This is a genomic window from Mucilaginibacter sp. L3T2-6 (assembly GCF_030519355.1).
Taxonomy (GTDB): domain Bacteria; phylum Bacteroidota; class Bacteroidia; order Sphingobacteriales; family Sphingobacteriaceae; genus Mucilaginibacter.
Map to the genome: position 1 here is coordinate 1 of NZ_JAUMKC010000030.1, position 57,671 is coordinate 57,671.

At 45.1% G+C, this 57,671-nt stretch carries 47 protein-coding genes (1 of these 47 running past the window's edge); 30 read left to right on the forward strand and 17 right to left on the reverse strand.

Annotation, left to right across the window (positions count from 1 at the left end):
• The 5 genes from Q3W13_RS23410 to Q3W13_RS23430 all read left to right on the forward strand — a co-directional run.
• The coding region (locus Q3W13_RS23410) for a relaxase/mobilization nuclease domain-containing protein (RefSeq protein WP_302868169.1) at positions 1-376 on the forward strand (376 nt) is incomplete at its 5' end.
• Positions 373-774, forward strand: a complete 402-nt coding sequence (locus Q3W13_RS23415) for a hypothetical protein (RefSeq protein WP_302868171.1) — start codon at positions 373-375, stop codon at positions 772-774. The genes Q3W13_RS23410 and Q3W13_RS23415, both read left to right, overlap by 4 nt.
• 25 nt (positions 775-799) lie before the next feature.
• On the forward strand, positions 800-1,417 hold the full coding sequence (locus Q3W13_RS23420; protein ID WP_302868173.1) for a hypothetical protein: 618 nt from the start codon (positions 800-802) through the stop codon (positions 1,415-1,417).
• A 1,205-nt stretch (positions 1,418-2,622) separates the two neighbouring features.
• Positions 2,623-8,274, forward strand: a complete 5,652-nt coding sequence (locus Q3W13_RS23425; RefSeq protein ID WP_302868175.1) for a HAMP domain-containing protein — start codon at positions 2,623-2,625, stop codon at positions 8,272-8,274.
• Between the two features lie 7 nt (positions 8,275-8,281).
• Positions 8,282-9,490: a hybrid sensor histidine kinase/response regulator gene (locus Q3W13_RS23430; RefSeq protein WP_302868177.1), complete on the forward strand. Its 1,209-nt coding sequence runs from the start codon at positions 8,282-8,284 to the stop codon at positions 9,488-9,490.
• 14 nt (positions 9,491-9,504) lie between these two features.
• Here the strand turns inward: Q3W13_RS23430 and Q3W13_RS23435 are convergent, their stop codons facing one another.
• The 4 genes from Q3W13_RS23435 to Q3W13_RS23450 form a co-directional block, all read right to left on the reverse strand.
• Positions 9,505-9,894 (reverse strand): VOC family protein, encoded by a 390-nt coding sequence (locus tag Q3W13_RS23435; RefSeq protein WP_302868179.1) that lies wholly within the window; start codon positions 9,892-9,894, stop codon positions 9,505-9,507.
• 9 nt (positions 9,895-9,903) lie between these two features.
• Positions 9,904-10,284, reverse strand: a complete 381-nt coding sequence (locus tag Q3W13_RS23440) for a VOC family protein (RefSeq protein WP_302868182.1) — start codon at positions 10,282-10,284, stop codon at positions 9,904-9,906.
• Positions 10,285-10,378: 94 nt separating this feature from the next.
• Positions 10,379-12,250 carry a M1 family metallopeptidase gene (locus Q3W13_RS23445; RefSeq protein WP_302868183.1) on the reverse strand — a complete coding sequence of 624 codons (1,872 nt, stop codon included), beginning with the start codon at positions 12,248-12,250 and terminating at the stop codon, positions 10,379-10,381.
• Between the two features lie 108 nt (positions 12,251-12,358).
• Complete coding sequence (locus tag Q3W13_RS23450; RefSeq protein WP_302868186.1) at positions 12,359-12,829, reverse strand: carboxymuconolactone decarboxylase family protein; 471 nt, start codon at positions 12,827-12,829, stop codon at positions 12,359-12,361.
• A gap of 284 nt (positions 12,830-13,113) precedes the next feature.
• Here Q3W13_RS23450 and Q3W13_RS23455 point away from each other — a divergent pair, with 284 nt between their 5' ends.
• The 4 genes from Q3W13_RS23455 to Q3W13_RS23470 all read left to right on the forward strand — a co-directional run bounded on the left by Q3W13_RS23455 (position 13,114) and on the right by Q3W13_RS23470 (position 17,228).
• Positions 13,114-13,539: an OsmC family protein gene (locus Q3W13_RS23455; protein WP_302868187.1), complete on the forward strand. Its 426-nt coding sequence runs from the start codon at positions 13,114-13,116 to the stop codon at positions 13,537-13,539.
• A 21-nt stretch (positions 13,540-13,560) separates the two neighbouring features.
• The gene (locus tag Q3W13_RS23460; protein WP_302868189.1) at positions 13,561-14,397 is read left to right on the forward strand and encodes a maleylpyruvate isomerase N-terminal domain-containing protein; all 837 of its coding nucleotides are present in this window, start codon (positions 13,561-13,563) and stop codon (positions 14,395-14,397) included.
• Between the two features lie 58 nt (positions 14,398-14,455).
• Positions 14,456-15,565 carry a toxin-antitoxin system YwqK family antitoxin gene (locus Q3W13_RS23465; RefSeq protein WP_302868191.1) on the forward strand — a complete coding sequence of 370 codons (1,110 nt, stop codon included), beginning with the start codon at positions 14,456-14,458 and terminating at the stop codon, positions 15,563-15,565.
• A gap of 283 nt (positions 15,566-15,848) precedes the next feature.
• Complete coding sequence (locus Q3W13_RS23470; protein ID WP_302868193.1) at positions 15,849-17,228, forward strand: OmpA family protein; 1,380 nt, start codon at positions 15,849-15,851, stop codon at positions 17,226-17,228.
• 136 nt (positions 17,229-17,364) lie between these two features.
• Here the strand turns inward: Q3W13_RS23470 and Q3W13_RS23475 are convergent, their stop codons facing one another.
• The gene (locus tag Q3W13_RS23475; RefSeq protein ID WP_302868195.1) at positions 17,365-17,745 is read right to left on the reverse strand and encodes an SRPBCC domain-containing protein; all 381 of its coding nucleotides are present in this window, start codon (positions 17,743-17,745) and stop codon (positions 17,365-17,367) included.
• A 143-nt stretch (positions 17,746-17,888) separates the two neighbouring features.
• Complete coding sequence (locus Q3W13_RS23480) at positions 17,889-18,464, reverse strand: acetate uptake transporter (RefSeq protein WP_302868198.1); 576 nt, start codon at positions 18,462-18,464, stop codon at positions 17,889-17,891.
• A 108-nt stretch (positions 18,465-18,572) separates the two neighbouring features.
• Here Q3W13_RS23480 and gpmA point away from each other — a divergent pair, with 108 nt between their 5' ends.
• The 7 genes from gpmA to Q3W13_RS23515 all read left to right on the forward strand — a co-directional run bounded on the left by gpmA (position 18,573) and on the right by Q3W13_RS23515 (position 29,570).
• Complete coding sequence (gpmA, locus tag Q3W13_RS23485; protein ID WP_302868199.1) at positions 18,573-19,262, forward strand: 2,3-diphosphoglycerate-dependent phosphoglycerate mutase; 690 nt, start codon at positions 18,573-18,575, stop codon at positions 19,260-19,262.
• 278 nt (positions 19,263-19,540) lie between these two features.
• Positions 19,541-20,830, forward strand: a complete 1,290-nt coding sequence (locus Q3W13_RS23490) for a serine/threonine-protein kinase (RefSeq protein ID WP_302868201.1) — start codon at positions 19,541-19,543, stop codon at positions 20,828-20,830.
• 17 nt (positions 20,831-20,847) lie between these two features.
• Positions 20,848-21,798, forward strand: a complete 951-nt coding sequence (locus Q3W13_RS23495; RefSeq protein ID WP_302868203.1) for a hypothetical protein — start codon at positions 20,848-20,850, stop codon at positions 21,796-21,798.
• Between the two features lie 96 nt (positions 21,799-21,894).
• Positions 21,895-23,316 carry a PP2C family serine/threonine-protein phosphatase gene (locus tag Q3W13_RS23500; RefSeq protein ID WP_302868205.1) on the forward strand — a complete coding sequence of 474 codons (1,422 nt, stop codon included), beginning with the start codon at positions 21,895-21,897 and terminating at the stop codon, positions 23,314-23,316.
• 2 nt (positions 23,317-23,318) lie between these two features.
• Complete coding sequence (locus tag Q3W13_RS23505; protein ID WP_302868207.1) at positions 23,319-27,431, forward strand: FtsW/RodA/SpoVE family cell cycle protein; 4,113 nt, start codon at positions 23,319-23,321, stop codon at positions 27,429-27,431.
• Between the two features lie 23 nt (positions 27,432-27,454).
• Positions 27,455-28,249, forward strand: coding sequence for an FHA domain-containing protein (locus Q3W13_RS23510; RefSeq protein WP_302868208.1), 795 nt, complete (start codon positions 27,455-27,457; stop codon positions 28,247-28,249).
• Complete coding sequence (locus Q3W13_RS23515) at positions 28,242-29,570, forward strand: serine/threonine-protein kinase (protein ID WP_302868210.1); 1,329 nt, start codon at positions 28,242-28,244, stop codon at positions 29,568-29,570. The genes Q3W13_RS23510 and Q3W13_RS23515 overlap by 8 nt, the downstream gene beginning before the upstream one ends.
• Positions 29,571-29,945: 375 nt before the next feature.
• On the opposite strand, the gene katG is transcribed toward Q3W13_RS23515, so the two are convergent.
• From katG to Q3W13_RS23540, 5 genes are all read right to left on the reverse strand, one after another.
• A complete protein-coding gene (katG, locus tag Q3W13_RS23520; protein WP_302868213.1) occupies positions 29,946-32,180 on the reverse strand; it encodes a catalase/peroxidase HPI in 2,235 nt (744 codons plus the stop codon).
• A gap of 166 nt (positions 32,181-32,346) precedes the next feature.
• Entirely contained in the window at positions 32,347-33,141 is a 795-nt protein-coding gene (locus tag Q3W13_RS23525; RefSeq protein ID WP_302868215.1) for a hypothetical protein, read from the reverse strand.
• A 201-nt stretch (positions 33,142-33,342) separates the two neighbouring features.
• Positions 33,343-34,191, reverse strand: a complete 849-nt coding sequence (locus Q3W13_RS23530; RefSeq protein WP_302868217.1) for a hypothetical protein — start codon at positions 34,189-34,191, stop codon at positions 33,343-33,345.
• Between the two features lie 759 nt (positions 34,192-34,950).
• On the reverse strand, positions 34,951-35,403 hold the full coding sequence (locus Q3W13_RS23535; protein ID WP_302868219.1) for a cold-shock protein: 453 nt from the start codon (positions 35,401-35,403) through the stop codon (positions 34,951-34,953).
• A 139-nt stretch (positions 35,404-35,542) separates the two neighbouring features.
• Entirely contained in the window at positions 35,543-35,734 is a 192-nt protein-coding gene (locus tag Q3W13_RS23540; protein WP_302868263.1) for a cold-shock protein, read from the reverse strand.
• A 405-nt stretch (positions 35,735-36,139) separates the two neighbouring features.
• On the opposite strand from Q3W13_RS23540, the gene Q3W13_RS23545 reads away from it, so the two are divergent.
• The 10 genes from Q3W13_RS23545 to Q3W13_RS23590 all read left to right on the forward strand — a co-directional run bounded on the left by Q3W13_RS23545 (position 36,140) and on the right by Q3W13_RS23590 (position 47,581).
• Positions 36,140-36,604, forward strand: coding sequence for a hypothetical protein (locus Q3W13_RS23545; RefSeq protein ID WP_302868221.1), 465 nt, complete (start codon positions 36,140-36,142; stop codon positions 36,602-36,604).
• A 342-nt stretch (positions 36,605-36,946) separates the two neighbouring features.
• A complete protein-coding gene (locus tag Q3W13_RS23550; RefSeq protein WP_302868223.1) occupies positions 36,947-37,183 on the forward strand; it encodes a hypothetical protein in 237 nt (78 codons plus the stop codon).
• Positions 37,173-37,505 (forward strand): hypothetical protein, encoded by a 333-nt coding sequence (locus Q3W13_RS23555; protein ID WP_302868225.1) that lies wholly within the window; start codon positions 37,173-37,175, stop codon positions 37,503-37,505. The genes Q3W13_RS23550 and Q3W13_RS23555 overlap by 11 nt, the downstream gene beginning before the upstream one ends.
• Before the next feature lie 327 nt (positions 37,506-37,832).
• Positions 37,833-38,636: a hypothetical protein gene (locus Q3W13_RS23560; protein ID WP_302868226.1), complete on the forward strand. Its 804-nt coding sequence runs from the start codon at positions 37,833-37,835 to the stop codon at positions 38,634-38,636.
• Between the two features lie 731 nt (positions 38,637-39,367).
• Positions 39,368-42,022 (forward strand): c-type cytochrome, encoded by a 2,655-nt coding sequence (locus Q3W13_RS23565; protein WP_302868228.1) that lies wholly within the window; start codon positions 39,368-39,370, stop codon positions 42,020-42,022.
• 93 nt (positions 42,023-42,115) lie between these two features.
• Positions 42,116-43,951, forward strand: coding sequence for a glycoside hydrolase family 9 protein (locus Q3W13_RS23570; RefSeq protein WP_302868230.1), 1,836 nt, complete (start codon positions 42,116-42,118; stop codon positions 43,949-43,951).
• A gap of 103 nt (positions 43,952-44,054) precedes the next feature.
• Entirely contained in the window at positions 44,055-44,492 is a 438-nt protein-coding gene (locus tag Q3W13_RS23575; protein ID WP_302868232.1) for a universal stress protein, read from the forward strand.
• Positions 44,485-44,730 carry a DUF2061 domain-containing protein gene (locus tag Q3W13_RS23580; RefSeq protein WP_302868234.1) on the forward strand — a complete coding sequence of 82 codons (246 nt, stop codon included), beginning with the start codon at positions 44,485-44,487 and terminating at the stop codon, positions 44,728-44,730. Before Q3W13_RS23575 ends, Q3W13_RS23580 begins: the two co-directional genes overlap by 8 nt.
• Before the next feature lie 584 nt (positions 44,731-45,314).
• Positions 45,315-45,782 carry a hypothetical protein gene (locus Q3W13_RS23585; protein ID WP_302868235.1) on the forward strand — a complete coding sequence of 156 codons (468 nt, stop codon included), beginning with the start codon at positions 45,315-45,317 and terminating at the stop codon, positions 45,780-45,782.
• Positions 45,783-45,799: 17 nt separating this feature from the next.
• Positions 45,800-47,581: a tyrosinase family protein gene (locus tag Q3W13_RS23590; RefSeq protein WP_302868237.1), complete on the forward strand. Its 1,782-nt coding sequence runs from the start codon at positions 45,800-45,802 to the stop codon at positions 47,579-47,581.
• Positions 47,582-47,666: 85 nt separating this feature from the next.
• On the opposite strand, the gene Q3W13_RS23595 is transcribed toward Q3W13_RS23590, so the two are convergent.
• Entirely contained in the window at positions 47,667-48,326 is a 660-nt protein-coding gene (locus tag Q3W13_RS23595; protein ID WP_302868238.1) for a DJ-1/PfpI family protein, read from the reverse strand.
• A gap of 352 nt (positions 48,327-48,678) precedes the next feature.
• Between Q3W13_RS23595 and Q3W13_RS23600 the strand changes: the two genes are divergently transcribed.
• The 3 genes from Q3W13_RS23600 to Q3W13_RS23610 all read left to right on the forward strand — a co-directional run bounded on the left by Q3W13_RS23600 (position 48,679) and on the right by Q3W13_RS23610 (position 52,660).
• A complete protein-coding gene (locus Q3W13_RS23600; protein ID WP_302868241.1) occupies positions 48,679-51,249 on the forward strand; it encodes a phosphatidylglycerol lysyltransferase domain-containing protein in 2,571 nt (856 codons plus the stop codon).
• Between the two features lie 85 nt (positions 51,250-51,334).
• Positions 51,335-51,922 (forward strand): AcvB/VirJ family lysyl-phosphatidylglycerol hydrolase, encoded by a 588-nt coding sequence (locus Q3W13_RS23605; RefSeq protein WP_302868243.1) that lies wholly within the window; start codon positions 51,335-51,337, stop codon positions 51,920-51,922.
• Between the two features lie 90 nt (positions 51,923-52,012).
• Positions 52,013-52,660, forward strand: coding sequence for an AcvB/VirJ family lysyl-phosphatidylglycerol hydrolase (locus tag Q3W13_RS23610; RefSeq protein WP_302868246.1), 648 nt, complete (start codon positions 52,013-52,015; stop codon positions 52,658-52,660).
• Here Q3W13_RS23610 and Q3W13_RS23615 read toward each other — a convergent pair.
• The 3 genes from Q3W13_RS23615 to Q3W13_RS23625 all read right to left on the reverse strand — a co-directional run bounded on the left by Q3W13_RS23615 (position 52,657) and on the right by Q3W13_RS23625 (position 55,206).
• The gene (locus Q3W13_RS23615; RefSeq protein WP_302868247.1) at positions 52,657-53,277 is read right to left on the reverse strand and encodes a hypothetical protein; all 621 of its coding nucleotides are present in this window, start codon (positions 53,275-53,277) and stop codon (positions 52,657-52,659) included. The two genes, Q3W13_RS23610 and Q3W13_RS23615, sit on opposite strands and share 4 nt — an antisense overlap.
• A 24-nt stretch (positions 53,278-53,301) precedes the next feature.
• The gene (locus Q3W13_RS23620) at positions 53,302-54,546 is read right to left on the reverse strand and encodes a BamA/TamA family outer membrane protein (protein ID WP_302868248.1); all 1,245 of its coding nucleotides are present in this window, start codon (positions 54,544-54,546) and stop codon (positions 53,302-53,304) included.
• A 348-nt stretch (positions 54,547-54,894) separates the two neighbouring features.
• Positions 54,895-55,206, reverse strand: coding sequence for a hypothetical protein (locus Q3W13_RS23625; RefSeq protein WP_302868250.1), 312 nt, complete (start codon positions 55,204-55,206; stop codon positions 54,895-54,897).
• 70 nt (positions 55,207-55,276) lie between these two features.
• On the opposite strand from Q3W13_RS23625, the gene Q3W13_RS23630 reads away from it, so the two are divergent.
• Complete coding sequence (locus tag Q3W13_RS23630) at positions 55,277-56,008, forward strand: CGNR zinc finger domain-containing protein (RefSeq protein WP_302868251.1); 732 nt, start codon at positions 55,277-55,279, stop codon at positions 56,006-56,008.
• An 87-nt stretch (positions 56,009-56,095) separates the two neighbouring features.
• Here Q3W13_RS23630 and Q3W13_RS23635 read toward each other — a convergent pair whose 3' ends face one another.
• Complete coding sequence (locus Q3W13_RS23635; RefSeq protein WP_302868254.1) at positions 56,096-56,881, reverse strand: murein L,D-transpeptidase catalytic domain family protein; 786 nt, start codon at positions 56,879-56,881, stop codon at positions 56,096-56,098.
• Positions 56,882-57,108: 227 nt separating this feature from the next.
• On the reverse strand, positions 57,109-57,671 hold the 3' portion of the coding sequence (locus Q3W13_RS23640) for a nitroreductase (protein ID WP_302868255.1). Its footprint extends 16 nt past the window's final position; 563 of the gene's 579 nt are visible here — the last part of the coding sequence; its start codon lies off the right edge, out of view — the gene reads right to left on this strand; the stop codon is at positions 57,109-57,111.

Sequence of the window (57,671 nt, forward strand, 5' to 3'; positions counted from 1 at the left end):
CGGGCATATTGCATTAAGCTGGAGCCCTAACGATAAAGACATATTAACCGATGAAAAAATGGTCAGTATCGCCCAGGTATATTTGTTACGCATGAAGATACAGGACACGCAGGTTTTAATGGTACGCCATAAAGACCGGGAGCATCCGCATGTGCACATTATTTATAACCGGGTCAACCATAACGGTAAAACCATCGCCGATAACTTTCAACGGCAAAAGAGCATCAAGATTTGTAAGTCGCTCACCTTGCAGCATGGCCTGTTTATCGCGCAGGATAAGCAGAACGTTAACCGTCAGCAGCTAAAGGGAATAGATAAGGTAAAGTATGAATTACACGATACCATTAAGGCGGTCAGCCAAAAGGTGTACCTATGAATGAACTAAAGCAGGAGTTAGCGAAGCAAGGCATTGGTATGCTGTATAAATACAAAAGCGGTACGCTTGAAATACAAGGTATCAGCTTTAGTAAGGGTGAGTTCAAATTTAAAGGGTCAGAATTAGACCGCAGTTTAAGCTATGGCAGGTTAAGCAAGCAGATTGAGCAGCAAGCCGAGCAGAAACACGCTAAGGCGTTGGAACCATCGTTGGCAGACCAATTACGGGCAGCAATCAATAAGGATACCGGCAAAGAGCAATCCGGTCAGCAGCACAGCTTTATACCAGTAGGTTTTATACCTGTAATTACACCCGAACCTGAACCGCCCAGGAGAAAGAAAAAGAAAGGTCAGGGTCAGGACAACGATCAGGAACAAAGTCATGGCATGCACTGGTAAAATTTAAATTATAAAACATTATACAATGGAAAATAAAGAAAAGACCGTCGATGATGAAATTATCGACCAATTGGTAAAACGGGTAACAGAGATGGAAAAAAAGGCGGAGAAAATACCCGACTATACGCCCCATTTCGAGGCATTAAAGGAAATTTTTAAAGTGTTTTTAGTCAAGTACAATAAAGAGAGTGCCGAGCAAATAGCCGCCATCGGGCAAATGAACATTGCTTATCCCGCCGAACAAATCCAAAAGCAGCAGACGGAAATGCGCGGCATTTTAGATGCCATTAAACAAGCCTTGCCCATCAAGGTCAAGAACTCCTTAGATTTTAAGTCCAAAGGGGTGCTTATAGCGTTGGCCGCCATATTTATTTATCTCACAATGTCTACGGGTTTAAATATTTACCTATGGAAAGAGAATACTCATTTGGAAGCCATTGAAGTAAAATACCGGATGATAAAGCAGGTCGCTCCCGAAATAGGTTTATGGGCTGATACCACGTATTTAAATAATCCCGGCCTTGCGGAAAAGATGGTGACAAAGTTTGAAAGTGAGGAAGAAGCGCAAAAAACCAAGAACCATCTAAAAAGGAAGGGTGATAAGTCTAACGAAAGAATTGTTGGAAAAAACAAAACTCGGTAAAAAGGAAAAAAGAGGGCGGCCCTCTATTTTTCCTATCATCTTAAACAGCCGAATGAAAGCAAATCACAACGCGCGAAGCGCGTTGTGATTTGCTTTCATTCTTTGAACAACTGATATTTGGAACAACGGCCATCATAGCCGTAAAAATACTCTACTTCGAATAAACGTTAAGGACGTATGAAATGAGCCAAATTATCCACTTTTAAGAGGGAAAATTAGGGTTTGTAGTTGCGGCAAGCGGCTCCATTCTTACACCGCCAGCCTCACAGCAATGCAAACCGCGATTGCCGTTTGCATCTGCCCCTCATTCACCATAACCGCGAAGGTAGCCCACGCGGGGATAAAATGTCAAGGGTATACGGAGCGAGCCGGGTTGTCCGCTTTTCAGCGGCTGGCTCGCCCTTGACATTTTACCCGGCTAAGCGCTTTAGTTGCTTACATGGTGATTAAGGGACTGTCGTTCTTTAGACCAAAAGACGAACAGCAGGGCGAACAAATAGGCTTTTTTATATTAAAAAGATTTGTTATATTTGTATAACAAGTTCATTGACTATCTGTTACGAGTGCTTTAGTGATATAAAGTCAACTAAATGAAGTCTAATAAAATGAGACCCATTCGGTTACCATTTTCACAGCTTAACTTGATAACTATATTATAATCAACGTATTAAGGAGCAAGATAATCATCCTGCCATCCCGACGAAAGCGATACCAATCGAAGTCAAGAACCCGCAAATCACACTGATTTGCGGGTTCTTTGTTTTTGTTTCCCACCAAAAAACACCAATCAATATCAAGGAAGATGAGGGATCGAGCTTGATAATTGTAATACGAGGTTTGATGAGAAAGTGATTTTTTCAGTTTGCGCCTAATTATATTAACAAATTAGGGTTTTGTATTTTAGTGTGAAACCGCGGATCGGCGCGTTTCGTTATCTGTTTAAATCTCGCCAGAATACCAGGTTAACAATTGCTGTTATAACCACACTTTAAGCTTAGTACGTATATTTTTGAAAGAGGAAAAAAACTATTTCTCCTAAAACAATTTCTGGAAAATTCCATTTAACAGGAGGCCGGATAAATATGGCTATTGCCTATGTGATAAAAATTTCATACTATTATAATATTTTAATAATTTCGATACATTCTGTCGCTATTATTTAATTGTCGACATCTGCCTTTATTACATTTTCCAAAACCTTTCTTATGAAAGACGACATTTTAGAAAAAATTTTAGACGAAACCGCCGTTGTAAATGATTACCCCGGTGACACCCTGGATGTTAAAGAACTGCTGAAAGTTCTTTCGCTCGTTAAAAGTGGGAGGCTGAATGTGCGAATGCCGGTAACGCAAGCGGGCATTAACGGCCGCATCTGCGAGGTGTTAAATGACATCATCGATATGAATGAGCGCTTTGTAGCCGAGATATCTGCGGCGGAAGCTACGATCGGCAAGCGCGGAAACCTTTCAAAAAGAATTGAACTTCCCGAGGCAAAAGGGCAGTGGGCCAGCGGCGTTAATTCGCTAAATAACCTGATTGAGGACCTTACCTCGCCAACGCTGGAAATTGCGGGCATGATTAACTCGGTGGCTAACGGCGACTTGTCTAAACACATACCTCTCGAAATAAAAGGACACCCTTTGAAAGGCGAGTTTTTGCGTATCGCCAAAGAATCAAACCAAATGCTTTCCAAATTACAGCTATTCTCTATGGAGGTAACACGGGTGGCCCGACAGGTTGGATCGGAGGGTAAATTGGGAGAGCAGGCCAAAATTAAGGGAGTTGCGGGCGTATGGGCAGAATTGACCGACTCGGTGAACCAGATGGCAGGTAACCTAACCGCGCAAGTGCGTAATGTAGCTGCGGTGACAACAGCGGTAGCAAAGGGCGATTTATCCCGCAAGATTACCGTAGAAGCGAAGGGTGAGATACTGGAGCTGAAGAACACCATTAACACCATGGTTGACCAGTTGAATTCATTTTCTTCGGAGGTTACGCGCGTGGCGCTCGAGGTGGGTACCGAAGGTAAGTTAGGCGGGCAGGCCAAAGTGCCAGGTGTGGCAGGGACGTGGAAGGATCTCACTGACTCCGTAAACCGCATGGCCGGTAACCTGACGTCTCAGGTACGTAACATAGCTGGTGTAACCACTGCGGTGGCTAACGGAGATTTATCCAAGAAGATCACGGTTGACGTAAAAGGTGAAATGCTGGAGCTCAAGAAGACTATCAACACGATGGTGGATCAGCTGAACTCCTTTGCATCCGAAGTAACGCGCGTGGCCCTTGAAGTAGGTACAGAAGGTAAACTTGGCGGCCAGGCCCGCGTGAAGGGAGTTGGCGGTGTATGGAAGGACCTTACCGACTCCGTTAACCAGATGGGAAGTAACCTTACCGACCAGGTACGAAATATTGCGGGGGTAACCACAGCGGTAGCCAAAGGCGATCTTTCCCGGAAGATCACAGTTGATGCAAAAGGCGAATTGCTTGAATTGAAAAACACCATTAACACCATGGTAGACCAGTTGAACTCCTTTTCATCAGAAGTTACACGCGTTGCGCGCGAGGTTGGCTCGGAAGGGCAGCTCGGTGGACAGGCTAACGTGCCTGGGGTAGGTGGTACGTGGAAGGACTTAACAGATTCGGTAAACCAGATGGCGGGTAACCTCACCGGCCAGGTGCGCAATATAGCCGAAGTGACCACTGCGGTAGCAAAAGGTGACCTGTCAAAAAAAATTACGGTTGACGTTCAGGGCGAGATGCTGGAGCTTAAGATCACTATTAACACAATGGTGGATCAGCTTAATTCATTCGGTTCCGAAGTAACTCGTGTGGCGCGTGAGGTGGGTTCCGAAGGCCAATTGGGCGGGCAGGCCAATGTGCCTGGGGTAGGCGGAACTTGGAAGGATTTAACCGATTCGGTTAACAAAATGGCAGATAATCTAACCTCGCAGGTGCGTAACATTGCCGAAGTGACCACCGCAGTAGCGAAAGGCGACTTATCACGTAAAATCACTGTTAATGCTAAGGGCGAGCTGCTGGAGCTGAAGGATACCATCAATACCATGGTTGATCAATTGCGAGGTTTTGCATCGGAGGTAACCCGCGTAGCACGTGAGGTTGGCTCTGAAGGACAGCTTGGCGGTCAGGCCAACGTGCCGGGTGTAGATGGTACCTGGAAGGATTTAACAGATTCGGTAAATAAAATGGCAGGTAACTTAACGGCGCAACTACGAAACATCGCCGATGTATCCATTGCCATCGCGAACGGCGATTTGTCCAAAAAGATTACCGTTGACGTTAGGGGAGAAATTTTGCAGCTTAAAGAAACCATTAACACCATGGTTGATCAGTTGCGTGGCTTTGCATCAGAAGTAACGCGCGTGGCCCGCGAAGTGGGTACGGATGGTAACCTGGGCGGCCAGGCATTTGTGCCGGGTGTTGCCGGTACCTGGAAGGACTTAACGGACTCTGTTAACCAGATGTCGAGTAATTTAACATCGCAGGTGCGAAACATAGCTGAGGTTACAAAAGCGGTGGCGAGCGGCGACTTGTCTAAAACTGTGATCATCGACGTAAAAGGTGAGATCATGGATTTGAAGAACACCATTAATACGATGGTGGACCAACTTAACTCCTTCGCATCAGAAGTAACCCGCGTTGCCCGCGAGGTAGGCACGGAGGGCAAATTAGGCGGACAGGCACACGTACAGGGCGTTGCGGGTACCTGGAAGGATTTAACGGACTCAGTAAACCAGATGGCATCGAACCTAACCGGTCAGATACGCGGTATTGCGAAAGTTGCAACGGGCATTGCGAAAGGAAATCTAAAGCAGCGCTTATCAATAAACGCGTTGGGCGAAGTGGCGCAACTTACAGATACCATTAACGAGATGATTGACACGCTGGCTGTGTTTGCCGACGAGGTTACAACGGTTGCGCGTGAGGTGGGTGTTCAGGGCCGCCTTGGTGGTCAGGCCAGCGTGCCGGGCGCTTCGGGTACCTGGAAAGATTTGACGGAGAACGTGAACCAGCTGGCGCAGAACTTAACCGTGCAGGTTCGGTCAATATCTGAGGTTGCATCGGCGGTGACCAAGGGAGACCTTACCCGTACCATTCGTGTGGAAGCAAAAGGCGAGCTTGAGGCTTTGAAAGACACTATTAACCAAATGATTGCCAACCTGAAGGGCACTACGTTAAGAAACCATGAGCAGGACTGGTTAAAGTCAAACCTGGCTAAGTTTGCCCAAATGCTGCAGGGACAACGGGATAGAAATGCAGTGGCCAATAAGGTGTTGTCTGAATTGGCAGAACTGGTAAATGCCCGCTACGGTGCATTCTATATCTTAAAACAAGGTGACAGTTCGGAAGAGCCGAAGTTGAAACTGTTTGCCGGCTATGCGCAGAAAAGCCGGAAGCTTATTGATCAGGAGTTTTCGCTTAGCGAGGGCCTGGTTGGGCAATGCGCCACAGATAAAGAACGTATCCGGCTCGCCAATGTACCTAATGAATACCTGCAAATCAGCTCAGGTATCGGCAGTGCCGCGCCTATAGATTTGGTAATATTACCGGTGCTTTTTGAAAATAATGTTAAGGCCGTTATCGAGTTAGCGTCGTTTGAGAACTTCAGCGATACACACATTGACTTCCTGGATCAGTTAACCGAAAGTATTGGTATTGTGTTAAATAATATTGAGACAAACACCCGTACGGAAGAACTGCTGAAACAATCGCAATCACTAGCCGGAGAACTTTCTGCACAGCAGGAAGAATTACGACGTGCTAACGATGAACTGCATGATAAAGGACGCTCTTTGGAAGAAAAGGCCGAGCAATTGACACTGACATCTAAGTATAAGTCGGAATTCCTGGCTAATATGTCGCATGAATTGCGGACGCCGTTGAATAGTTTATTAATATTGGCGCAGCAGCTTTTTGAAAATCCGGAGGGCAATCTGACGGAAAAACAGCGCATGTTTGCTAAAACCATACACTCATGCGGTAATGACCTGATCCAACTGATTAACGATATCCTCGACCTGTCAAAAATAGAATCAGGGGTTATTGCGGCCGATGTTATGCCTGTAGGATTTAAGGAGATCACCGCATTTGCAGAATCTACCTTTAAGCCTATTTCGGAGGCCAAGAGCTTAAAATTTGACATTGAAGTGCAAAACGGCCTGCCGGACATGATGGAGACCGATATGCAGCGCTTAAACCAGATCTTGAAAAACCTGCTTTCAAATGCGTTTAAGTTTACAGAAAAAGGCGGTGTAAAGCTGAATATTTTCAAGCCGGGGCCGGGCCAGGAAAATCCGCTGAGCCACACCGAATCGGTAATAGCATTTTCAATCGAAGACTCGGGTATCGGCATTTCGGCAAACACACAGGGAATTATCTTCGAAGCATTCCAGCAGGCGGAAGGTTCAACCAGCCGTAAATACGGCGGTACGGGCCTGGGGCTTTCAATAAGTAAAGGCTTTGCAGAATTGCTGGGCGGCACAATAACGGTACGGAGCGAATTAGGAAAAGGAAGCGTATTTACCCTTTACCTGCCCTTGAAATATAAGCAGGAAAAAGCCACTCCCGCTAAGATTAAAGAGGCTCACCCGATGCCGCATTTACGCACCAGCACAATTGACGCCACAGAACTGGCCATAGATGACGACCGGCACAACATAACCGCCGAAGACAAAGTATTATTAGTTGTTGAAGATGATTTGCGGTTCACTAAAATACTGATCGATAAGGCACATGACTTTAAGCTAAAGGTTGTGGTTGCCATCACTTATCTTGAAATATTTGATAACATTATTAAGCACAATCCGGTTGCAATTACGCTGGATGTGAATATGCCTGAATCAAACGGATGGAAATTATTGAAACTGCTTAAAACTGATCCCAATTTAAGGCATATCCCTGTCCATGTGATATCGGGGGAAGAAAATAAGGTGATGGCCCTTAAGCTTGGTGCACGATCATTTAATTTAAAACCACTTTCAAACTCTACGCTGGATGAATTGATTACCGGCATCGTTAGTTTCAAGGAAGCCGCTAAAAAGAAGGTGTTGATTATCGAAGACAACATTGCAGAATTGCAGCGGCTGACGGAGTTAATTACGAACGACCGGATTGAGGTGTTCAGCGCGACGACCGCCAAAAAAGGCTTAATGGTGCTGAAGAAGGAACTATTTGATTGTGTGATATTAGACTACGCGTTACCTGATGCTAATGGCCTTGAGTTATTAAATGAAATTAATTTGTTAAAGCAGCCGCAAACAACTATTATTTTACACTCAGCACGCGACTTTACTCAAGACGAACTTATACAATTAAAGCGTTTAAATCATAAGATCATCAGTAAGACCCCTTTATCGCATATTATGCTGCTGGATGAAATTTTGGTATTGCTTCATATTGATAAAAAGCATGTAAGCGCCGAAAAACTGAGAATGATCGATGATATACGGCCTAAAAATGATGTGCTGGATAACAAAAAAGTTTTGGTGGTGGATGATGACGTAAGAAACCTTTTTGCTCTAACGGCGGTTTTTGAGCGCTCGAAGATAGACGTAATTACAGCGGAAAGCGGCCGTGAAGCACTTGAAATTTTAAACAAAGACAAAAATATCGATATTGTGCTGATGGATATTATGATGCCGGAGATGGATGGTTATGAAACCATACAGATCATCCGTAAAGAACCTAGGCACAAGAGTTTGCCGATAATAGCGGTAACTGCCAAGGCCATGATGGGCGACAGGCAAAAATGCATAGCATCAGGCGCATCAGATTATATTACTAAACCCGTTAAAACGGAGCAGCTGCTGTCGCTAATGCGCGTATGGCTGATTAAATAGCTAAAAAATGCCCGTAAAAATACTTCTGGTTGACGATAACGAAAATAATCTTCTTTCGATTGAAGCCTCGCTTGACGGGGAGAAATATGATTTTTACCGTGCTACCTCGGGAAAGGAGGCTCTTCGCATACTTTTAAAGGAAGAGGATTTTACCCTGATACTGCTTGATGTGATGATGCCGATTATGGACGGCTACGAGACGGCAGAGCTTATTTATCAGCGCGATAAACTAAAGCATATCCCTATTATCTTTATCACAGCGCATGATTACGAAGAAGCTGCGGTTTTTAAAGGTTACCGGGCTGGTGCAGTTGATTTTATCCGTAAACCATTTAACCCGGAAATCCTCCGCTCCAAAATAGCGGTATTCGCTGAGTTGTACCGTAAAAATCAGCAGCTGCGCCAGCAGGAAGAGAAGCTGCAGCAGATGAACAGTGAATTGATACAGCTTAACCAGGAACTTGAGCAACGTGTGCTGGAGCGCACCATGCAATTGGAGAACCTGAATCATGAACTGCAGGCTCTTAATTTATCTAAGGATAAATTCCTGTCGGTAATTTCGCACGACCTGCGCAATCCTCTGACCTCATTGTTAGCATCTTCCGATACGCTTACACGTGATGCTGAAAGGCTGCAGCCAAATCAAATAAGATTATTTTCCGGCATCATCAGCAAAACATCGCAAAAAATACTAGCTCAACTGAACGAATTGGTTGAGTGGGCTAAAAACCAGCGGGAGAAGACATCGTTCCGCCCTGAAAAAATTCATCTGAGACAAAACGTAAACGAGTCGCTGGAATTGCTGAAGGCAAACGCTGCACAAAAAGATCTGGTGTTGGAAAATGATACCGCGGATGGAATTTATATTAATGCCGACGGACTGATGCTTCGGTCTATTCTGCAAAACCTGGTGACAAATGCCATTAAGTTTACGCCAAGCGGCGGTGGGATAGTAACCGTTTCCGCACGCCCGGTTGATGAAATGATCGAGATTTGCGTAAAGGATACGGGGATAGGCATGTCCGAAGATATAAAGAAAACAATTTTCGGTCCTGTAAACACGGCTTCGCTGATGGGCACTAACCAGGAAAAGGGAACCGGGCTTGGCCTGATGCTGGTAAAAGATTTTGTTTTTCAGCACGGCGGTAAAATTCAGGTTGATAGTGAGCCTGGTAAAGGTACCTGTTTCAGCTTTACAATGCCGGTACTAAATTGAGGGGCAGGTTAAGCTTAATTCGTTTTGCTTTGTCTCAACTGAAAAACGTTGCCTTCAGGATCCTGGCCATCGCATAGCCAGTAGTTATAGTCATCGAAGGTTTTAATGTCGCCTATGGCTACCCGCTGATCAAGTAAATATGATCTTAGCTGATGTATATTTTCAGAGATATCAAACACCAGCTTTACGTTATTATTTGTTTTGGGTGAGTTGGTTGTGGCGGCCAGGTATTCGTCGCCCATCCGGTGCAGGCCGATCGTAAAATCGCCGGCCTTGAGTAATGCCCACATGTCTGGCTGATATTCAAGAGGTTCAAATTGAAAAAGACGCGTGTAAAAATCCTTCAGGCCCTCAACGTCGCGTACGAAAAGTATAACGCTGGTTAATGATATGTTTGTCTCCATCGTAATTAATTATTGCTCAATAAAACCCAGCAGGTAACCATCCGGGTCAGCCAGATAAAATTCGCGTCCATAGGGCATTTGGCGTAACGGCTGCACTACGCTTGTTACATTATGTTGTACTGAATTAAATAGTTCCTCAATGTCTTCAACTGAAAAAACGATATCTAAGTCTTCGTTTTTTCGTCTGTTTTCACGTTCCTTGTTTGAAGGTTCGCCCTGTTTTAAATGAACTGAATAACTGTCTTTGGTTAACGCAGCGTAAAAATCCTCATATTGAAAACTTATTTGAAATCCGATCATTTGATAGTACTGAATGGATTCTTTAAGACTTTTTACCAATAGCTGCGGGCTTAGGTCTTTTATTTTTAGATAAACGCCGGTATTCATCATATAACGTTATTCGTCTGTCTCATAAACTAACAACTTGAATAACAAACGCACGCCGGCATCTTAACCAGCGTGCGTTTAGTGTTATCCCTTATTTTTATTTACCCGAAGCAGCGGGTTCTGCTGGCCAAATGTTGTCTTTATCGTTGGCGTCAACAAATACGCCGCCGTCAAGACTAACCGATTTGATATCGCTTAAAGCTTTTACAGTAACGGTGGCGTTCTTTTGATCTTGTTTCCAAACAGAAGGTTTTTGGTGAACGGTAGAAACTGTACCATTGGAATATGTTACTGTTAAATCGAACGGCGATGCAAAACCGCCGATATTTTTGATAGCTATCTTATAATCTCCACCCGATTTTTCTACTTTTTCTATAGCGAGGTCTACATAGCTTGGAGTAAAGAACCAATTGTTAAAAAACCAGTTCAGATTTTTGCCGCTGCCGGAGTTCATCGAGTTGAAGTAATCCCATGGAATAGGGTGTTTGCCATGCCAGTTATCCATGTAGTTGTGCAGCGCTTTTTTAAATAAGGCATCACCCAGCATATCTTTTAATGCAAGATAGCTCAGAGACGGTTTGCCATAAGCGTTATTACCACCGCCAAAGGTTACTTCGTTTGAGGGAGTTATAATAGGCATTTCCTTAGCGTGCGGTCCGTGAGTCCAGCGGTTGATGCGGAATTGCTTATAGAAATCGTCGGCTGCTTTTTTCCCTTTTTCTACCGTACCTATTAATAATTCGTAAGTGGTTGCCCAACCCTCGTCCATAAAGGCATAACGGCTTTCGTTGATACCCATATAGAACGGAAAGTAGGTGTGTGCTATCTCGTGGTCTTGCACCATTTCGGCGAATCCCAAGTCCTTGGTGTGGCTATCATTAACCATCATTGGATACTCCATATCCGCAAAACCCTGATAAGCGGTCATTTTGGGAAAAGGATAGGGAACTCCCGGCCAGTTATTCGAAAACCAATCCAGGGCAAAACGGCTAAACTGTACCGAATGGTGGAAATCTTCAGAAGCGTCAGGGAAAGCGGCCTGCACGCTGGTACGGCGATGAGTCGCTTTATCTACTATAACACTTGCAGCGTCCCAATCATAATGATCACTTATGCCAACAGCCATATCTGATACATTGTTAGCTGTCCACGTCCAGGTGTTGGTTGGATTTTGGGCGGTTATATTTTTGGCCGCCAAATCGTTCGCCGTCGCTATATGAACAGTTGAGTCGCTGGTCATTGACGCTTCGAGCCTTTTCGCTGCGGCCGGTTGTAAAACTTTATCCGCATTCTGCAACGTACCGGTTGCCCAAACAATAAAGTTCTTAGGTACAGTTACATTAAGCGTATAGTCGTTAAAATCATTATAAAACTCTAATCCGCCGGTGTGTGGTTGCACATCCCAACCTTTGTAATCATCATAAACGGCTACGCGCGGGTAAAAATAAGCCAGATAAAAGCTTGTTGAGTCGATAACCCCTTCGCGTCCGCGGCCTTTTGAAAGTTCGTAATGCCACTTAATATTTAGTTTTACTGAATCATGTGGCGCCAGCGGTTTTACCAGGGCGACCATATAATTTGTAGTCGTAGCTTTTGCATTATCCCAGGCGGCTTTCGCGCCGTTTATTTCAAATTCATCAACTTGTATAGCTGCTGAAGAGGCAGAGGCACTGCGTGCGCTATGGACATTCATAATCAGCTTCATGTTGAGGCTGTCGAGCGTTTTGGGACTGTTGTTTTTATAGCTGATCTGTTCCACGCCTTTTACGGTATTGACGGGAGGGTTAACTGTTACGGAAATATTGTACCGCCCGTGGTTCTGCCAATAATTTTTGCCCGGCTTGCCATTCATAGACCGGGTGCCATTTGCATACGCTTTCGCAATTTCAGGAGGCATGGGCAAGGTTTGTGCAGTAGCACCTAATAGTATAAAGCACAAAAAAGCAGAGAGTGTGATTGATTTTATCATGTTTTTGAGAATGTTGTTTAGATCAACCTTCAAATTTACAGATATTAATTATCACGCCATCTGCTTCAGGTAACGATTATGTTGCAATTTCAGTTGCACATTCCCACTTTAGTGGGCGGTACTGAACTGGCCGACCACGTAAGTGCCAACCGGCGGGCGGAAGGCAATATTGATGCGGTTGTAATTGTTAATAGTATTTGTTGCAACAGTTAAGTCAACGATCTCTGCCTCCGAAAAATGCCGTGTTATTTCATTAAATACCTCATCAGAAATCTGTCCGTTGGTTATTTTGGTAACTGCTTCAGCCCAGGCGAGCGCTGCCCGTTCACGATCAGTGAAAAACGGAGTTTCGCGCCATGCGTCCATCACATAAAGCCGCTGTTCACTTTCGCCATTGGCGCGCAGGTCTTTCGAATGCATATCCAGACAAAAGGCGCAACCATTTATTTGTGACACACGAAAGTAGATCAAATCAAAAAGTGATTGTTCTATGGTTGATTTTGTCAGGTAGGCCCCTAATGCGGACATTGCTTTAATTGCCCGCTGACCATTTTCGAAAAGATTAATTCTTGTTTCCATTTTCAGTTATTATTTGCTTTTATACCTCAATAATGAATGAGATTTTAGAAAATGGACAGCCGTGGGAATTTTTTTTGCACGGTGGTATGCCTAATCCATGCTAGTTATACGAAGATTATGGTTGTCTCTTATAATGCCAATAATATGTCCTGATTTATTAGATTATGCGAATGCAAATCGGATAGGGGTGAGGGAATGGGAGGAAATGATGGAATATTACGCAGGGGTTAAACTTTCGTTGTCGCAAAGTACTATATTAGCCTCGTTATACAATTAAACACAGTATGTCTAAAATTGAACTTACACGCGTTAAAGGTGATTTTGGTTTCGAGGCTAAAGATGAACAGGGCCATGTTGTGCGAATGGACAGCAGCCCGGAAAGCGGTGGTTGGGACTTTGGCGTCAGACCGATGCAAATGTTGCTGATGGGCCTTGCAGGCTGCTCGGCAATCGATGTTATCACCATCCTGAAAAAACAGCGTCAGGAAATTAAAGAATACAAAATGGTGGTAAATGGTGACCGTGAAGCCGGGAAAGAGCCGTCATTGTGGAAAGACGTTTCTATCGAATTTCATCTTTACGGTACCATCGACGAAGATAAGGCGGTGAAGGCTGCAGAATTATCTATCAATAAATACTGCTCAGTTGCGGCCACACTTGAAAAAGCCGGCGCTGATATTAAATGGCGTGTTTTTGTACATAAGGGATAAATCCATTAACTAACCGAAGCGATGGACCGCATAGTGCCAATCCCGACACTTCATCTTTTTCCGGCATTAAATGATTTGCTTATCGACCTGCTCCGGTCGTTGAGCCCTGAAGACTGGTATAAACAAACCGTAGCTCCGAAATGGCTGGTTAAGGATGTTGCTGCCCACTTGCTGGATACCAATATGCGGGATATTGCGGCGGCTAATAATTATAGTGCGACCCCGCCGCAGAATATTAACTCTTATCAGGATCTTGTAGATTACCTGAATGAGCTTAATGCAATTTGGATAAAGGCGATGGACAGGGTTAGTCCCCAGCAGCTGATTGACTTGCTCGAATCAACAGGGCCACAGTATCATCAGTACCTGCAATCCCTTTCACCATTCGAAAAGGCGCGCTACGCGGTATCGTGGGCAGGCGAGGAGGAATCAGAAAACTGGTTTCATATTGCGCGTGAGTATACCGAAAAATGGCACCATCAGCAGCAGATACGCGATGCAGTTGGTAAGCCGGGTATAATGCACCGTAAGTTGTTTTATCCCTGTATTGATACCTTTATGCGTGCATTGCCCCACACATACCGGAATGTTAAGGCCAGGGAAGGCGCATTGGTAAAAGTTAGCGTCGGCACAGAAGCCGGTGGCGATTGGTTCTTGCAACATCTGTCAGGCGTGTGGGTGATGACGGACAATACGGAACGATACACCCCTGATGCTTCGGTAAGCTTAACGCCGGATACTTCCTGGAAAGTTTTTACTAAAGCCATGACCGCGGCGGACGCAATAGCAAAATCGGAACTAAGCGGAGATGACGAATTAACCCGCCCCTTGTTTGGTATGCTGTCTGTTATGGCGTAAAATAAAAGAAAATTTTCGCGAAAAGATATTTTGCTATATTAGCCTTAAACCTGAGCAAATGTCTAAACTTTTTCCTTTTTATTACCTCGTTTTTTTTGCGATTACAGTTAGCGCCCAGCAAACAGTCAACCGTCGTATTAACTTTAACCCGATAGATAAGGATAGTTTGAACCTGCCTTTAAATGAACAGTTTAAGCTAATTGAAGATAGCTGTGCAACTATCATCAGGCGCGTCAGGTTCAATTTTGACACACGCAAATTTCATGGCCCGTTCACCGATGTGCGAAAAGATAACCCGGCAGTTACGCTTACCGAGGGATACTATAATGCAGACGGACTAAAGGAAGGTTTATTTATAATCCGGTATGCCAGCGGAAACATAAAGGCGAAAGGGAATTTTAAGGACGATGCCTTTGACGGAAAATGGGAGATGTATTACGACAATGGCAAGCCTGAATTAGACTTTGAAGTAAAGGATGGCGTTTACAGCGTAACCGCGGCATGGGACGAAAAAGGAAACAAGACGATTGATAAAGGGAATGGCTCCTATATAGCCGATATGTCATACTACTTATGGAAAGGGAAACTGGTGGATGGCAGACCGGATGGCACCTGGAAAATGTATCAGAGCAATGATCCCGATAAAATGACGATAGCGACAGAGCATTTTAAAAAGGGTGAGTTTATTGATGGCCGCAATAAATTCGGCCCGTATATAAATGAGTCAAGAATCAGGCTGGTGAACGAGGGTCAATTCCCGTTTGTCAATGCGGAAAAATTATTGGCAGGGGCTCCCTGCAATATTTCCGGTCCCGGGAAAGGCCTGGTCAACGCCCATTATAAGGGGGGTATGGATGCTTTTAACTACGATCTCCGCAATGCTCTTACCGGCTTTTTTAACCATGTAAACCTTGATGGAAAAGAAGGAAGATTTGATATTGTAGGCGACATATCGACAACGGGGCACATTGAAAACCTTGTGAGAAAAGGGGGAAGCAACATCGATGAAGTGGCCAGCGGGATTATGCGGATAATTCATGATCTGCCAAAATTGATACCTGCTACATTGAACGGGAAACCGGTAACAGAACAATTTAAACTTGAGCTGGACCTTTCAAAAGGCTCCTATACCTATACATTTCAGTTTTTACCAGTTAAATTTCGTTAGATGGCTGACCATAATACTATACATTTTTCAGGCTCATACTTTAGCCAACGGCAAAATGTAAAGTCGGCAGCTTTGAGTTATTTCCCAGAAATTTCCCTTTCGTAATGCACGTTTTTTTAATGCTGTTTATCAATGTGTTAAGCGATTATTAAAAAAATATACCCATAACTTCCTGCTTTTGAGATGTGGATATGTTTATAAGATTTTTGGCGCTATGGCATCGATGTTGTCAGCCGGGGGTATGCTTGACTAATAGAAAAGCATACACTTAAAATCAAACATCATGAAAAAACATTTAACAAAAGCCAGCCTGCTGCTAACCGGCTTGCTGGCAGGCGGCAGTGTATTTGCACAAACGGCCGATACCACTAAAGCAACGACAACAGACTATGTTCAGCCCTTTTCACCCGATAATGCGTTTCGTACCTGGTCGGTAGGCGTAAATGGGGGATTAATGACACCTTTTACTATTTTCGGAAAGAAAAGCAGCCAGGACTTCAGATCTCCACACTCAAAAATTGGCTACGGTGCTTACATAAAAAAACAGATCACCTCAGGGTTTGGCTTACAGGCTAATTTTATGGGCGGACAGCTTGCCGGCGCTAACGGTCAACCAACCGGAACTGGGAATACCATGGACAGTTACGAAACAAAGTTAAATTATGCATTAAGCCTGAATGCCGTTCTATCCGTAGGAAACATTACCTTCCGGCACAACCACAATTTTATACAGCCATACGCCACAGTTGGTATTGGGGGGTTGAATTATAATCCTACAGTTGTCATAAATGGCACTTCACAAAATGTTACCGCTAACGGCGGTTCTCTTAATGAATGGTTTGTGCCGGTTGGAGCCGGCTTTAAAATAAATGTGTCGAGAGGAATTAATATCGATTTGGGTTATCAGGTGAACTTTGCGTATGCTGACAATCTGGATGGTTATAGATATGGGGCGCATAACGACCGATTCTCCTATGCCCACGCCGGCTTGGAATTTGCCCTTGGAAGTAAATCAAAACCTCAATTGGCTGCCCATAACCCGGTATCATCAATCCGGACCGAATATATGATGGAGAACCGCAATACCCGTAACCAGTTGCAAAGTCAAATAGATGCGCAGAAAGCAGCCAATGAACAGCTGAAAGCTGAATTGGCGACTACTAACGCTAACCTTGCTAAATTTACGGCTGACAGCGACAACGACGGCGTGCCGGATTTCTACGACAAATGCCCGAACACTCCGGCAGGTACAAAAGTTGACGGTTCAGGTTGTCCGCTACCTGCGCCGAAACAAATTACAACGGTGATTACTGAAGAAGACAGAAAAGTTGTAAGGGATGCCATCGCCAATCTTGAATTCGATTTCGGTAAAGCTACGATCCGCGCTCATTCATATCCTAGCCTCGACCGCGTTGCTAAGCTGCTTGTCGACAAAAATTTTAGCCTGAAGCTGGCGGGGCACACCGATAATGTTGGTTCTAACGACGCCAATATGAAGTTGTCAAAAGACCGTGCAGAGTCGGTTAAATCTTACCTGGTTAGTAAAGGCGCCAATGCATCGCGCATTGAGGCTACCGGCTACGGCGAAACACAACCAATTGCAAGCAACAAAACTGCAAAAGGACGCCAGCAGAACCGCAGGGTAGAGTTTACCTTATATTAAGGAATATAACTCGAATAAGAAAAGACAGAAAGTCCTGGTTTTATCGGGACTTTCTGCCTTTATAACCATTATAAATCATACCACGAGCAGGAGACGGTACGAGCTTTCCTGTTAGCCCTGGGATAAGATAGTCCTGTTATTCCACCTCAAAGAATTCTGCCAGCGCGCCGAAATAACTGTTATCCCATCCATCAACGAATTCGGCGTATTCGGCATCCGGTATATTGGTGTGCCTTAATTCTACAGAGGCGCCGCCTTTTTCGGGGTGCAGTTTTATGGTTACAATAGACTCAGCAGGTTGCCCGTCAAAATACCATTGCTGTACTATCTTTTTATTTTCCTCAAATTCAAGGTTCTTGCCGATGATGCTGCCTTCCCACAGAGAAAACTCAGAACCAGGTATTGTCGACATCTCGGCTGCTTCGCCAGTCCACAACTCAATAGTAAGCGGATTTGTTAAAGCGGCATATATTTCTTCAGTCGTTGCCGGCAGGTGATAGTATTTTTTAAAGTCCATTTTGTTTTTATGATTCACCGATTTGAAAATGATTTCACCAATGATTTATTTGATTAGTTACCGATGCGAGTTTATTAACCGCAAATCTATTCAATCATTCTAAATCCAGCGTTCAATCGGCCAAAATCGAAACACATTTCGCATTATACCGGCCAAACGGTTCTTCCGTATAATGGATTCAGTACATTGGCAATCCCGGTGTAAATGGCCGACGCACCGCAGATGATACCTTCAAAGCCTGCAATTTTACCAATAGTTTCGTTGCCCGTTCCATGCTCTGCCGCAAGTAAAAAGAATAGTATGGTTAGCGTCGCGAATATAAAACGGAGAGCGCCGTTCAGTTTCAGGGTACCGAAAAACAAGAACAGTGTAAATAATCCCCACATAATTAAATAAGCGCACATACCGGCCTCTGAGGGTTTTGGCGCCCAACCGAATTTCGGTATGACGATCAACCCCACCAGCGATAGCCAGAAAAGACCATAGGATGTAAAGGCAGTCAGGCCGAAAATATTATTCTTTTTAGCCTCTAATACCCCGGCAATCACCTGTGCAATGCCTCCGTAAAAAATGCCCATGGCCAGTATCATGGAATTTAGCTCAAAAAAACCTGCATTATGGAGGTTAAGCAGAACGGTGGTCATGCCGAAAGCGCACAGACCAAGAGGTGCAGGATTAGCAATGCCGTCGCCTGCCGGAACTGGTGTTGTTGGAATCATGATTTTTAGGTTTAATAAATTGGTTTGCAATGCAATTTAACTGTTTAAGCCACATTTACAAAGTTTTTCTGCAAACCGATGGCTAACTTTACCGTTAACCATTTAACTATGCAAAAATTAGTACTGCTGCGTCACGGCGAAAGTGTTTGGAATAAGGAAAACCGTTTTACAGGCTGGACAGATGTTGACCTGTCCGAAGACGGTGTAATCCAGGCAAAAAAAGCGGGGGAAGTGCTGAGATCTCAAGGGTATAATTTTGATACCGGATTCACCTCATTGCTGAAACGTTCGATAAAAACCTTACATATCGTGCTGGAAGTGCTTGACCACTTGTGGATTCCGGTTCAGAAATCCTGGCGGTTAAATGAGCGGTTCTACGGCGCGCTGCAGGGATTAAATAAAGACGAGACGATAGCCAAATACGGTATTGAACAAGTGCAAAAGTGGCGCCGGGACCCACACGAACTACCCCCGGCTATAACAAAGGATGATAACCGCTACCCGGGTAAAGATATTCGTTATAAAGACCTCACTGAGCGGGAATTGCCACTCACCGAAAATTTAAGCCAGACCATGGACCGCGTTCTGCCGTTTTGGAATGAGTTTATCGTTCCGGCCATGCGCGGTGACCAGAAAGTGATAGTTTGCGCCCATGGCAATAGCCTGAGGGCACTCATTCAGTATATCGATCATTTGACCGACGAAGAGGTTACCCAACTGGATTTGCCTACCGGTGTTCCGTTGATCTATGAACTGGATGAGGAGCTGAACCGCATAAGGCACTATTATCTTGAGTGATCTGTTGAAATTGTAGCTGGTTTGTGTCCTGGGTTTCTGTAATTGAATCGGCTATAGGCATACAGTTGTTATTTTTGATATTCCGGCGATAACGGCCTTACCGGGAACATGGAAATGCTTTATAGTGAATCAAATTACACTACTAACGGCGAATTCCATTCTGAAATTTTTCTTCCCTTTTTTCGTTTAAAATTCCTTTAAAAAGGTTTTAAACATAATAGATTTGTTAGCGTTTATTAAGTTCAGACTTGAACTTCAAAAAAGATCAACTACAAAGAATGAGTAAAGTATTTACGATTACCCAGGGACTGGAAAATATGGGTGCGCTGCGCACAGGTGGCCAGGGTTCGGTATATAAAGGCAGGCGCATCGGCCCGATCATCAGTGCGGTAAAGCTGCTGCCGACGCCGATACATAGCGAAAGCAAAGAAGATAAAAATTACCGTAATTTTTTAAACGAGGTTGAAAAGCTTAAAAAGGTAAACGAAATTCCTAATCCCAATGTAGTAAAAATATTAAACTCAGGTATCACCGAAAGCGGTTCTTTCCCTTTTATCGAGATGGAATTTATCGAGGGGCCTGACCTGGAGGAACTGCTGAAACCGCCTCACGAAAAGATATTTACCATAAAGGAAACTATTAAGGTTGCCGATCAGTTGGCCTGCGCATTGTCGCATTGTCACAAGGTAGGGGTGAAACACGGCGATATTAAGAGCAATAATGTAAAGTTCAATAACAATACCGGCAACTACGTTTTACTGGATTTTGGCTTGTCGGTAATGTCTGACGAACAACGCCGCAGCAGTATGCGGCACGCCGGGGCCATTGAATTTATGGCGCCTGAGCAGAATGAAGGGCAAATGCTGTTCCAGACAGATGTGTACAGCTATGGCATTATTTTATATGAGCTGCTTGCCGGACAAGTACCCTTTCCGTTAAAGGATAATGGTGAAACCGCACGAAATCACGTTATGTTATCGCACATGGAAACACCTGTGCCTGATCTGTTAGCCCTGCGAAAGGAAAATTTCCCGAAAGACTGGCCTAAGCGTGAACTTGAAATACCGGGCTGGCTGATGGAGATGATAGCCACTTGCCTGGAAAAGAAACCTGAAGACCGATATGCGAACGGGGAGGCTCTGCATGAGGTTATTTCTGACGCAAGTATTAAAGAAGTGCGCGTGGAGGTAATAAAGGAAGTAAAGGTGCCTGCTCCGGCACTGGCGCCTGCACCTATAGTGGTCAATAAGTCGAATATTTTGAGTCCGCCCGGTACCATGCGCTTGTCGACATCGGTATTCGCAGGTTTAATGATCCTGCTGGCCGGCTTTATGGCCTATTCGGGCTATTCCCTTTTCAGGCCTGTGCAAACGGTAATAAAACCAATTAAGACGGTTTTTATCGATACGGCACATATTGTGGATAGCGTGCGTGAAGTGGATGCCAAACGCTACGAGGCGCGAAGATTAAAACAAAAACAAACGGATTCGGCAAGGAAGGCGGCAATAGAAAAGGCTATGCAGGGAAATCCTGATTCAACAGCAACCGATACCACAACCCACAACTAAGAACCGCAAACAATCACATGGAACAAAAGCCTTCGATATGGCAACGCCTGGGTATACAGGATTGGTTTTTAACCAGTCAGGAACACGCCAAAGCAAAAAAGCAACCGGGTTTAACACCCGACGACGTTTATAATTATGTAGTCGCTAAGTTTAGTGATTCGATACGTGAGCTGTCATTTGCAGACCGCGTTGTTTTTTACCACGAATATATCATCAGCTTTAATGAAGAAGACTATAAACAATTCCTGGATAACAAACAGGGATTGTTCGGACTCATTATTAATGAAAGCGTGAAGAAATTTTATGACCTGCTAAGCCAGTACCGGACTGCCGGTAAAACCGTGGTGCCATCAAGCTCAAAGTGGGTATTCAGGCTGGTATCACATCCTGATTATCAGCGCGGCGATATTGGTTTTATAGGAAAGCTGTTGCCGGGAAGCAACAAAAAAGAGGAGAACCTGCGGGTTACCTTCATTCCAAGACAAACAGGTGTGGCTCAAACATTCGATATCAGCAATGATGTGCTGGGCGCTTTCAATTATTACAGCGAAGGCTACTATGAATTGCCTTATGTTGAGAATTTGGAATTTGATGAAAAAGGCGCACCTAAATCAGGTAAAAAATACCTGGCCCGCTTCGAGACTATTTTGCCTGAAAAACAGTTTGCAGGTAAAAAGGTTGAATACCTGATGACTGATGATGAGATTATAGTATCTGGCGAAGACGAAACCCGTGAGGATGGCAATATCTTCAAGATTCCGACGGAGTGGGTAAATACGCCTCATCTGCGCATCAGGTATAATAAATCTGATGGCAAATTTTACCTGGCGTCGTTTGGGGAGCTGACCATTCTTAACGAACAGGATGTGGAGCGCAGCGATGTAAATGCCCCGTCGTGGGTAGAACTGCCGGTAAACTCTAAAATATTGCTGAACGGAATTGTAGGTATAAATTTATTTAAACAGTAGTCGCTATGTCTCAAATATTGTCTGCCGGGCTGCTGGTAATTTGTACCGCATTACTGATAACCCACTTCGTTGAAATAAAAAAATCACGTAAAACTAATGACTGATCAATATTTCGGCATAACAGATACCGGTAAGGAACGCACCAATAACGAGGATGCGTTTATTGCACGCCAGGGCGCTGACGATAAGTTTATAATAGGCTGCGTGATTGATGGAGTGGGCGGGTACGAGGGTGGCGAAGTAGCAGCAGGCCTGGCAAGGGAAGCAATCTTGCAGCGCCTTGAAAAACCCTCAGGCGAGATCATCTCGATGATTATAGACTGCTTTGATATGGCAAATGACAGGATCATAGCAGAAAAACAGCGTAATAAGAAATACGACATGATGAGCTGCGTAGCTACGCTGGCCATTGCCGACATTGCCAATAACCAATTTTATTATGCGCATGTGGGTGATACGCGCCTGTATTTGCTTCGCGATGGTTCGCTCATAAAAATTTCGCACGACCAATCTTTTGTGGGCTTTCTTGAAGAGTCTGGCCGGCTTTCAGAAAAGGAGGCTATGGCTCATCCTAAACGAAACGAGATCAATAAAGCGCTGGGCTTTGAAGCACACCTGCTTAAAAACACGGATTATATAGAAACTGGCCAGTCCCCTTTTCTTTCAGGCGATATGTTATTGCTCTGCAGCGATGGGCTGACGGATATGGTTGATACCGAAGAAATCACGGGTATCCTTACCAAAAATATCGCACTGAAAGAAAAAGGCCGTCAGCTGATTGATGCCGCAAACCGTAATGGCGGGCGTGACAATATTACCATTGTGTTAGTGCATAATAACAAGACACCGCAAAAGCACTCAGCAACAGCAGTAAAACGGGAACCTGCGGAGCGTGCTGCCGCCGTGAAAACCGAACAGGCCGCTAAGGAAGAAGAGCCTGGGCCGACTGCGCCGAAAGGAAGTAAATGGCTGGTTTTATTATTATCTGTTTTATTGCTGATTTGCCTTGGCGCGAACGTGTATTTTTATCTGAATATGCATGAACAGCAGAAGGCAACGACCGCTGTAAAGCCTTTGAATGATACTTTGAAAGTACCAGGTGCTCTCCAGGTGAAACTCCAAAAGGCAATTGACAGTTTGAAAGGTAAGGTACTTGTTCTATCAGATACGGCGTATAGCACTCCCATTATCCTTAATGAGCCAATCCATGTGACCCGCGACACGCTGCTTATCCGCACGAAAGGGCGTATCGTTTTCCAGGCTGACTCTGCGTATAACGGCCCGGCTCTGCAGATCGGCGCCGGGGCTAAAGTGATCGCGCTTGACAGCACAGCGTTTAGCGGTTTTAATGTTGCAATATCCAATAGCAATGCCATGCTTGACCTGGCCCATGTTCAGTTCAACAATTGTAAAGAAGCTATACGAAACAATTTAAGCTTACCGGCCGGAAAATATTTTACCGGCAAAAGCCCCGCGACGGTATTAATGGCCGACACTGTACCCGTTAACAAAAAATAACCATGCCATCACGAAAGAAAGAACGCGTTTTTTTGTTATTCACCACTGCTATCCTGGCATTACTGTTTGTGCGGTTATATATAGTGTTGCAGCAAAACTTTACCGATGTTGACCGCAGATTAAATGACGGTACCATGGTGAATCTTAACGCACCCAATCAGGCCCGTAACCTGGCCCGGCTGTTACGTACCGGCTATTATTTTGAGGATAAAAAGGACATTGACCTGATAGAGCATACGGTAGCCAAACAGGAAAAGGCGGGTAATGAATTTGATAACATCGGCGAGATCAATAAGTCAAAATTTAATGTAGATGCCGATGAGGCCTTTGCTGCGGGCGGAAAAACGTTCAAGGAAAGGGTGCTGGTTTCGCGTACGCTGTTAGGCTATACCGGAGATGACTCAATTCGTTTTGAGCAGGAACGTAAAAATCCACCCGAACTTCCATCAGTTAACGACCTGGGCATGAACGGATATAGCATTTCGGGCACCGTAAAAAATAAAATAACACCAGTCAGCCGCGTGTTGGTGCGCCTGCAAATGGTGGTACCACAGGATAGCATTTTTAATGACGAAGAAACAGACGAGGTAAAAACCCGCGTTCAAGAAGGAAAGGGCTACCATGTGGAATACGTGGATGACGGAAAAGGAGCCGGGCATTTGCAAAACATTACCGCTTATGCGCGCACGGGCAGTAACGGCGAATTTAATTTTAAGAATTTGCCTGCCGGAAGGGCCTTTAATGTACTGCCACTGCAGCCTGGTTTCCAGTTTGGCCGGTCGGCTGGTACCGAAAATCTGGACGAAGATCAACACTTTACTTTCCAGCAGTCTCCCCATACAATCAGATTGCTTTCTACAAGGGATTTCAGCATCCTGAAAAAAGAAAAAGCGTTAATTATCCGCACACCGGATTATTTCAACAGGTGGTATTGGATAATTGCAGGATGTTTTTTCGCCAGCTTTCTTATTATTCACATCGTTTTAAGCGTGCGCTACCCCGAGGCCGATCAAATTGTGCTCCCACTGGTAATGCTGTTGACGGGGATATCATTTGTTACGCTGCTTAACCTGCAGGACCCCTTGCGCGACCGTTTTTTTGCCAAAGACTCATTGATGTATCTTGGAATGGGAATTGCGGCTATGCTGATATTGCTGCTGATCAGCCTGCGCCGGTTTACCCCGGATTCCAGGCTGTACCGTATGCTGGTATTTAAAAATAGCCCGAAAGCTGCCAATGGCTGGCCATGGATTATTGTAGCGATGGGTTTGCTAATGCTGACCATAAAATTTGGCTCAGGCCCGGAAGGCAGCGGCGTTAAAGTTAACCTGTTTGGCTTTCAGCCAAGTGAAATTGTTAAATACCTTATTATTCTTTTCCTGGCAGGTTTTTTTGCTGTAAACGAGCGGTTTATAAGCGAATATGCCAGCTGGCGAAAGCGCCTGTCGTTTTTCTCTTTTGCATTAATAGCCATTGCTGTTACACTGCTGCTGTTTTTGATGCTGGGCGATATGGGCCCGGCGATAGTGATTTGTTTTACTTTTATTATCCTGTTTTCGTTTTCCCGCGGCGACTTTATGTTTATGGCCTTATCGGTGGTTTTTTATGTACTGATGACATGGATATTTAAGAATGTTTGGATATCGACGGCGGCTACCGCAGTGGTGCTGATATTCAATTTCTTCTACAAGCGGCGCACGTTGAGCGAATCGGCCATTATGGCGCTGGTAATTATATCAGGATTTTTGACTATTGATAAGATACCTTACCTGGATAAACTGGTGCCCGGGCCGGTGCAGCGTTTAGTGGACCGTAAGGCCATCTGGCAGGACGCCTGGAACAACGAGGTTTATGGCGGCGACCAGGTAGCTAACGGCCTTTGGGCAATGAGCGGGGGTGGTATTACGGGCCAGGGAGTAGGGGAGGGCTTTGCCAAAACCATTCCTGAAGCACATACTGATATGATTTTACCCGCCATAGGTGAAAGCTTCGGGTGGACAGGTATTGTAAGTATTTTCCTGCTGTTCCTGCTTTATTTGCATCGTTCCATAATTATAGGGCGGCAAACGGGCACGCCGTTTTTATTTTACCTGTGTTCAGGGATAGGGATATGTACGTTTATACAGTTCCTGCTTATTGCGGGTGGTTCTACAGGGGCATTGCCGCTGTCAGGCGTAGCGCTCCCGTTCGAGAGCTACGGAGGCTCATCGCTGGTGGCCAATTTGCTGGCTGCCGGGTTCCTGCTGTCAGCGTCGAAAGTAAAAGGAACCGAAGTACAGATGAAGTTCATCACACGGCAGCAGGACAAAAATCTTGTACCTGCGCTGCTTGCGGCGGTAATAGGCATTGCGCTGCTTATTGTAAACATTTCGAGTTATTTATTTGATAGCAGCAAATGGATAGTAAAGCCCGCCCTTGTGGCGGACAGAAGCGGCGCGCGCATGTTTAGTTATAACCCGCGCATCGCTATCCTGATGAACAAACTACAGGCAGGTACGCTGTATGACCGTAACGGATTGATATTGGCCACCAGCAATCCGCAGCTTATTAAACAACAAAAGAAATTATTGGACTCGGCCGGTGTTGGAAGTTTTGACCTGGATTCGGCTATGCACAAACGTTTAACACGATATTACCCCTTCCAGGAGCAAATGTTTTTCTGGACAGGCGATAACAACACCGGCATCTTCAATGGCAGCACTAACGGCTACTTTGCCGAGTATGAACATGCGGCTGAGCTTCGCGGTTTTAAAATGCCGACCGCCAGCTTTAATGCCCATGCCAGCCGTTTCCGCGAGGACAGATTCTTACCCAGGGGCGTAAAAGAAATGTCGGTAAGCAAGCGTGATTACAGCGCCTTAGCGCCATTACTGCTTTCGGGATTGAACAGCGCCGCAGTAGATTCATTTAAAAAGCGAAACCGCGATCTGCAGATGACGGTTGACGCGAGTTTGCAGACGCATATACAACAGGCGCTGGCGGCGGACACAGCAATGCAGGATAATCGTGTTTCGGTGGTTGTAATGCTGCCGCAAACCGGCGATGTGCTTGCCTCGGCAGTATATCCGCTGCCGCCGGTAAATAACTACGATCAGCTCACCATGCCCATTGACGAGCAGAACCAGCTTTCGCAATGGATGACCACCAGCGATTTGGGTTTTACTTATGCTACACAGCCGGGTTCCACGGCCAAGGTACTTACCGCTATGGCATCGTTCAATAAACTGGGGCTGGCGGCAAAAGACGTTAAATTTCATGTCAGCATGGAAGAACGTATCAGAACCAAAGGTATTGAACCTGACGAAACAGGAATAATAACCCTTGAGCGCGCAATTGCCAAATCAAATAACGTGTACTTCATTAAACTGGCTAATGAGAAACACCTGCAGGAGGATATGGTTACGCTGTACATGAAAGCCGGAATGTTCCTGCACGGCGTGGGGGGGTATTTTTATAACAAGCGGCCGGAGAACCTGCAGCAGGAAGAAAAATGGAGGGAGCTATGGCGGCGCACGGAGTTTAATACAAAGCCGCGTTACGACCCGAACAATATCCATAAAACGCGGGCAAAAGGTATATCAGGTATGGCGTGGGGACAAGGCGAATTAATTGCCACGCCTGCAGCTATAGCCAGGCTGGTATCGGGTGTTGCCAATAACGGGGACCTTGTGGCCAATCGTTTTGTGTTAAAGGTAGCGGACACCGCACAGCCTGTAAAGCCAAGCATCAAGCTTGCCAACGACCCGCAATATGCAGCATTGCTTACCCAATACATGATTGAGCAAAGCGCACCAAAAGAAGAAATACTGCATCTGCGCGTAGCAGGCAAAACCGGAACTCCCGAGCGTATCTGGAAGGGAAACAGTATCAATGATGGCTGGTACACTTTTTTTGCGCCTATGGCAAAAAGCAAGGGCAATATTGTAGTGTGTATCAGGATTGAATCAACCAGGGGTTCATCGGATGCAGTACACCTGGCCGGGCGAACGATCATTCCGTTGCTGTTGAAGTCGGGGTATATCAAAAACATCACGCCCGACCGGAAGAAAGTGCAGGACAGCGGTGCTGAACAACAAACGGATGATCAAATCCAAACAGAAACAGCAGGACAGTAGTTATATTATTAATAGCTTAAACAATGTTTGATTTTTTTAAAAAGCACGATAGTAAAGGTTTAAACGATGTAAAGATATTGCGCGATGCGTTGCTTCGGCTGGTAAAACAACAACTTCAAAAGTCGGAAGGGGGGGAAGGCAGGCATATCAAGGGCATTCATTTGTTTGTAAAAGCCGAGGCTGCCGAAAAACATCTTTATGAAGCTGCGGTATATATAGATGAGGAAAATCGTTTTAAGGAGGAAATACAACGCATAGCCGATGATTTTGCGCTGGACATACCTGACAACTGGATGCTGGAAGTTAATTTCAATGGCGAGATTCCGCCGGATGCAATTTATGGAGACGGATTAAACGCCGCAATCTTTATACGTACCAAAGATCATAACCTTAAGCGTTCCGGTTCGGCCACTATAAGAATATTGAACGGCGAAGCGGAGAAAGCCAAATACAAAATATCATCAACTGATGGTAAAATAAATATCGGCCGCGAAGCCAGGGCGCAGGTAAAAGACGGCTTCTTCCGGCTCAATCATATCGCTTTCCCCGGCGACAGTGCTAACGAGAGTAATAAATTTATCAGTCGCCAGCATGCCCACATTGAGTGGAATAATGAGGATGGCTGTTTTATTTTGTTTGCCGATGAAGGTGGTATTCCGCCGGGAAACAAGATTAAAATAAAGACACCGGGCAAAGAAAACCTGATAAAGCTGCATTCTACCCAGATTGGACATAAGCTAAGCGACGGCGACCAGGTTATTCTTGGTGAGTCTGCGGTTTTTGAATTTAGTTATAACAACCCGATAAAGGATGAGTAAAGTTTTTACCATAACTGAAGGACTGGAAAACATGGGTGCGCTACGCACCGGCGGGCAGGGCTCTGTTTACAAAGGCCGGCGTATTGGCCCTATTATCAGTGCAGTAAAGCTATTGCCTACGCCTGTTCATTCCGAAAGTATGGATGATGTGAATTACCGCAGCTTTATTAATGAGGTAGAAAAGCTAAAGAAGGTAAACGAGATACCCAACCCTAATGTGGTTAAGATACTGAATTCGGGCATCACTGAGAGCGGCTCATTCCCGTTTATCGAAATGGAGTTTATTGAAGGACCTGACCTTTGCGAATTGCTGAAACCGCCGCACGAAAAGGTGTTTACCATTAAAGAGGTAATTAAAGTAGCCGATCAGCTAGCCTGTGCGCTTTCGCATTGTCATAAGGTAGGTGTTAAACACGGCGATATCAAAAGCAATAATGTAAAATTTAATATACATTCCGGCAATTATGTATTGCTTGATTTTGGTCTGTCGGTGATGTCGGACGAGCAGCGGCGCAGCAGCATGCGGCATGCCGGTGCGATAGAATTTATGGCGCCTGAACAATATGAGGGTGAAATGTTATTCCAGACGGATGTTTATAGTTTTGGCGTTGTCTTATATGAATTGCTGGCAGGGCGGGTGCCTTTTTTACTGGGCGACAACGGTGAATCAGCACGAAACGCGGTAATGCTGGCCCACCGGGAGAACACCGTACCCGATCTTATTGAATTCCGGAAAGAGCATTTTCCCGCTTCCTGGCCGGAGCATGAGTTGCACGTGCCGGCCTGGCTGCTGCAACTGATAGGAAAATGCTTGGAAAAAAATCCCGAAGAGCGATATCCCGACGGCCAGGCCCTGCACGACGCCATAAGCCGGAATATCATAGCAGAAAGTGAGGAAGGCACGGCAGCGGTTGTTGCGAAGTTAACAGCAGAAAACAGTCATTTGCATGACCAGGTTGAACACTTCAAAAGAGAACGGGCAGCAGATGGTTCAGTAGTAAAAATGCCCAAGGCGTTGCTGGCCGGGCTGGTTATCCTGCTACTGGGTGCGTTTGCCTATGCTATCATAAAGCCCGGCGCTGCTAAGACGGCAGAGCCCCCTGTTGCCCATAAAGATTCGACAGCGGTGGTACACCATCATAAAAAACCAGTACTGGACATGGCCGCTATCCGCAAAATAAAACTCGCTGTTATCGACTCCATAAAAAAGGACAGCGTTAAAAGGGATAGCATCAAACGCGCAGCGGCTAAAAAGGCTGCTCTTATCCATAAAAAAGCCGCACCAAAGAAAAAGAAGAAGAAGTTTTTAGGGTTATTTTAAATTCCTTTTTAAGACGCCGTCAGCCTGTCTTTTCGGAAAGTTTACCATTTTAATCTTTTCATGAATGAGATTTTTGCAGGATATCTTTTTTTGAGCAATATCACGCGCAACCCTTTTATTTGAATCATTATAACCAATAGTAATATCGCCGATAGGGCTATAAGTTAATTTAAGCTTTAAATTAAATATTTTCAATAAGCTATTATTAACCAACTTATTAAATAGACTATTTAAATTAAAAGTTTAACAAATGAAAATATCATTTAAATATTCCGCTTTAGTACATTTTTTTAAATTTTTCGATTTTATTATGATCTGCCCAAACTAAAAAGGCGAACCATTACAGTCCGCCTTTTATACCAGGAATTGCTTGATTTAGGCCAGGTCGAACCTGTCCAGGTTCATCACCTTATTCCATGCTGCTGCAAAGTCTTTAACAAACTTCTCTTTAGCATCGCTGCTGGCATAAACTTCTGCTATTGCGCGCAATTCAGAGTTGGAGCCGAAAATCAGGTCGGTGCGGGTGCCTGTCCATTTCAATGCGTTGGTCTTCCGGTCGCGGCCTTCAAAAAGGTCTTTTGCATCCGAGGTAGCACTCCATTTGGTGCCCATATCCAGCAGGTTAACAAAAAAATCGTTGGTCAATGTTCCCGGGTTGTGGGTTAACACGCCGTGGTTGGAATTATCGAAATTAGTATCCAACACACGCATGCCGCCAACCAGCACGGTTAATTCCGGCGCTGTAAGGGTAAGCAGCTGCGCTTTGTCAACCAGCATCGTTTCCGATTTTCCGGCATAATGGGCTTGTGCGTAATTGCGGAAACCATCAGCAGCAGGCTCGAGCGCATCGAACGACTCTATATCGGTTTGTTCCTGCGAGGCATCTCCACGGCCGGGCGTGAACGGCACAGTAATATCAAAACCGGCATTTTTTGCGGCCTGCTCAACCGCTGCATTGCCGCCCAATACGATCAGGTCTGCAAGTGAAACCGTTTTGCCGCCATTTGCGCTATTAAACTCGCTTTGTATGCCTTCCAGCGTTTGCAGTACTTTGGCAAGCTGTGCAGGATTATTGGCTTCCCAATCTTTTTGCGGGGCCAGTCGAATGCGCGCTCCGTTAGCACCGCCGCGCTTGTCGGAACCACGAAATGTTGAGGCCGACGCCCATGCAGTGCTTACCAGCTGCGAAACCGACAGGCCGGAACTCAGCAGCTTGCCTTTTAATGTTACAATGTCCTGCTCATTGATTAGCGGGGAGGCCGGTTTGGGAACAGGGTCTTGCCAGATCAGATCTTCCACAGGAACTTCGCTGCCGAGGTAGCGGGCTTTTGGCCCCATATCGCGGTGAGTAAGCTTAAACCAGGCGCGCGCGAAGGCATCGGCAAACTCATCGGGGTTGTCATGAAAACGTTTTGAAATGGCGTTATAAGCCGGGTCGACCCTCAAGGCGAGGTCGGTGGTGAGCATGGTTGGGGCGTGGCGTTTGTCCGGGTCATGCGCATCGGGCACGGTACCTGCTCCTGCACCACCTGCAGGTTTCCACTGGAAAGCGCCGGCGGGGCTTTTTGTGAGCTCCCATTCAAAGCCGAACAGGTTCTCGAAGAAATTATTACTCCACCTGGCCGGGGTGGTTGTCCATGCGCCTTCCAGGCCGCTGGTAATGGTATCGCCGGCATTTCCGCTGCCGAAGGTGTTCCTCCAGCCGAGCCCCTGCTCCTCGATGCCTGCACCGGCGGGTTCGGTACCTACGTATTTACCGGCCTCAGCTGCTCCGTGCGTTTTGCCAAAAGTATGTCCGCCGGCAATAAGCGCCACGGTCTCCTCGTCATTCATTGCCATGCGGCCGAATGTTTCGCGTATATCACGGGCGGAAGCAAGCGGATCAGGGTTGCCATTAGGCCCTTCGGGGTTTACGTAAATTAAACCCATCTGCACAGCTGCCAGCGGATTTTCAAGCTGGCGGTCGCCTTCATATCGCTTATCGCCTAACCATTCGCGCTCGCTGCCCCAATAAACATCCTCGGCCGACTCCCAAACATCCTTGCGGCCGCCGCCAAATCCGAAAGTTTTAAAACCCATTGATTCCAGCGCGCAATTGCCTGTCAATATCATTAAGTCGGCCCACGAGAGCTTTTTGCCGTACTTCTGCTTTACCGGCCATAGCAGCTGGCGCGCCTTATCCAGGTTGGCGTTATCGGGCCAGCTGTTCAGCGGCGCAAAACGCTGCATGCCCATACCAGCGCCCCCGCGGCCATCGGCGATACGGTATGTGCCTGCGCTGTGCCATGCCATCCTGATCATAAACGGACCATAGTGACCATAATCGGCAGGCCACCAATCCTGCGAGGTGGTAAGCACTTCGATAATATCTTTCTTTACTTCATTCAAATCAAGGGTTTTAAACTCAGCAGCATAATCAAAATCTTTATCCATCGGGTCCGACAGCGAAGAATTTTGCCTGAGGATGGCCAAGTTCAGCTGGTTAGGCCACCAGTCGCGGTTGCGGGTGCCGCCCCCGGCGCTGTCTTTCATCAATCCACCGATGAAAGGGCACTTGCTGGCCGCAGCAGGGTGATGCTCTGATGCATAATGAAGGGTGTTGTTTTCCATGATAATTTGGTTTGTTTAGCGTTTATTACCCAAATATATCGAAGTTTTAATTTAGGATTTAGTGATTAAGGTCATGAAAATGTTTGTTTTACACATGTTTTTCCACAATCGCCGGCATACTCAAAATAAAGCAGCCATAAATCTGCGCAGAACAGGGAATAACCAGTTATTCAGCCAGGTATCGTTCCATCGAGTTCTCAAAAATCTCCTTAACATCTGCATCCAGGTTCTGCGCTTTTACATAACCGTAAAACGTATCGAAAGAAATTTCGCTCATTCTGTGCTTTATTCGCCTTATCTCTCTTAGCGGTAAGGGAATCTTATTCGGGTAGCTCCGCATGACCGAGAAATGCTTTTTACTGGGCGACAAAAACAAAGTATCACCGCACATTATGGCCCCTTCCTTTGATAAGAAGGGCACATGCAAAATACTGCTCCCCTCAAAATGGCCGCCGATAAGCATAATCTTTATGCCATCCCACAAAGTCAATTCTTCTCCCTGCCAAAGCTTTATTTCGGGGCCTTTTTGAACGATATAGGGCGCGTCGTTTTCATGAATGTAAACCGGGCAGTCAAACATATCAGCCCAATCATTCATGTTGCTGTAATAATGCGGATGAGAAAATGCGATCGCCTTTAAGCCTCCTTTTGATTGGATGAAATCAATGGTGGCCTTATCCAGCATCGGGATGCAATCCCATAAAACATTTCCGTTCTGCGAGAGTACCAGTAACGCCCGCTGACCGATTGCAAATTGAGGGGTGATCTCCAGTTCGTAAAGATGCTCTTTAAGTTGATGTATGGTAATTTTGTGCTTATTGTGCAGCTCGCCCGGGTTTGTCCAGCTTTGTCCGCCTTCGGGAATATACTGGCGCTCTTCGTTACAGATGGTGCATAGTCGGGGTGCTGATGCTGCCGGAAAGTAAGTTCCGCAGGTGCTGCATATCATTTGATCTTCCATTTTTATTCGATTTCGAAATCAAAAATATAGCCTTACCGGACGAGAAAGATAGTCCAGTTTTTAATTTGAAGGTGAGCCAGGCTGAAAGGCAAAACAAAATTCGCCGCTTGAATAGGATGATGCTTTTTTTAATGGAGGGTTATTGCGAGAGGACTATGCCATTTAGGAGGGGCGTGAATCACTACCTTGATGACTTCGGATTTATTCCCCATCTTTCGGCGTATTTCCATCTTTTTTAGCGCCCGATCTCCGCTTCCAGAATATTACTCCCCAAATGGCAGCAATGGCCGGAGCTAATATCTTTAAAATAAAGTCGCCGGGGTGCCCGATCAGGTAACTATAAAATATCCGGAATACGTTGTCTTCAACATGGATCTTAATATGGATGAACCGTTTTTCGATGTGATCGGGGTTTTCGCTTGTTATCACCAACGCGAGTGTTGATTGCTCTTTTTCTGCCGAATTTGCATATACAGACCATGACCACGTATTTCCGCGCACAGTATCTATTTCCTGCCGGTTCATGTCGGGTAACTTCCGGATAAGAATGCCTGAATCCAAAGGCAGCAGCTGCATGGTTACATGCCGGTAAAGCGGAATCTGTTCTTTAAATTCTATTTTCCCGGTATCGTTGGGATTCCTGTTCGGGTCTTCGTCGACCAGTATTTTATGAATGGTGTCGCGTATGGCGCTCTTTGAATTATTGGGCGAGAGATAGACATTGATCTCCTGGGTTTCATGTATGGTCATTGCAGGGCTGTAATGATAGCCCAGCGTGCCTGTTTTCGCCGCTATTTTTTTAATTACTTTGGTTTTGGCGGGCCTGGCTGCCGTTGTATCCGCCTTAGCTGCGGTATCAGTTGCTATTGCTGAACCAGTGGTAGCGGTATCATAGCGGTTAGTTTTCTCATCCGTTTCCTGTTGCGCGGCATTCCGGGCGGGAGGCGAACACTTGAGCGAAACAAGCATAGCGCCGCATAGCACGGCCAACCTGATCAGCTTAATAACACGTGGTGTTACGGAGCGTTTTGATTTTTTCCCTGTTTCCATTTTATGGAAATTTGAATTGTTGAAAAGGCGCAGCTTATACAGCTGGGGCGGTTAGTTTCGTCCGGAGATTGAAATTAATAGGGATGTAATGCACCATACGGGCCTGCTAACGGTGTAGCGGACACGTATCTGGCGATAAAGACTAATGGTTGAGTTAAAGATAAGAAGCGGTTTTGATAATAACAAGTCAAATAGTTGTGGAACAGGTGATTGTGCAAATATTGCGCCGGTTTAAGCCTGCCGATAACTGAAACGCTGCTCAGCATCCCGTTGACTTTTTCGAATCATCTTTAACCTATTTTAGACATCAGCACCAGGAAGGGAGATCGGATGAGAAGAACTTGTTGAGTTATGAAGAGGTGAGGCGATTGCCAGGCGTTCCGTTTTTTGCTCGGTACACCCGGTAATATGAAAAAAGCTGATTATCAATTCATTGTTATTATTATGTAATGTTCTGATAATCAATATGTTTCATTTTTTTTACCTGAAAAGCTGCAAAAAGGTGTTGACAGGAGCTGATACTTTTTTTAAATTTTTATATAAACAACAGGTAGTCAATTATTTATACAATTAATGGCGTTTACTGGTTGGTGTAAACGCCTTTAATTTATTGCCGCCCTTGCAAGTTTACTTTTTAATTAACGATTATCTGCCGTTGGGCGTTGCGAGCGAACGGCTTACTTAATTTTAGGCCAAAGCTACTGTTGCTGACCATAATGGGTGCTTTTCAGAAGCCGTATTGCAACAGCTTTGCGGTTTTTATTTTGATGCTTTCGCTACTTTGATGGCGGTGAGCCCTTTTTGCCCTTGCTCTGTTTCAAAGGTAACTTTATCACCCTCTTTAATTTGCTCGGTGGTACCATTAACATGTACAAAAATGCTTTCCTGGGTTTGCAGATCCCTGATGAAGCCGAAGCCTTTAGCATCGTTAAAGAACGATACGATACCGGTACGGGCTATTTCAACTTCCATATCCTCCCGCTTAGGCGTGCCCAGCTGTATATCTTCTGCCGCTATCTTCCGGCGCCTGGAGGGATCAGGAGGGGTTGAGGTGATGTTGCCATTTTCATCAACATAGGCCATCATGTCTTCAAAGCTCTTTCCGCCACCGGCAGCTTTTCTGTCCTCAGCCTTTTCCTTTTTTTCCTGTTGCTTTTTGAGCTTCTTTTTTTCACGCTCTTTTTTACTGAATGTCTCTGTGGATTTACCCATATTATAATTTAAGTGGATTATTTTAACTAAGGTATCTATAAACGGCGGGATTACGCTATTGGCAACCCGCTTTTCTGAAGTATATTTACAAAAAAGCATCTCCCTGAACGGAAGATGCCCTACAATAATTTATAGTGTTTTAAGCTACTTTTACATTTACTGCATTCGGACCTTTACGGCCCTGCTCCACGTCAAAATTAACAACGTTATTCTCGCGAATAGTGTCAACCAAACCTGAAGAATGAACAAAGACTTCTTTGCTGCCATCACTTGGTGCGATAAATCCGAAACCTTTTGTTTCATTAAAAAATTTTACTGTTCCTTGCATTATATTATATTTAGATAAGTCGACAAGGTAGGTATTAATAATGGCATATTTTCACTTTGGTGAAATTATTTAAATATTTATTAATCGACGGGTGTCGTTTGTATGCGCATTCCGGACTTTGTTTACAGACTGTAAGTTAAAACCTACCATAAGTTAACATACAGTTTGAGCAAACTATGGCTGAACACAGGGACTATTTTTTATAATTGCTTTCGCAAGCAGAATGTTTCCTTAATTTTAGGTCGAGGTTACGCGTTGCTAAACCTCGAGCAAAAGGGGAGAATTTTTAGGAAGCGTGTTTGTACTTAAAAGGAATTAATAATGATTATTTGTAGTTATCTAAGTAAGTTGATACTATTGTATGTTAACGTTTGCCAACTTTGGTCCAATAATAAAGTTAAACACACGATGACTTACAAACTGAACTTCCGAACTCAATATAATCAATTTTATATTGCGGACAAGGAATCACCGATGAAAACGGATGAAGCGAGCTTTTGGACCACCGAAGCTTATGATGACAGATTAGCAATAGGCGATGGTATTTTGGGTGTAGGGATTGAATCCTATGGTCCGGTGAATGGCGAACTGACGCTTTTGAATACCAGAAATAATAGTTTCGATTTCAGTAAATTCGACCATATCGTCGAAGCTGGCATTAATATTAAGTCTGGCCATTTGGAAGTTTTAGATTGTCCAAATTCTGGCGTACACTTAGAAGTGAAAATTAATCCCGGACATTATCGGGTGAGAGTATATTCAGCTAATTTAGCTAGCGTAAATGGAGACAAAGGTGATGATTTTTATCACATAGAAATATGGCCGGATAAAAACCCGGAACGAAAGGTATTAAAGCGATATATCAGTAAATAAAAAAATCCGCTGGTTGAAAAGTTTCATTTGAGTAAGAAGAGGGGTTGTTGTGATCTTCCTAACGTCCTGGAGAAAATAAAACCAATAAAAAAATATTTAAATAATCCCCTCGCACAATTCGTAGGCTTTGTCTATGGAGGACTATGCCTTTTGTCTGCGTCCACCAAAGGCAACCTTTTTTCCCCCATTTCTGTGGATTTGTAATCCACGAAAATTAAATGCGTTGTGTATAGGGATTACAAATCCCCGGCATGGCAGTCCAGAATTATAAATCCGGACTAACAGGCAGTAAATTATTTTTTTTAAGTTCTCGTATTTAAAGAAAATCGTAATTTTGTTATAATGACAACGCTTACCGTAAATATTGATAGCAAGAAAACCGAAAAAGCAATTAAAGCCATTTTGGATGCTTTCGGTTTAGATTACAATATAGCGCATGCGGAAACTACAAAACGAGCGCTTAACAAATCAGAACAAATAATTTACGACCGTCTCAAAAAATCTGCAGAAGAAATTAAACTGTATAAAGAGGGAAAGATCCAGCTACAGGATGCAACTGAATTTTTAAATGAATTATAAAGTTGTCATTTCTTCCGAATTTGCCAAGGAAGCAAAAAGAATTGCAAAAAAACATCCGGGAATAAAAAAGGATATCGGTAAACTCGTAGCAGAACTGAGCATTAATCCTACGCTGGGTACCGATCTGGGTAACAATTTCTATAAAATCCGTGTTTCAGTTTCAGGAACTGATAAAGGCAAATCCGGCGGGGCCAGGGTCATCACTTACGTTATTTTAGATCAGGAAACCGTACTGCTGACCGAAATCTATCTAAAAAGCGAACATGATTCTGCCGATGTGAATGTTCTGATCGTCCGGTTGAAAGATCAGGGCTTTATATAACAACAGCCTGCCTTTATCCGAAAAAGTTCGTTCCTGTCCCACAAACACCTCAATGCCCCTTCACCTCGTTGGTCCCAGTTGGTCGGGATTTATAATCCCCGACCCAATTTTTGTGGATTTGTAATCCACGAAAATTAAATGCATTGTGTACCAGGATTATCAGTACCCGGGATTTACTGTGGCATAAAATCCTCTATTTGTCTATAATTTTCCCCTCAAATTCCTCAATTGTGCAGGTATTATGCTACCAAATAATTGGTGCCATTTTTGACAAGTCACGTTGAGTATTAAAAATATAGTTATAAAAATAATCTAGACTGTTATCACATGAAACTCTCTGCTAAAATTATCCCGGCCTTACTGGTTGCCATGGTTTTTTTTCATGTATCCTGCAAAAAAAATGCAATGGTATCTAACCCGGCTAAAACAATAGCCAACAAAGCTGATCTAAGCAAACAGATTGCACTGGATCTTTACCACTCGTTATCAAGCGGCGTAAATGCTTCCGACCATTTAAAGACAAATGGCAGCCACAGCGGCTTCATTACCATGGATAACAGCAATCCATGCGGCTCATTTGTGAAAGACACAATCAATAAAACGGTTGTTAGTGGCGATACCACGCGCACATATGCAGGGCATTCATTATTTACTTACATGTGCAATGGCTACTTTAACAATAACTACACCGTGGATGCCTATACATTGGTGGATACCTTAAAAACCACCGAAACAGGCACCGCTTTTAATAACATTTATGATGTGACCCTGAATTATGTAGTAAAATCAGCCGATGCGCACTACAGTTCGGTTAATATTGGCGGTACCACTACCACATCATCCTATACTTCGAAATTAAAAAATGGCGCAATTACCGATTCGCGTAAGCTATCAACGGTCTATACTTTTGCCTCCGTTGCCGGCATCCGTACATCGGCCACAACCCTGTACAATTTTGGAAGGGTAGATTTTAGTACTACTGCCGTTGATAACGGTGCCACTAATAGCTACAGCGGATATGTACTGTTCCTGTCAAACAGTATGGCAAAAGCTTTCTTTAAAAACCAGGATGGTTCTTACACAGGCTTTTCTATAAATTTACTTACAGGCGAAGTTACCGCCATTTCATAAATAAACAAGCCTCTTCATATTACCTGAAAGCCTCTGGAACTGGACTGAGCCCCAAACGTTAGACTAAGTTAAAGATTAATTACAATGATGAGCCCGGTATTTTATCGGGCTCATCCCTTTTATATAGCGAACTACAAAAAAAGCACGGTTTCAAAATATTGAAGGTGCTGCCGGTCACCATGGCTAATAATATTCCAAAAAACACATTTTCACAAAGGTTCAGGCATCTTACAGAAGAGATATGACGACAAGTGAGGCGTACATGCTCTCGGTAAAGGAGTGACAGATGTTGATCTGGACGATGCTTGCGAGCGAGCCTATCAACGTCGGTTGCGCATTTTCTAATCATCATTAGCAGATTTAGAAGCCAAGATTGCATAATCAATGATAGAATGTTGCCATTTCTGTGGATTGCAAAAAGGTTATCGTAAGGGATGCGCTTACAATAATTTAGGTTCAAATGTCCCACCATACCGGTTACACTATGATAATATGTGAATTTAATATCGAATATTGAAATCGAACACCGAAGTTTTCACTTCATTATTCGATATTTATCTTCTTAAGTTAACGGCTATTCATTAACAATTTCATCGTTAATGCCTTTCCATCACCATTGTTACCCACCAAATACTTTTCCTGTTAAACATACAGTTATTTTTATTTAACTTGCACGGTGGCGTTCGCGAAGCGTGCCGCTAACCAATTTATAAACCCGCAATTCTATTCCGATGTTGAAATTTTCCACCATCCTGTTTGTTGTGCTATCTATCGGCACATACAGCTTTTTCGGGATTTCCCGGCAACACCCTGTTCAATCCCCGACTGCCGATACGTCTGCCGTCAAAACGGCCAAATTTATGTCGCAGGTAAAATGGCCGGAGGGCCTTACGGTTACGCCGTTCAGCGGGCCGGACCTTACGCCGAGCCCTGCCTGTATCGCTACGGCGCCAACCGGCGAGGTATTTGTGGGCGTGGATATGATCGGCTCGCTGGGCAAAGACCCCGGCAAAGGCCGTATCATTAAACTGGTTGATACCGACAACGACGGCAAAATGGATAAGCATACCGACTTTGCCGATATTGATGACCCGCGCGGCATCCTGGTGATGGGAGATAAAGTGTATGTGTTGCACACGGTTTTTACTAATGGTAAAGCGAGCGGCATGAACCTGGAAGTTTTTGAAGATAAAAACAACGACGGCGTGGCCGACGGCCCGCCGAAGCCGCTGATAGAGCACATCAGCAACGCCCACATGCTGGCCGAACGCGGCACCGACCATGCCACTAACGGCATCAGGATGGGGATCGATGGCTGGATCTATATCGCCTGCGGCGATTTTGGTTTCCACGACGCTGTCGACCGCAGCGGCAAAAAGCTAACCATGCTGGGCGGCGGTATTGTGCGTGTGCGCCCGGACGGTACCGAAATGGAGATTTTTACCCATGGCACCCGCAATATTTATGACGTAGCCATCGACCCATATATGAATGTTTTCACCCGCGACAATACCAATGACGGCGGCGGCTGGAATATCCGCTTTTCGCATCATATCCAATCGGGCGAATATGGTTACCCGGTGTTGTTCCAGCATTTTACGGATGAGATCATCCCGGCGCTGGTGGATTTGGGAGGCGGCTCGGGCACAGGCTCGCTGTTTATGGATGAACCGGGCTGGCCTGCGAAATTTAACCACGTACCCATGACTGCCGACTGGGGCCGCAACGAGCTTTTTATCGATCGTGTGACACCGGATGGCCCGACTTTCCAGGTGAAGGAAGAGGATTTCATCCAACTGCCGCAAATAACCGATCTGGATGTTGACGGTTCGGGCAGGATGTATATGTCGGCCTGGGATGGGGCGGGCTATTCCGGCAGCGCTTCTAAAGGTTACGTGGTACGCGTGGTGCCCAATAATTGGACTTACAAAGCCTTCCCAGACCTTAAGTCGGCTTCGGTGGCGGACCTTGCGGAGTTATTCCGCTCGGAAAGCGCTGTAGCCCGGCTGAACGCCTCGCAGGAGTTGCTGACCCGTCCTGCTGACGAAGCTGCAAAAGCTGCGCTTCAGGTAGCGTCGGATGCCGGTATGCCCTTGTACGCAAGGGTGGCGGGTATTTACACCTATGCACAAATAGAAAGAGAAAAAGGCATCCCTGGGTTATTGGAGCTTTCGAAAAATACCGACCTGAGAGAATTTGCCCTTAAAGCACTTACAGACCGCAAGGCCGGCCTGGAAAATGTCCCTATCGAGCCGTTTTTAGCCGGTTTGAACGATCCTTCGCCACGCGTAAGGGTGGCTGCCATCGTATCGTTGAACAGGCTCGGCAGGGCAGAAGCAGCCAACGCATTGCTGAAGACGCCTGTTCCGGCAAGCTTCGTGGCCCCGGCCAAAAATGTGGAAGGTCCGCATGCTACGCCTAACCAGGCCATTGTTGCGCCGCACCTGGCGGTAAGGGCATTGGTGAGCCTGAACGCCGTGGATGCCTGCGTGAAAGCTATCGGTACGGAAAATTCAACGCTTGCTTTATGGGCTTTACGATACATGTATGATACCAAAGCTGTTGATGGCCTGATTGCCGCCTATCCGCAGGCAAAAACCGCCGCGGAGCGCAAACAAATTTTGACAACGCTATCCCGCTTATATAAAAAAGAAGCGCCTTATGATGCCTCCTGGTGGTGGGGCACACGTCCCGATTCGCATGGCCCGGTGTACAAGGGCATAACCTGGGAAGGCTCGCCTAAAATCGAAGCCTTCCTGAAAAAGCAATGGGCGAAATCAACACCCGCAGGCAAGCAGTTTTATGCTGATCTGAACGCCCGTCATCAAATGGGCATCGCAGCTTTCGGCGGTGAAGAAAAAGTAGCCGCAACCAGGGAGGTTAAAGTTGACCTGGACAAGATTCGCAGCAAAAAAGGACAAATCGGTAAATCATCAATAGAGGATGTAATGCTGGCCATCCAGAAAATAAAAGGCGACCCATCAAAAGGCAAAGCGCTGTTCAGTCGCCAGGGATGTATTGCCTGCCACAGCCTTACTAGAGGCGAGAAGCTTAAAGGTCCGTTTATGGGGCAGATCGGCTCGATCATGACCCGCCAGCAAATTGCCGAGTCGATATTAAAACCGAGCGCTTCCATAGCGCAGGGTTTTGCTACCATAGTAATAACAGCCAAAGGGGGCAAGAGCTACACGGGTTTTGTCCAGCAGGAGTCGGCCGATAAAGTGGTGATGCGCGACATTGGCGGAAACGTTTTTACGGTTAAGGCGTCGGATATATTAAGCCGCAAGGAACTGAAAACATCGATGATGCCCGTGGGAATGGCTAATGCATTATCCTACGATGAATTTGCTTCGCTGATCACATTTTTGTCGCAGCAGAAAAATTAGACGGCTTTAACAAAGCTTAGTCGTGCGTTATATTTGTGTTACAATTAGTAAATGCATCATTTAGCCTGCTTTCCTGGTTTAAAAAACAGAGTTGTGCCGTTTTTAACGTTGCGGCCGGTTTTGCTGTTGGTTTTTCTGCTGGCGGGCCGCAGCGCAGCTGTAGCTTTCGCTGCAGAAATCCAAAGCTGGATCAGGATCAATCAATTGGGTTATACGCCCGCTTCGGTTAAAGTAGCGGTTTGGGTATCTAAATCGCCGGGCGAGCAGATTTCAGAGTTTGAGTTGGTGGATGCAGCCAGCGCTAAGGTGGTTTTTAAAGGCGCGGCCGGTAGAAATTTCGGCAGCTATGGCCCGTTTCATTCGATATTCCGTTTAAATTTTTCTGCCTATAAAAACGAGGGCGCCTTTTACCTGAGGGCGGGCAAGGCCGTATCCGCTCAGTTTAAAATCAGCGCCGGTGCATATAACGGCATTGCCGACTTTCCCCTGCGTTATATGCGCCAGCAAAGGAGCGGGTTCAATCCATTTTTAAACGATTCATGCCACACCAAGGATGGTTATGTTATCTATGGCCCGGTTCCTGAGCAAACCCATATTGATGTGTCGGGCGGCTGGCACGATGCCACCGATTACCTGCAATATGCAGCAACCTCGGCCAATGCCACCTATCATTTGCTCGCTGCTTTCCGCGATTTTCCCGCTGTGTTTACTGACAGTCATTTGGCAAACGGTAAAGAAGGTGCGAATGGCGTTCCGGACGTGCTGGATGAAGGAAGATGGGGCTTAAACTGGCTGCTGAAAATGCACCCTCGTGCCGACTGGATGTTCAACCAGCTTGCCGACGACCGCGACCACATTGGCTTCAGGCTGCCCGATAAGGACTCGGTAGATTATGGCTGGGGAAAAGCGAACGGCAGGCCCGTTTATTTTCTTACCGGCGAACCGCAGGGATTAGGCAAGTATAAAAACCGCGCGACGGGTACAGCCTCTACAGCCGGAAAGTTTGCCAGCGCTTTTGCCCTGGGCTCCCGCATTTACAGCAAGCGCGACAAAACCTTCGCACAGCTTTTGCGATTGAAATCGCTCTCCGCTTATGCTTATGGCTTAAAGAAGCGGGGTGTTGCACAAACGGCGCCTAATAAAGCCCCTTATTTTTATGAAGAGGATAATTGGGTTGATGACATGGAGCTGGGGTCGGCAGCATTGTACCGGCTAACAGGTAATACCGGTTATTTAAAACGGGCCATTGGCTACAGCAAGCAGGAGCATATTACCCCCTGGATGGGGGCCGACACCGCGCGCCATTATCAATGGTACCCTTTCCATAATTTTGGTCATTACGAGATTGCGGAAAGTATTAAAAACCGCCAGCGGGATACGCTGATTGGTTATTACAGGGAAGGAATAGATAAAGTATGGCAAAAGGCCGCCCGCAATGGGTTTTACCGTGGAGTGCCGTTTATCTGGTGCTCTAACAACCTTACCACTTCCTTTGCTATACAATGTTACCTGTACCGCAAACTAAGCGGCGACCGCACCTACGAACAACTGGAGCAGGCTTGTTTCGATTGGCTTTTTGGCTGTAATCCCTGGGGTAAAAGTATGGTTTACGGCTTACCGGCCGATGGCGATACACCGCGGCACCCGCATTCTTCGTTCACGCTCCTAAATAACTTTCCACTGGATGGCGCCCTGGTTGATGGGCCGGTTTATGCCTCGATATTCAAAAGTCTGAAAGGGCTGCAATTATACGCAGTTGACCCCTATAGCGATTTTCAATCGGACCTGGTCGTCTATCATGATGATTTTGGAGACTACAGCACCAATGAGCCGACAATGGACGGCACGGCAAGCCTGGTGTACCTGCTGGCGGCAAAAGAAAACGAGGCTTTGAAAGCAACGCGCCGCAAGCCATCGCTCGGAAATTAAATTGACTGATTTATTTATGGTGATAACCATCACTTTACCAGGTGATGCCGGTTACTTATAGCCTGGCAGACAGCAGCGACCTTTATCAATAATTTTGCATGACATGAATACATTTAAACGGGTGGTCATTGCTCTTGATGACAGCCCCTTTGCCGAACCTTTGGCACAAACGGCCCTCAAGCTTGTACAGCAGTTGCAGGCCGAAACTGCTGTATTATCGGTTGCTGATACACGCGCTTTACTGGGAACAGAAGGATTGAGCATAAGTGAAGCCGTGACCCTTGAACGAAATGCGGTAACTGAAAATTTGGGCATGATCATCAAAAATGTTTTCTGCGATTATCCGGTCAGTCATTATGTGGAAGAAGGAGAGCCGGCAGAAAAAGTACTGGCCTTTGCCCGGGAATGGTCGGCGGATATGATCGTTGTAGGCACTCACGGGCGGAGGGGGCTAGCCCGGCTGCTGCTCGGGAGTGTTGCTGAAAAAATATCGAGGCACAGCAGCATACCGGTAACCATCATCCCGGTGAATCATGATTAACCTGTTATTACCTGGTAAGGGAAAAAACACCGAGACCATTTCCCGAACGGTAGTTAAAACACTTAGCTACCGGTTATTGATCGTTTCCCTCGATTTTTTGTCGATCTACTGGTTGTCAGGCAAAGCCAGGATTGCCATCGGATTTACAATTATCAGCAACGTTTACACTACAGCAGGATATTTTTTTCATGAAAGGATATGGAACAAAATAAAGTGGGGAAAACAGGCGAAACTTTAGACGCAGGGCAATGCGCCTGTCTTGCAGAAAAAAGCTGAACGGCGATTAACTGATAAAATTGATGTTGAACATTATGGCCGGGCATTAGCAGGCGGAGACGCCTGCTAATGATGCTTAAAATATTGAATTTCCTTTTCGTGCTTCTGGGCGGCCTCTTTGGAATCAAAGGTGCCGAGGTTCCTGCGTTTATGAGTTTCGGGGTCTACTTTCCTGGAATAGATTCGGTATTGGCCCGATTTTAACTTCCTGATCATAATAGGGTAACAGCGAATATTTTATTCTGTTTAAGGTGTTACCACTTCATTTAATTATTAAATAAAATTTCATTTATAATTTATTTAGCTTAATTTTATGACAATCTAAACAGCAGTCACAACTATTATCGGTATCACATTATTGAACCCTATCGATTTTTTAGCCAGTCTGTTTTTTTTCGGATACATGATCATTGCTGTTTAAACTGTAGTTTATAAATGTTTAATAACGGGCATCAGGCCCGTTTGTACCTAAATCTTTGTCATGTATATGGTAAGCTGTAAGTCCGGTATCTGTATCTTATCATTTATTAAAACACCAATAACCTTATGCAAAATTTAATGCAGGCCCAAAAGTGCTGCTGTACGGTTCAGCAGAAAGAGACGCCCCCTCCCGAGCCATGGTCAAAAGCAAAGAAAACGGCAAGATCCATGCTATCCATGTTACTCAGCATAGTTATCGCCTTTTTTCCGAAATGTCCTTTTTGCTGGGCTATTTACATGAGCATGTTCGGCTGTCTCGGTATCGCCAGGCTGCCTTATATGAAATGGCTGCTGCCGGTTTTACTGGTGTTTTTGGCCCTGCATCTTTTTATGCTATACAGAAAGGGGGCACGCATCGGCTATATTCCATTCGCTATAAGTGTGTTTGGTGCGTTGACCATTCTTTTTACCCGCACTTTTTTCCCATATGAAAACTGGCTGCTTATTACCGGGATGGTATGTATTATGGCCGGATCCCTGCTCAATAGCTTTACTAACAATCGCCTGAAATTTAAAACTCAACTCATTCACTAACAGATAAATCACAAAAAATGTCAACCAAACCACTGAGAGTACGTCGATCAATCATCGATATCTACAACGATTTTAAGAATGGCAAACCTTCCGAGCTTGAAAAGCTGATGGTTGCCTGGCAATTCATCAAAAACCTCCCGGCAAACGACCCGAATTCATTCATGACCTTAGGCGGCTACCACGGCGAGCCCTTTGTATGGCGCGGCTCGTACGATGGCAACTACTGGGGCGGGTATTGTAACCATGGCAATATACTTTTCCCCACCTGGCACCGCGTTTATTTACACAAGCTTGAAAAGGCGCTGCAGAGTGTGCCCGGCTGCGAAAGTGTAATGCTGCCCTATTGGGATCAAACCTATAAAGTAATGAAGGATGGCAAGCTCACCTTCCTGGGCGTACCCTCCATACTTACCGATGAGTTTTTTACATTTTCCGACGGTACTACTATATCTAACCCCTTAAAATCCTTTAAACTTCCGGTCGGTTTGTATGATTGGATAGAAAAGGACGCCTATTCCAAGCCCGAAGGATACGAGACGGTTCGTTTTCCGCTATCAGGTTTAGTTGGAACTGCCGCTGACCGTATGGCAAGCGAAAACTATAACATGGCCTTTTATATACCGGGCACAACTACGATAAACCAGGAGCTGACCAGCAGAATGCTGAATGAGAATGTAACCGGCTGGCTGTCGGGCAGTGTAGAAATACACGAAGGGTTTGATCCGTCTAAACCGTATGTTCCTGAAGGGTCGTTCAGGGGCGGCATAGATGAAATGTATCACAGGTGCCTTAAGAACCCTTACTATACTACTTTTTCGAACAATACTTCGAGGAATGAACTGAATAAAACCGATAAGATGGCTCAGTCGCTCGAGTCGCCGCATGGCAGTATTCACCTTGCCGTAGGCGGCATAAATGCTCCCGGCCAGGACGCCAACTCCGCTTCGGCAACCGATGCCAATGGCGATATGGGTGAAAATGAAACCGCCGGTTTAGACCCCATCTTCTTCTTCCACCATTGCAATGTGGACCGCATATTCTGGATGTGGCAGGTTAGGCATAAATCAACCGATCACCTAGATTTAACAGTGCCAGGATGGGAGGGACCCGGCGTATATCCCGGCCAGAACAATGTTAATAACCAGCCGCCGGTTGGCTACGAACAGGAAGAACAGCTGACCCTGGAATCGCCTTTGTATCCTTTTAAATTGGTTGAAAACGGCGTAGAACGTAATTACTGCACAGCAGATGTGATCAATATTGAAAAACAGATGGGCTTTACCTACGAAAGCCTGTCGCTGGATAATAATGACGGTGCACCGGAAACCGTTAAGGCGATAAAAGCACTAAGGGCACTGAAAGTGTCGGCCCCTAAAAGCGACAAAGCCCTGGTGATCGACGGTATTAACCGGGCTAAAATTAATGGCTCATTTGTTTTATCGGCCTTCGCAACAATCGACGGGAACCGCTATTTTATCGGGAGCGAGCCTGTATTGAGCCGCTGGAAGGTAACCGCCTGCAAAAACTGCATGACCAATCTGGAGGTTACCGCAACCTTCAGCCTGTCGGACTTTACGGAAGACGAGATAAACCGGGCCATTTTTGATGTGCAGATAAACGGAAGGAAACATAACGAGACAGAATTTGCCAAGTTTACGGTTACCAACAACGCCAATGCCACAAAAATGCTAACAGCTGCCAATGTAACTACTGCCAGGTTTATGAACCTGCTGACCAAGCCGGCAGAAGCGCAGGCCCAGGTGATGCACAGTAAAGCGTTCCACCTGAGTGTGGTTTAACGCTTTAGCAAGTAATATAACGCCCGCTGTCAACCAAGGCAGCGGGCGTTATATTTATATGCTATGCCCCTTAAAACAGGTACTATCAATCCATGCTGGGGTAGGGCGGCAGCAGCGTATAGGGCGGCAGCGGCGCCTCGCGATTGTACACCATGATGTCGGCTACCATTTGTGCAACAACAGGCCCATCGTTATGGTCAACAAGATAAAGTGCGCCGTCGATGCCCGAGGTAATGCCGCCGGTGGTAACAAACTGGCCGTCGTGAACATAGCGGACGTTTTTTACCAGCTCTGTTTTGGGCCATGTTTTCTGAGCGTAGGCAATTGCCAGGTAATGGGTGGTGGCTTTTCTGCCATCAAGCAGCCCGGTGGCTGCCAGCGAGTACAAACCCACGCAAACCGACAGGATGGTTGAACCTTTACCAGCCATCATGGCGATCCAGTCGATAATGGCCTGGTCTGCCGGGATGGAGTTTGCCTGGGCGGTAAAGTCTATCCGCCCGGGAATTACGACGATGTCTGCCTCTGTACACTCTTTAATTGTTGTAGTCGGCTTAATCACCACGGCCTTGCCTTCAGCCTCAACAGGGGCATCTGTTTCGGCAACGGTAAAAACTTTGTACCTCGGGTTATTAAAATGAGTTTTGTAAGCGCGGTTGGCGTGTAAAAAAACGTCGACCGGGCCATTCATGTCCACCAGCTCCACGCCGGGAAAAATAACTACAGCAACTTTTAATTGTTCCATTTTTTATGTGTGATAAGTGAATTTTCAATTCTGTCCAGGTTAAAGCTTAAACTTTAGGGTTTATGGCTTTTGGAAATAAATATAGGGATAATATGGGGATTGGAGGGACGGAATTGAAACAATTTCGGGTACGATTTGGATGTGGCAAACTTAAACCATCGGGGAGACCTTTGAACAAGAGAAATTTGTAGCTAACTTTGGAAGTTAGTATGAATACCCCTATTACCTCATATAGTGCCGGCCGTGATCTTTGCGCAGGCTTTGTTCCCTCGGCTGCATTTTCTGCCAGGCGTCCCCCTAATTATTCTGCGGGCTTAAGTATCAATAGATCAATGTCCTTTATTTCCAATCGATGGCAAAGAAGTTTTTTGTAAACCCAAGGCTATACTTAAGTGAGATCACGGGCTTATTGTTGTTGATCCTTGCTATTTATTTTATCAGGAGCCAGGGGCAAGAACTAAAAAATGTGGGAAATTACATTTGGATGGGCAATCCCATTTGGGTGACAGCAGGAGTTTTGTTAACTCTCATTTATATTGCATTACAAGCACTCATGTACAGTTCGAGCTTCCGCGCCCTAAACCTGGAGCTAAGCCTCTGGAACTCTACTGTGTTATTTTTAAAAAGAAACCTTATTAGTATTTTTTTACCGGGCGGGAGTATAACCTCGCTCGCTTTCTTTACTAAAGACATTGTAAAAGAAACCAATGAGGAAAACCGCACGCGCATCCATTTTGCGAGCGCTATTTATGGGTTTACAGGCATTGTATCAATCATTATTATTGCTATCCCTGTGTTAATCTACCTGACATTAACAGGTAACGGCTGGAAAGATGCAAACCAGGAAGTTGCCATTGTTATTTTCCTGATTATTTTGCTGACTTATATTTTAACGTCATTCTTTCGCAAAGGCTGGGTATATCGTTTAATTAGCAGGTTCTTTCCGAAAATCAACCTTGAATTTAAGAAGCATCCTCGCTTTAAAGTGCATTTTGCCCTCGTTAACGGTTATTCAGTACTGATCGATCTTACAGGTGTGGCGCATCTTTATATTTCTATGCTGGTAACAGGTGCTGCCGCCAGTTGGGAAATTGCGCTAATAGGCTATGTTATTGCCACGTTGATATTGCTTATTTCTCCTTTTTTAAGAGGGATTGGGGCAATAGAGTTTTCACTAGTGGTAATCCTCAAACATTATGGATACAGTGCCTCAGAAGCTTTAGCAGTTACGTTGATCTATCGTTTTTTTGAATTCTGGCTACCGGTGGCCGCCGGCATCATTAGTTTCTTATTGAAGAAGGGCAATATGGTACTACGCGTCATTCCTGCATTTTTATCATTAGGATTGGGGCTGGTAAATATTATCTCGGTACTGACACCAGCCCTTACAAACCGTTTAAAGCTGCTTGCCAATTATCTTTCAGCGGGCACTATATCGGCATCAAATTACATGGTATTCATCGCCGGGCTGTTGCTTATCGTTACTTCAGCATTCCTTTTCAAAGGGTTCAGAAATGCGTGGCGGCTTGCTGTTGTTCTATGTGTTTTATCACTGGTGGGCAATCTCACCAAGGCCTTTGATTATGAGGAAGGCATAGTTGCAGCGATGGTATTACTTGTATTATGGTTCACCCGTAAACAATACTATATCAAACATAGCGTGCGCCTTCAAACGATAGGACTGGGAACGGCTCTGCTTGTATTTTGCGGGATTATCATTTACGGCATCACAGGGTTTTATTTTTTAGACGAAAGGCATTTTGGCATCGATTTTCATTTACTTGCTTCTGTAAAGCACACATTTTATAATTTTATTCTGCTGGATGTTACCGATCTGATTCCGCGCACACATTTTGCATCGGTTTTTTTAAACACAATCCGTATTGGTGGCACCTTATCCGTGGCACTTATATTTTATACACTGCTTAAACCTTATTTTCTCAATATCGAGCAGAATGAGGATGAGTTTGCACGCGCAAAAGCATTGGTTTCCAGGTTGGGCTCTTCACCCATTGATTATTTCAAGACATATGACGACAAATTGCTCTATTTTGGCGGGCGGCGCAATGGCTTGGTTTCGTTCCGGATGGCAGGCAGTTTTGCGGTTGTTCTCGGACAACCCGTTTGTGCAAATACGGAGGATGAAATGGCATTACTGGAGGAGTTTGAGGAGTTTTGTACCGATTCGGGCTGCCGGTCTGCTTACTACCGTGTGGATGAGGAAAGTTTGCCGCTTTTCCGGTCGCTTGGCAAACGTTCGCTTATTATCGGGCAGGAGGCTATCGTCGACATTGAGGCCTTTACTTTGGAAGGAAAGAATAAAAAGTCCATGCGGAATGGCCTGAATGCCCTTAAAAAGAACGGGTTTAAGACCCGAATATATGAGGCGCCTATAAAGGATGGCTTACTTCAAAAGCTGGAGTACGTGTCAAACGATTGGTTGAAAACCACACACAGGGAAGAGATTGTTTTTACCCAGGGGCTGTTTGACCGTAAAGAACTAAAAAATCAAACCATTATTACATTGGAGAACGAGGGTGAAAAGGTTTTTGGATTTTTGAACATTATCCCTGACTATGCCCCGGACCAGGCAACTTATGACCTTATCAGGAAAACAAGCGATGCACCTGGTGGCGTAAATGATGCATTGATTGTAGCGCTTATCGATTATTGCAGGCTTAACCAATACAAATACCTTAACCTGGGGCTTGCACCATTATCAGGAATTGAACACGCAAAGGACCTGCCTGAAAAAACCTTAAAGTTCGCTTATGAAAAACTGCAGCAATTCCGGCATTATCGCGGACTAAGGGATTTTAAAGAAAAATTTTTGCCTGAATGGCAAAATAAATATTTAATATACGAAAATCATTATGATCTGATCAGCTTGCCTAATGTGCTGAGTAAGGTTATGAAACCCTAATCAATTGAAACGGTATAGCTTTACATTCCTGCTAATCATAGGTATCATTAGCAATATTCACGCCTCCTCACTAAAGGATTTGCCGGTGACAATTACAACGGCAAAATCAAACAAACAGGACAAATTTGTCCTATATATTTCGGGCGATGGTGGCTGGAACGGCTTTAGTCAAAAAATTGCCGAAAGCTATGCTGCCAACGGGTTCAATGTGGTAGGGCTGAACAGTTTTAAATATTTTTGGAAGAAGAAAGCGCCTCAGCAAGCCGCAGACGATATAGCAGCGCTGTTAAAAACCTATTGCAACGAATGGCATAAACAGAAAGTGGTCATTTGTGGATTTTCATTTGGCGCAGACGTAATTCCTTTTATTTATACCCGCCTGCCGGATGAATTAAAAAACCGGATTAGCCTGATCCAGCTCATTTCGCCATCTTCCTATACAGACTTTGAGATTCATGTAATCGATATGATGCGTTCGGGCAACACCGTCAGGTCGATGAATATTGCTGCGGAAGTTAACCGGGTCGACGTACCTGTAATTTGTTATTATGGCCAGCAGGAACCTGATAAACCACTCGCTGTATTAAAAAAAGCTAACATAAAAACTGTTATTTTGGCGGGTGACCACCACTATTCAAATACCTATACAGAGATTATAAAAAATGCACTATAAATAATGCTTTTAAACCACACCAAGTTCTTTTTCGCTTGTAGCTCAATCGCGGTGATTTTAAGTAGTTGCGGGTTGTTGTTAAAGACAAGGATGGTTGCAAATAGCGGTGCAGAGCGTGAGGATTTCGGCCTTCCGCTAATTATCTATCAGCCGGCGGATACCACATCTTCTAAAATGGTGGTATTGCTATCCGGCGATGGTGGCTGGCTGGGGTTTAATGATACGCTTGCTGTGGGATTTGCAAAAAGGGGCTACCATGTTATCGGTTTTAACTCACGCACCTATTTTTGGCACCAAAAAAGCCCCGAGCAAACCGCGGATGACCTGGCCAAACTGATTAGTAAGTATAATACTGAATGGAAGATCAGGCGGATTGTATTGAACGGCTTTTCGTTTGGGGCCGATGTTGTCCCATTTATTTATAACAGGTTACGGGGAGAGTTAAAAACTAAGATATACAAGCTGCAATTACTTTCGCCATTTCTTTCAACTGATTTTAAAGTTCACCTTGCAGACCTAATCGGCGATGGCGACGATAACCGGACTTATAAGGTGAAAGACGAAGTAGAAAAGATCACTATTCCTATTCTTTGTTTTTATGGAAAGGACGAGCAGCCGAAGCCACTTGCAGATATACGAAAACCAAATTTTTCGGTTACTATTGTTCCCGGCGGCCATCACTACCGCAACGGCTATCATCAAATTATATCATCGGCAAGGCGAAGGTACAAATACTAGTACAGATTTACCCTTACACCGAATTGGTTAGATAAACCGCGCGGATTTACATCATTATTGTTGAAGGACATGTGCATTCCGGTGAAACCGGCGGTTGTATAAATCGCTGCTTTTGAACTTACTTTAACCAAAAATCCCACGCCTCCGAAGGTATATAAACCGTGATCGGTCATTTTGATGGTGTTTTTCAAATGCGCCGGATCTTCCTGGTTATATTTCAGAAAGGTTGAGTATCCCAGATCCGCCATAGCGAACGGACTGATAGTCCATTTCGGGAAGGGTATATACCTAAAATCGGCCACAACAGGCAGAACCTTTACATTTCGGAGGTTGTAACCATTATCAGGATGCAATACGCAAAAGTCATAACCAATACCTATCCCTATCGAAAAATGAGGCGAAGCGTCGTAATCTGCAAAAGCATAACCGCCATCAAAACGGCTATGGTGACATGTTCTGAAATATTGGTACTGAGCGCTAACGGAGAGTTTTTTATACCATGCCGAACGTATTTGGGTACTGTCTCTTAAAGGCGCTGCGGCGAGGCAAGCATGCGACGCTAAAATGAATAGAAAAGTGAAAATACTTAGATTAATGTATGTTTGTAAGTGCTTCATTATTATATATATGTGTCGATATTTTTAAAAAGTTTCGTTGAGGGCGATAAATAAGCCCCTTGTGCCATAATTTCCGATGCCGTAGTCTGCGCTAATATTTGAGCGGGTATATTTATTAAGTAATAATCTAAGGCCTAAGCCCTCACCGGAGTTCCATCTTTGCAGTAACTTGATCTTTTGCTGGTTGCTTCCTGTTTGGGCATTTATAAAGACAATTCCACTTAGTAGCTTATTTTCAGTTATGGGGTATCGGTATTCCAGTTCGTTGCTGTAGAACGACCGGCCCTTAAACCTGCCGATGGTATAAGGGCGTCCGCCCCTGGCATCATCGTCGCCACCGGTACCCGGCAGTTCCAAATACGGAAGTGAGCCGTTGAGCAAATACTCACCCCACGACCAAAAGGCTAACACATGCTCAGGATTTTTTTCAGACAACGACCAGTATTTGCGAAGTTCAGTTTTAACCAGCATGGCATCGTGATTACTGCCTAAAACCGTTGAATTCAGTCGTAAAACCAAATCGGCATAAATTCCCTTATACGGCCGGTTAGGATGGTCGCGCGTGTTGTATTGCAAGTTGAACAATATACCATTGGCCCAATAGCTATTTAACGGATAACCATTTTTCAGGCTGTACATAGCATTGTAGCTGCGGTGCCGCACCGAACTGTTGCCAGGCCGGTAAATGTTTCCGTAACCATCAAAAATAAAGCCCATCCCGCCATAAAAATTTTTTATTATTTTATGATAAACCTTTTCGAAGAATTTAAAATAGGTGTATTGTATCGGAACTTCTCCCGGTGCAAGATTTACCGGTAATCCGTTAAGCACAAAGCTTTCGTCTGCCTGTCGCGGCCGCCCTGTACCAAGCCCATAATCCAGTGATATGGTACGGCCAACCTGGTAGTCCCCCTGCAGGTTCCACTCGTTCCGATTGGTAAAGTCGTTGTGTTTAAACTCTGCCGAAGCCAGTCCGTTGGATGATACAAAAACGTTGGCGTTGAAAATAGAAAAGGTCGTACCCGATGGATCGCCATAGTTTTTGCCACCCGATAATATCAGGCCTAAATCCAACCCGTAACTTGGATTATATCCTATAGAAGGCAGCAGCGATAGGTTTGAATGTGATTGCCCGGTATCCTTATAGCTTTTGGCTTTAAACACATGCCTTATGACGTCCTGCAGGTCCTTTGTTTTATAAAGCGAATCAGGCGGCAAAGGCTCCGGTGACAAACAAATATTCAGAAGTAAAATAATGCAATAATGCATAGCTAAATTAACAGGGGTTAATTCGCAAAGATAAGCATCGGTTCGTTTGTAGGAAAGATATGTGGTAATATCGCAATTACAATCACAAAAAAGCGCTCCTAAACGGCTGCATAAATTTTAATGAAAGCACACAACTGGATTCCAGTCGTTAAGGCTTTGGATACTAATATTTTAAGACAATAATTGGATGCCATTTTTGATTGACTTATGGTTAAAAACAATGCGATATTAATTTTCCACGTTTAGTGACGCGTTTTCTTTTGCTATTTTCTGCGCCGTATATAAAATAAAAGTAAGCCAAGGAGACTAAAAATTTTATTATTTATTGCTAATTTATTTAGTAATTTATTATATTTGTATCACAGTGTTCCAACTGCCATTATTACCGTTTTTAAATTCTATCATCCCAAGCGGTAACCCCAGTAAAATTTTAAAGTTCATTAATTTCCTGGTTTTGGTTGTAAAATATACCCTGCTTTGGCGGGCGGTTTTTTTATAAATCATCATTTCGACGCTGTAAACGCGGTTTTTATACCGGTAAACGGTAAAAAATGATGCAACGACCAAAACACGTTTTGCCCGTTTTTGAGGCATTTTGGTAGACGGGCATAAGTTGTTTAGCCCGTTTTTAGCTCCCTTTTTGTTACAGGCAAAACGCATTATGCCCGTTTTTTAACCCTTTTTTGTTACGGCCTAAAGCCGTTTTGCCCATCTGCAAATCATTAAAATTATGTATAAAACCTTAAAAGAGCGGTACAGGCCCGAGCGCCAATGGCCTGCCAATTCGACCGAGCCCTTCCCGATGGAGGGCGACATCCTTATGCTGCAATTTGTTAACACGTTCCGCAACCGAAGTACCGGTGACCGCAACGACCTGCTGCACGATTATGAATGCCTGCTGGCCTGGTGCTGCGAGTTCGGCATCATCAGTCATGATGAATACCAGGTGCTGGAACTGGAGGGCCGCTGCTATGAGCATGAGGCCGCCGTAGTATGGCAGCGTGCGGTTAAGCTGCGCGAAAGTATGCACCAATTTATTTACAGCCCCATGCGCGGCCGCGAGATCCACGAGGTAGACCTGTTCTATTTTAATGAACTGGTTAACGACGCCAATGCACATATCCGTTTTGAGCTGGATAATAACAGGCCACGGCAAGCCTGGACGGACATGGAGGAGCAACTGGCCGCGCCGCTATGGAAGCTGGTGAAACACGCAGTGGACCTGGTAAATTCAAAGGCTTTTGACTATGTTAAAAAATGCCAATGCGGCAACGTTTACCTGGATACCACCCACGGTAAAAACCGGCGCTGGTGCAACCCGTTAACCTGCGGGCAAACTGCGCGGATGAAAACTTACCGGAAACGCAGGCAGGAAGGGGAGAGGGTAAAGGAGAACGCGGGAGAACCTAAGATTATGAACGTTGAGATTGTTGAGCCAAAGTGTGTTGGGCAGGTTGCGTGACACTGCACAAAGTGCAGCAAATAAAAAGGCCGCCGGACATATATCCTGCGGCCCCATATGAGTCAGTTACAATTAGTTTGTTTACAGTTACATTGATGCCAGCACGGCGCTGTTACCCTGATCAGGGAAAACATAAGCGGCAGCCTGCTCTTCGTCCAGGTATTTTGAATTGTAGCGGTTGTCGTTGCCGTTGATGAACATTACAGTTTTGTCTTTAATGAGGTCGATCACCTGGTTTGACATGCTGCGGGGGACAGCAGGGCAGCCGTAGCTGCGGCCCAGGCGGCCTAAGGCCCCGATAGTGCCTTCGCCAACATAATCGGCGCCGTGCACCACAATGGCGCGCTGACGGGCGTTGGAGTTAAAGCCGGCATCCATGCCATCCAAACGCAGCGAGCGGCCGTTATCGCCCATATAAACATTATCAGTTATATAAAAACCAAGGCTGCTCTGGTGCGAGTCGACCTTATTTGAAAAACGGGTGGCCATGTCGTCGCCGCTGCCGTGGCCATGCGCACAGAAAGTGTTAACCAGTAATTGGTTTTCCAGCATATCGATGATCCACATGCGTTTAGCGTGGCTTGATTTGCCGAGGTCGACAACCGTAAGCACTGAACTTGTTTGAGGCACTTTGTTGGCAGCCTTGAGGTTCATGAAGCCGGTTACCGCCTTTTCAAAAACATTATAAGCAAGGCCGGATTCCTGCAGGTGTGCAGATTCATAGATATTGCTGATATATTTTTCCAGCAATGCCCTGGCGCTAAAGCCTGATTTAAAATTGTTGTGGTTAGTTGTTTTTCCGCTTTTCCAGCTGATGGTAGTGACTGCAAGAATTATCAGAATGCCTGCAAGTCCGCCAAGAGGTTTTCTCATTCGTCTTCCCGGATTTAAATCAATAATCAATTAGTGACTTGTTTTACGATGGAGAGCACAATTAGGTTATACTTTCCGGCCACATTTTTTTAAATTTATCAAATATAATTATATTTAATGATTAATAAAATTTCTTCAAAATATAATTATTGGTCATAATATTAAACTTGCCCTAATAAAATTTAACGGTTACGACTATCTGAATAAACTTAAAAATTTATTAATTATTATTTAACCCAGGTTATTTTTTCTTCAATCTGCATATTTCTTTTTCCTTCCGGATGGTCATCAGCATAGCCAAAGTACAGAATCCCCATCACCTGATCATCGTCGCCATAGCCCATAACCTCTTTAAAAACCGGTTTAAGCGCCATGCCGCCGGTGCTCCAGAAGGAAGCTATATTCAGGGCGGTTGCGCCCAGTAACATATTTTGAATTGCGCAGGAGGCTGCCGCTATTTCTTCAAACGGCGGGATTTTTGGGAGGTCGCCGCGCTTCATAACGGCTACTATAATGTGCGAGGCTTTATCGCCCTGGTGCAGCAGGTTATTATAAACAGCCGGGTTAAAGTTATCGCCCATACTGTTCTCTTTATATATTTCCGCATGTTGGCTGCAGAAGTCGGCCGGGTTTTCGTAAACGATGAACCGCCAGGGCTCCGTGTAGCCGTGTGTAGGCGCCCAGTTAGCCAGTTCTAACATGGCGGCAATATGCCCGTTAGGTATTTTATTTCCGTTCATGGCCTGGGCCTTGATGCTGCGGCGTTTTTTTATCGTGTCTGCAATTGCTG

Bases quoted from the DNA above. Each gene is read 5' to 3' on its own strand.
- Q3W13_RS23415 (WP_302868171.1), top strand. From the start codon at position 373: ATGAATGAACTAAAGCAGGAGTTAGCGAAGCAAGGCATTGGTATGCTG.
- Q3W13_RS23420 (WP_302868173.1), top strand. From the start codon at position 800: ATGGAAAATAAAGAAAAGACCGTCGATGATGAAATTATCGACCAATTG.
- Q3W13_RS23425 (WP_302868175.1), top strand. From the start codon at position 2,623: ATGAAAGACGACATTTTAGAAAAAATTTTAGACGAAACCGCCGTTGTA.
- Q3W13_RS23430 (WP_302868177.1), top strand. From the start codon at position 8,282: ATGCCCGTAAAAATACTTCTGGTTGACGATAACGAAAATAATCTTCTT.
- Q3W13_RS23435 (WP_302868179.1), bottom strand. From the start codon at position 9,894: ATGGAGACAAACATATCATTAACCAGCGTTATACTTTTCGTACGCGAC.
- Q3W13_RS23440 (WP_302868182.1), bottom strand. From the start codon at position 10,284: ATGATGAATACCGGCGTTTATCTAAAAATAAAAGACCTAAGCCCGCAG.
- Q3W13_RS23445 (WP_302868183.1), bottom strand. From the start codon at position 12,250: ATGATAAAATCAATCACACTCTCTGCTTTTTTGTGCTTTATACTATTA.
- Q3W13_RS23450 (WP_302868186.1), bottom strand. From the start codon at position 12,829: ATGGAAACAAGAATTAATCTTTTCGAAAATGGTCAGCGGGCAATTAAA.
- Q3W13_RS23455 (WP_302868187.1), top strand. From the start codon at position 13,114: ATGTCTAAAATTGAACTTACACGCGTTAAAGGTGATTTTGGTTTCGAG.
- Q3W13_RS23460 (WP_302868189.1), top strand. From the start codon at position 13,561: ATGGACCGCATAGTGCCAATCCCGACACTTCATCTTTTTCCGGCATTA.
- Q3W13_RS23465 (WP_302868191.1), top strand. From the start codon at position 14,456: ATGTCTAAACTTTTTCCTTTTTATTACCTCGTTTTTTTTGCGATTACA.
- Q3W13_RS23470 (WP_302868193.1), top strand. From the start codon at position 15,849: ATGAAAAAACATTTAACAAAAGCCAGCCTGCTGCTAACCGGCTTGCTG.
- Q3W13_RS23475 (WP_302868195.1), bottom strand. From the start codon at position 17,745: ATGGACTTTAAAAAATACTATCACCTGCCGGCAACGACTGAAGAAATA.
- Q3W13_RS23480 (WP_302868198.1), bottom strand. From the start codon at position 18,464: ATGATTCCAACAACACCAGTTCCGGCAGGCGACGGCATTGCTAATCCT.
- gpmA (WP_302868199.1), top strand. From the start codon at position 18,573: ATGCAAAAATTAGTACTGCTGCGTCACGGCGAAAGTGTTTGGAATAAG.
- Q3W13_RS23490 (WP_302868201.1), top strand. From the start codon at position 19,541: ATGAGTAAAGTATTTACGATTACCCAGGGACTGGAAAATATGGGTGCG.
- Q3W13_RS23495 (WP_302868203.1), top strand. From the start codon at position 20,848: ATGGAACAAAAGCCTTCGATATGGCAACGCCTGGGTATACAGGATTGG.
- Q3W13_RS23500 (WP_302868205.1), top strand. From the start codon at position 21,895: ATGACTGATCAATATTTCGGCATAACAGATACCGGTAAGGAACGCACC.
- Q3W13_RS23505 (WP_302868207.1), top strand. From the start codon at position 23,319: ATGCCATCACGAAAGAAAGAACGCGTTTTTTTGTTATTCACCACTGCT.
- Q3W13_RS23510 (WP_302868208.1), top strand. From the start codon at position 27,455: ATGTTTGATTTTTTTAAAAAGCACGATAGTAAAGGTTTAAACGATGTA.
- Q3W13_RS23515 (WP_302868210.1), top strand. From the start codon at position 28,242: ATGAGTAAAGTTTTTACCATAACTGAAGGACTGGAAAACATGGGTGCG.
- katG (WP_302868213.1), bottom strand. From the start codon at position 32,180: ATGGAAAACAACACCCTTCATTATGCATCAGAGCATCACCCTGCTGCG.
- Q3W13_RS23525 (WP_302868215.1), bottom strand. From the start codon at position 33,141: ATGGAAGATCAAATGATATGCAGCACCTGCGGAACTTACTTTCCGGCA.
- Q3W13_RS23530 (WP_302868217.1), bottom strand. From the start codon at position 34,191: ATGGAAACAGGGAAAAAATCAAAACGCTCCGTAACACCACGTGTTATT.
- Q3W13_RS23535 (WP_302868219.1), bottom strand. From the start codon at position 35,403: ATGGGTAAATCCACAGAGACATTCAGTAAAAAAGAGCGTGAAAAAAAG.
- Q3W13_RS23545 (WP_302868221.1), top strand. From the start codon at position 36,140: ATGACTTACAAACTGAACTTCCGAACTCAATATAATCAATTTTATATT.
- Q3W13_RS23550 (WP_302868223.1), top strand. From the start codon at position 36,947: ATGACAACGCTTACCGTAAATATTGATAGCAAGAAAACCGAAAAAGCA.
- Q3W13_RS23555 (WP_302868225.1), top strand. From the start codon at position 37,173: ATGAATTATAAAGTTGTCATTTCTTCCGAATTTGCCAAGGAAGCAAAA.
- Q3W13_RS23560 (WP_302868226.1), top strand. From the start codon at position 37,833: ATGAAACTCTCTGCTAAAATTATCCCGGCCTTACTGGTTGCCATGGTT.
- Q3W13_RS23565 (WP_302868228.1), top strand. From the start codon at position 39,368: ATGTTGAAATTTTCCACCATCCTGTTTGTTGTGCTATCTATCGGCACA.
- Q3W13_RS23575 (WP_302868232.1), top strand. From the start codon at position 44,055: ATGAATACATTTAAACGGGTGGTCATTGCTCTTGATGACAGCCCCTTT.
- Q3W13_RS23580 (WP_302868234.1), top strand. From the start codon at position 44,485: ATGATTAACCTGTTATTACCTGGTAAGGGAAAAAACACCGAGACCATT.
- Q3W13_RS23585 (WP_302868235.1), top strand. From the start codon at position 45,315: ATGCAAAATTTAATGCAGGCCCAAAAGTGCTGCTGTACGGTTCAGCAG.
- Q3W13_RS23590 (WP_302868237.1), top strand. From the start codon at position 45,800: ATGTCAACCAAACCACTGAGAGTACGTCGATCAATCATCGATATCTAC.
- Q3W13_RS23595 (WP_302868238.1), bottom strand. From the start codon at position 48,326: ATGGAACAATTAAAAGTTGCTGTAGTTATTTTTCCCGGCGTGGAGCTG.
- Q3W13_RS23600 (WP_302868241.1), top strand. From the start codon at position 48,679: ATGGCAAAGAAGTTTTTTGTAAACCCAAGGCTATACTTAAGTGAGATC.
- Q3W13_RS23610 (WP_302868246.1), top strand. From the start codon at position 52,013: ATGGTTGCAAATAGCGGTGCAGAGCGTGAGGATTTCGGCCTTCCGCTA.
- Q3W13_RS23615 (WP_302868247.1), bottom strand. From the start codon at position 53,277: ATGAAGCACTTACAAACATACATTAATCTAAGTATTTTCACTTTTCTA.
- Q3W13_RS23620 (WP_302868248.1), bottom strand. From the start codon at position 54,546: ATGCATTATTGCATTATTTTACTTCTGAATATTTGTTTGTCACCGGAG.
- Q3W13_RS23625 (WP_302868250.1), bottom strand. From the start codon at position 55,206: ATGCGTTTTGCCTGTAACAAAAAGGGAGCTAAAAACGGGCTAAACAAC.
- Q3W13_RS23630 (WP_302868251.1), top strand. From the start codon at position 55,277: ATGTATAAAACCTTAAAAGAGCGGTACAGGCCCGAGCGCCAATGGCCT.
- Q3W13_RS23635 (WP_302868254.1), bottom strand. From the start codon at position 56,881: ATGAGAAAACCTCTTGGCGGACTTGCAGGCATTCTGATAATTCTTGCA.